General features: G+C 56.2%; 56 protein-coding genes (2 of these 56 only partly in view). 37 read left to right on the forward strand and 19 right to left on the reverse strand.

Annotated features, from left to right (window positions below):
- Together BWM17_RS06235 and BWM17_RS06240 are read right to left on the reverse strand one after the other, a co-directional pair.
- Nucleotides 1–315, reverse strand: partial view of a nitroreductase/quinone reductase family protein gene (locus tag BWM17_RS06235; protein ID WP_309493076.1) — the 5' portion only. The gene continues 63 nt to the left of window position 1, outside the view; only the first 315 of its 378 coding nucleotides appear in the window; its start codon is at nucleotides 313–315; its stop codon lies off the left edge, out of view.
- 59 nt (nucleotides 316–374) lie between these two features.
- On the reverse strand, nucleotides 375–632 hold the full coding sequence (locus BWM17_RS06240; RefSeq protein WP_309493077.1) for a hypothetical protein: 258 nt from the start codon (nucleotides 630–632) through the stop codon (nucleotides 375–377).
- A gap of 294 nt (nucleotides 633–926) precedes the next feature.
- Here BWM17_RS06240 and BWM17_RS06245 point away from each other — a divergent pair, with 294 nt between their 5' ends.
- Nucleotides 927–2801, forward strand: a complete 1875-nt coding sequence (locus BWM17_RS06245) for a hypothetical protein (protein ID WP_309493078.1) — start codon at nucleotides 927–929, stop codon at nucleotides 2799–2801.
- 102 nt (nucleotides 2802–2903) lie between these two features.
- A complete protein-coding gene (locus BWM17_RS06250) occupies nucleotides 2904–4475 on the forward strand; it encodes a radical SAM protein (protein ID WP_309493079.1) in 1572 nt (523 codons plus the stop codon).
- Between the two features lie 80 nt (nucleotides 4476–4555).
- Here BWM17_RS06250 and BWM17_RS06255 read toward each other — a convergent pair whose 3' ends face one another.
- Nucleotides 4556–4876: a hypothetical protein gene (locus BWM17_RS06255; protein ID WP_309493080.1), complete on the reverse strand. Its 321-nt coding sequence runs from the start codon at nucleotides 4874–4876 to the stop codon at nucleotides 4556–4558.
- 177 nt (nucleotides 4877–5053) lie between these two features.
- Between BWM17_RS06255 and BWM17_RS06260 the strand changes: the two genes are divergently transcribed.
- The 5 genes from BWM17_RS06260 to BWM17_RS06280 all read left to right on the forward strand — a co-directional run bounded on the left by BWM17_RS06260 (nucleotide 5054) and on the right by BWM17_RS06280 (nucleotide 13203).
- Nucleotides 5054–6829, forward strand: coding sequence for a V-type ATP synthase subunit A (locus tag BWM17_RS06260; protein WP_309493744.1), 1776 nt, complete (start codon nucleotides 5054–5056; stop codon nucleotides 6827–6829).
- The gene (locus BWM17_RS06265; RefSeq protein WP_309493081.1) at nucleotides 6829–8238 is read left to right on the forward strand and encodes a V-type ATP synthase subunit B; all 1410 of its coding nucleotides are present in this window, start codon (nucleotides 6829–6831) and stop codon (nucleotides 8236–8238) included. Before BWM17_RS06260 ends, BWM17_RS06265 begins: the two co-directional genes overlap by 1 nt.
- A 94-nt stretch (nucleotides 8239–8332) precedes the next feature.
- Nucleotides 8333–8875: a hypothetical protein gene (locus tag BWM17_RS06270; RefSeq protein ID WP_309493082.1), complete on the forward strand. Its 543-nt coding sequence runs from the start codon at nucleotides 8333–8335 to the stop codon at nucleotides 8873–8875.
- 12 nt (nucleotides 8876–8887) lie between these two features.
- Complete coding sequence (locus BWM17_RS06275; protein WP_309493083.1) at nucleotides 8888–10921, forward strand: minichromosome maintenance protein MCM; 2034 nt, start codon at nucleotides 8888–8890, stop codon at nucleotides 10919–10921.
- Between the two features lie 29 nt (nucleotides 10922–10950).
- Complete coding sequence (locus BWM17_RS06280) at nucleotides 10951–13203, forward strand: DEAD/DEAH box helicase (protein WP_309493084.1); 2253 nt, start codon at nucleotides 10951–10953, stop codon at nucleotides 13201–13203.
- A gap of 5 nt (nucleotides 13204–13208) precedes the next feature.
- Here the strand turns inward: BWM17_RS06280 and BWM17_RS06285 are convergent, their stop codons facing one another.
- Complete coding sequence (locus tag BWM17_RS06285) at nucleotides 13209–14582, reverse strand: TrpB-like pyridoxal phosphate-dependent enzyme (RefSeq protein ID WP_309493085.1); 1374 nt, start codon at nucleotides 14580–14582, stop codon at nucleotides 13209–13211.
- A 61-nt stretch (nucleotides 14583–14643) separates the two neighbouring features.
- Here BWM17_RS06285 and BWM17_RS06290 point away from each other — a divergent pair, with 61 nt between their 5' ends.
- The 4 genes from BWM17_RS06290 (at nucleotide 14644) to BWM17_RS06305 (ending at nucleotide 16468) form a co-directional block, all read left to right on the forward strand.
- Nucleotides 14644–15231 (forward strand): adenylate kinase family protein, encoded by a 588-nt coding sequence (locus BWM17_RS06290; RefSeq protein ID WP_309493086.1) that lies wholly within the window; start codon nucleotides 14644–14646, stop codon nucleotides 15229–15231.
- Nucleotides 15232–15246: 15 nt separating this feature from the next.
- Nucleotides 15247–15471, forward strand: coding sequence for a DUF1922 domain-containing protein (locus BWM17_RS06295; protein ID WP_309493087.1), 225 nt, complete (start codon nucleotides 15247–15249; stop codon nucleotides 15469–15471).
- 115 nt (nucleotides 15472–15586) lie between these two features.
- Nucleotides 15587–16006, forward strand: coding sequence for an Lsm family RNA-binding protein (locus BWM17_RS06300; RefSeq protein ID WP_309493088.1), 420 nt, complete (start codon nucleotides 15587–15589; stop codon nucleotides 16004–16006).
- Nucleotides 16007–16468, forward strand: a complete 462-nt coding sequence (locus BWM17_RS06305; RefSeq protein WP_309493089.1) for a CoA-binding protein — start codon at nucleotides 16007–16009, stop codon at nucleotides 16466–16468.
- Nucleotides 16469–16494: 26 nt separating this feature from the next.
- On the opposite strand, the gene BWM17_RS06310 is transcribed toward BWM17_RS06305, so the two are convergent.
- The 3 genes from BWM17_RS06310 to BWM17_RS06320 form a co-directional block, all read right to left on the reverse strand.
- Complete coding sequence (locus BWM17_RS06310; protein WP_342766505.1) at nucleotides 16495–18024, reverse strand: 2-isopropylmalate synthase; 1530 nt, start codon at nucleotides 18022–18024, stop codon at nucleotides 16495–16497.
- Nucleotides 18025–18173: 149 nt separating this feature from the next.
- Nucleotides 18174–18740, reverse strand: a complete 567-nt coding sequence (locus tag BWM17_RS06315; protein WP_309493090.1) for a TATA-box-binding protein — start codon at nucleotides 18738–18740, stop codon at nucleotides 18174–18176.
- A gap of 68 nt (nucleotides 18741–18808) precedes the next feature.
- Nucleotides 18809–19381 (reverse strand): signal peptidase I, encoded by a 573-nt coding sequence (locus BWM17_RS06320; RefSeq protein WP_309493091.1) that lies wholly within the window; start codon nucleotides 19379–19381, stop codon nucleotides 18809–18811.
- A 101-nt stretch (nucleotides 19382–19482) separates the two neighbouring features.
- Here BWM17_RS06320 and BWM17_RS06325 point away from each other — a divergent pair, with 101 nt between their 5' ends.
- Entirely contained in the window at nucleotides 19483–22350 is a 2868-nt protein-coding gene (locus tag BWM17_RS06325; protein ID WP_309493092.1) for a DEAD/DEAH box helicase, read from the forward strand.
- A gap of 26 nt (nucleotides 22351–22376) precedes the next feature.
- On the forward strand, nucleotides 22377–23006 hold the full coding sequence (mobA, locus tag BWM17_RS06330) for a molybdenum cofactor guanylyltransferase (RefSeq protein WP_309493093.1): 630 nt from the start codon (nucleotides 22377–22379) through the stop codon (nucleotides 23004–23006).
- A gap of 36 nt (nucleotides 23007–23042) precedes the next feature.
- Here mobA and BWM17_RS06335 read toward each other — a convergent pair whose 3' ends face one another.
- From BWM17_RS06335 to BWM17_RS06350, 4 genes are all read right to left on the reverse strand, one after another.
- The gene (locus BWM17_RS06335; RefSeq protein WP_309493094.1) at nucleotides 23043–23510 is read right to left on the reverse strand and encodes a DUF2721 domain-containing protein; all 468 of its coding nucleotides are present in this window, start codon (nucleotides 23508–23510) and stop codon (nucleotides 23043–23045) included.
- Between the two features lie 91 nt (nucleotides 23511–23601).
- Entirely contained in the window at nucleotides 23602–24240 is a 639-nt protein-coding gene (gene mocA, locus BWM17_RS06340; protein ID WP_309493095.1) for a molybdenum cofactor cytidylyltransferase, read from the reverse strand.
- 80 nt (nucleotides 24241–24320) lie between these two features.
- Nucleotides 24321–25148 carry an XdhC/CoxI family protein gene (locus tag BWM17_RS06345; RefSeq protein ID WP_309493096.1) on the reverse strand — a complete coding sequence of 276 codons (828 nt, stop codon included), beginning with the start codon at nucleotides 25146–25148 and terminating at the stop codon, nucleotides 24321–24323.
- Nucleotides 25149–25208: 60 nt separating this feature from the next.
- Nucleotides 25209–26474 carry a molybdopterin molybdotransferase MoeA gene (locus tag BWM17_RS06350; RefSeq protein WP_309493097.1) on the reverse strand — a complete coding sequence of 422 codons (1266 nt, stop codon included), beginning with the start codon at nucleotides 26472–26474 and terminating at the stop codon, nucleotides 25209–25211.
- Between the two features lie 124 nt (nucleotides 26475–26598).
- Here BWM17_RS06350 and BWM17_RS06355 point away from each other — a divergent pair, with 124 nt between their 5' ends.
- The gene (locus tag BWM17_RS06355; RefSeq protein WP_309493098.1) at nucleotides 26599–27021 is read left to right on the forward strand and encodes a metal-dependent transcriptional regulator; all 423 of its coding nucleotides are present in this window, start codon (nucleotides 26599–26601) and stop codon (nucleotides 27019–27021) included.
- A gap of 57 nt (nucleotides 27022–27078) precedes the next feature.
- On the forward strand, nucleotides 27079–28170 hold the full coding sequence (locus BWM17_RS06360; protein WP_309493099.1) for a DUF1464 family protein: 1092 nt from the start codon (nucleotides 27079–27081) through the stop codon (nucleotides 28168–28170).
- A 4-nt stretch (nucleotides 28171–28174) separates the two neighbouring features.
- Here BWM17_RS06360 and BWM17_RS06365 read toward each other — a convergent pair whose 3' ends face one another.
- Nucleotides 28175–28828, reverse strand: a complete 654-nt coding sequence (locus tag BWM17_RS06365) for a DUF447 domain-containing protein (RefSeq protein WP_309493100.1) — start codon at nucleotides 28826–28828, stop codon at nucleotides 28175–28177.
- Nucleotides 28829–29065: 237 nt separating this feature from the next.
- Here BWM17_RS06365 and BWM17_RS06370 point away from each other — a divergent pair, with 237 nt between their 5' ends.
- Together BWM17_RS06370 and BWM17_RS06375 are read left to right on the forward strand one after the other, a co-directional pair.
- Nucleotides 29066–29818, forward strand: a complete 753-nt coding sequence (locus BWM17_RS06370; protein WP_309493101.1) for a 6-hydroxymethylpterin diphosphokinase MptE-like protein — start codon at nucleotides 29066–29068, stop codon at nucleotides 29816–29818.
- Between the two features lie 110 nt (nucleotides 29819–29928).
- Complete coding sequence (locus BWM17_RS06375) at nucleotides 29929–30186, forward strand: hypothetical protein (RefSeq protein ID WP_309493102.1); 258 nt, start codon at nucleotides 29929–29931, stop codon at nucleotides 30184–30186.
- Nucleotides 30187–30217: 31 nt separating this feature from the next.
- Here BWM17_RS06375 and BWM17_RS06380 read toward each other — a convergent pair whose 3' ends face one another.
- Nucleotides 30218–32605, reverse strand: coding sequence for a DNA-directed DNA polymerase (locus tag BWM17_RS06380; RefSeq protein ID WP_309493103.1), 2388 nt, complete (start codon nucleotides 32603–32605; stop codon nucleotides 30218–30220).
- 38 nt (nucleotides 32606–32643) lie between these two features.
- Nucleotides 32644–33114, reverse strand: a complete 471-nt coding sequence (rimI, locus tag BWM17_RS06385) for a ribosomal protein S18-alanine N-acetyltransferase (protein ID WP_309493746.1) — start codon at nucleotides 33112–33114, stop codon at nucleotides 32644–32646.
- 79 nt (nucleotides 33115–33193) lie between these two features.
- Between rimI and BWM17_RS06390 the strand changes: the two genes are divergently transcribed.
- The 3 genes from BWM17_RS06390 (at nucleotide 33194) to BWM17_RS06400 (ending at nucleotide 35947) form a co-directional block, all read left to right on the forward strand.
- Complete coding sequence (locus tag BWM17_RS06390; RefSeq protein ID WP_309493104.1) at nucleotides 33194–34276, forward strand: mRNA surveillance protein pelota; 1083 nt, start codon at nucleotides 33194–33196, stop codon at nucleotides 34274–34276.
- Between the two features lie 202 nt (nucleotides 34277–34478).
- Entirely contained in the window at nucleotides 34479–34817 is a 339-nt protein-coding gene (gene cutA, locus BWM17_RS06395; protein ID WP_309493105.1) for a divalent-cation tolerance protein CutA, read from the forward strand.
- Nucleotides 34814–35947 (forward strand): site-2 protease family protein, encoded by a 1134-nt coding sequence (locus tag BWM17_RS06400; RefSeq protein WP_309493106.1) that lies wholly within the window; start codon nucleotides 34814–34816, stop codon nucleotides 35945–35947. Before cutA ends, BWM17_RS06400 begins: the two co-directional genes overlap by 4 nt.
- 108 nt (nucleotides 35948–36055) lie before the next feature.
- Here the strand turns inward: BWM17_RS06400 and BWM17_RS06405 are convergent, their stop codons facing one another.
- Entirely contained in the window at nucleotides 36056–36388 is a 333-nt protein-coding gene (locus BWM17_RS06405) for a hypothetical protein (RefSeq protein ID WP_309493107.1), read from the reverse strand.
- 190 nt (nucleotides 36389–36578) lie between these two features.
- Here BWM17_RS06405 and BWM17_RS06410 point away from each other — a divergent pair, with 190 nt between their 5' ends.
- Entirely contained in the window at nucleotides 36579–37523 is a 945-nt protein-coding gene (locus tag BWM17_RS06410) for a TIGR00269 family protein (RefSeq protein ID WP_309493108.1), read from the forward strand.
- Between the two features lie 56 nt (nucleotides 37524–37579).
- The gene (locus BWM17_RS06415) at nucleotides 37580–39154 is read left to right on the forward strand and encodes a GTP-binding protein (protein ID WP_309493109.1); all 1575 of its coding nucleotides are present in this window, start codon (nucleotides 37580–37582) and stop codon (nucleotides 39152–39154) included.
- A gap of 25 nt (nucleotides 39155–39179) precedes the next feature.
- On the opposite strand, the gene amrS is transcribed toward BWM17_RS06415, so the two are convergent.
- Complete coding sequence (amrS, locus tag BWM17_RS06420; protein WP_309493110.1) at nucleotides 39180–40280, reverse strand: AmmeMemoRadiSam system radical SAM enzyme; 1101 nt, start codon at nucleotides 40278–40280, stop codon at nucleotides 39180–39182.
- A gap of 121 nt (nucleotides 40281–40401) precedes the next feature.
- On the opposite strand from amrS, the gene psmA reads away from it, so the two are divergent.
- From psmA to thiD, 7 genes are all read left to right on the forward strand, one after another.
- Nucleotides 40402–41145, forward strand: a complete 744-nt coding sequence (gene psmA, locus BWM17_RS06425; RefSeq protein ID WP_309493111.1) for an archaeal proteasome endopeptidase complex subunit alpha — start codon at nucleotides 40402–40404, stop codon at nucleotides 41143–41145.
- Nucleotides 41142–41831, forward strand: a complete 690-nt coding sequence (locus BWM17_RS06430; protein WP_309493112.1) for a ribosome assembly factor SBDS — start codon at nucleotides 41142–41144, stop codon at nucleotides 41829–41831. The genes psmA and BWM17_RS06430 overlap by 4 nt, the downstream gene beginning before the upstream one ends.
- A gap of 49 nt (nucleotides 41832–41880) precedes the next feature.
- Nucleotides 41881–42591: an exosome complex RNA-binding protein Rrp4 gene (gene rrp4, locus BWM17_RS06435; RefSeq protein WP_309493113.1), complete on the forward strand. Its 711-nt coding sequence runs from the start codon at nucleotides 41881–41883 to the stop codon at nucleotides 42589–42591.
- Nucleotides 42575–43327 carry an exosome complex exonuclease Rrp41 gene (gene rrp41 / locus BWM17_RS06440; RefSeq protein ID WP_309493114.1) on the forward strand — a complete coding sequence of 251 codons (753 nt, stop codon included), beginning with the start codon at nucleotides 42575–42577 and terminating at the stop codon, nucleotides 43325–43327. Before rrp4 ends, rrp41 begins: the two co-directional genes overlap by 17 nt.
- A gap of 3 nt (nucleotides 43328–43330) precedes the next feature.
- Nucleotides 43331–44143, forward strand: coding sequence for an exosome complex protein Rrp42 (gene rrp42, locus BWM17_RS06445; protein WP_309493115.1), 813 nt, complete (start codon nucleotides 43331–43333; stop codon nucleotides 44141–44143).
- A gap of 8 nt (nucleotides 44144–44151) precedes the next feature.
- A complete protein-coding gene (locus tag BWM17_RS06450; protein WP_309493116.1) occupies nucleotides 44152–44418 on the forward strand; it encodes a 50S ribosomal protein L37ae in 267 nt (88 codons plus the stop codon).
- Between the two features lie 120 nt (nucleotides 44419–44538).
- Nucleotides 44539–45894, forward strand: a complete 1356-nt coding sequence (thiD, locus tag BWM17_RS06455) for a bifunctional hydroxymethylpyrimidine kinase/phosphomethylpyrimidine kinase (RefSeq protein WP_309493117.1) — start codon at nucleotides 44539–44541, stop codon at nucleotides 45892–45894.
- Here the strand turns inward: thiD and BWM17_RS06460 are convergent.
- Nucleotides 45872–46522 (reverse strand): bifunctional precorrin-2 dehydrogenase/sirohydrochlorin ferrochelatase, encoded by a 651-nt coding sequence (locus BWM17_RS06460; protein WP_309493118.1) that lies wholly within the window; start codon nucleotides 46520–46522, stop codon nucleotides 45872–45874. The genes thiD and BWM17_RS06460 overlap by 23 nt on opposite strands.
- Before the next feature lie 43 nt (nucleotides 46523–46565).
- The gene (locus BWM17_RS06465; protein ID WP_309493119.1) at nucleotides 46566–47753 is read right to left on the reverse strand and encodes a radical SAM/SPASM domain-containing protein; all 1188 of its coding nucleotides are present in this window, start codon (nucleotides 47751–47753) and stop codon (nucleotides 46566–46568) included.
- A gap of 127 nt (nucleotides 47754–47880) precedes the next feature.
- On the opposite strand from BWM17_RS06465, the gene BWM17_RS06470 reads away from it, so the two are divergent.
- Both BWM17_RS06470 and ahbB read left to right on the forward strand, forming a co-directional pair.
- Nucleotides 47881–48351: an AsnC family transcriptional regulator gene (locus BWM17_RS06470; RefSeq protein WP_309493120.1), complete on the forward strand. Its 471-nt coding sequence runs from the start codon at nucleotides 47881–47883 to the stop codon at nucleotides 48349–48351.
- Between the two features lie 20 nt (nucleotides 48352–48371).
- Entirely contained in the window at nucleotides 48372–48839 is a 468-nt protein-coding gene (gene ahbB, locus BWM17_RS06475; RefSeq protein ID WP_309493121.1) for a siroheme decarboxylase subunit beta, read from the forward strand.
- On the opposite strand, the gene BWM17_RS06480 is transcribed toward ahbB, so the two are convergent.
- Nucleotides 48832–49911 (reverse strand): radical SAM/SPASM domain-containing protein, encoded by a 1080-nt coding sequence (locus BWM17_RS06480; RefSeq protein ID WP_309493122.1) that lies wholly within the window; start codon nucleotides 49909–49911, stop codon nucleotides 48832–48834. The two genes, ahbB and BWM17_RS06480, sit on opposite strands and share 8 nt — an antisense overlap.
- Nucleotides 49912–50103: 192 nt before the next feature.
- On the opposite strand from BWM17_RS06480, the gene hemA reads away from it, so the two are divergent.
- The 6 genes in view from hemA to BWM17_RS06510 are tightly spaced (at most 9 nt apart) and all read left to right on the forward strand, a layout consistent with a single transcriptional unit that may run on beyond the window.
- Nucleotides 50104–51426: a glutamyl-tRNA reductase gene (hemA, locus tag BWM17_RS06485; protein WP_309493123.1), complete on the forward strand. Its 1323-nt coding sequence runs from the start codon at nucleotides 50104–50106 to the stop codon at nucleotides 51424–51426.
- The gene (gene hemB, locus BWM17_RS06490; protein WP_342766506.1) at nucleotides 51395–52351 is read left to right on the forward strand and encodes a porphobilinogen synthase; all 957 of its coding nucleotides are present in this window, start codon (nucleotides 51395–51397) and stop codon (nucleotides 52349–52351) included. Before hemA ends, hemB begins: the two co-directional genes overlap by 32 nt.
- Entirely contained in the window at nucleotides 52348–53625 is a 1278-nt protein-coding gene (hemL, locus tag BWM17_RS06495) for a glutamate-1-semialdehyde 2,1-aminomutase (protein ID WP_309493125.1), read from the forward strand. Before hemB ends, hemL begins: the two co-directional genes overlap by 4 nt.
- 9 nt (nucleotides 53626–53634) lie before the next feature.
- Complete coding sequence (gene hemC / locus BWM17_RS06500; protein ID WP_309493126.1) at nucleotides 53635–54567, forward strand: hydroxymethylbilane synthase; 933 nt, start codon at nucleotides 53635–53637, stop codon at nucleotides 54565–54567.
- Entirely contained in the window at nucleotides 54554–55303 is a 750-nt protein-coding gene (cobA, locus tag BWM17_RS06505; protein ID WP_309493127.1) for a uroporphyrinogen-III C-methyltransferase, read from the forward strand. Before hemC ends, cobA begins: the two co-directional genes overlap by 14 nt.
- 6 nt (nucleotides 55304–55309) lie before the next feature.
- Nucleotides 55310–55765: the 5' portion of a uroporphyrinogen-III synthase gene (locus BWM17_RS06510; protein ID WP_309493128.1), read on the forward strand. The gene runs 453 nt beyond the window's last position; 456 of the gene's 909 nt are visible here — the first part of the coding sequence; the start codon lies at nucleotides 55310–55312; its stop codon lies off the right edge, out of view.

Consider the following 55765-nt stretch of genomic DNA (forward strand, 5'->3'; position numbering starts at 1 on the left):
GAAGTCGAATATGTGGTATTTCCTCCGGTAGGCGCTTTGAACCATCCGAATGGTCGCTTCGTCTTCAACCAATTCGGCTTGGGCTGAGAATTTTAAGCTGTCTACCTCCGCTTGGACTTGAGGGTGGACTCTCACGTTTTTGTACCATTGAGTTTCTCGGGTGGTACGGAGGAAAAGCCGGCTGTCTAGGCAGATAAACCATACTCTTACAGGTCTGGGCAGGCCTGTTTTTCTCCCTTTCGTTATCAAGCGGAGGGTGAATTTGGATCCAGCCCGCTTCAGTCTTTTCCAGATGTCTGAACTTGAAGGCTCCAATCTTAACATCCTACAGCCTCCCAGCCATATATAGGTAGCTGGGCTGCCTCTAATCTGGTTTAAGGATTCTCCCTCAAAAAACGTCGAAGATATTGGGAGTAAATTTTCAGGTCAGTTTGCTTCAACGTGTCTCTCTGACCTTTACACTCCCTTTCCAACGCCTCTATCAACTGGGTGAAAGTTTTTACCTTGGAAAGGAGGTCGTTCAAAAGCCCTCGAAGCCATTCCAAATTTTGAAGGTAGGGAGTTACCTCGCACAGGGCTTCTAAGGCCCTTTGGCTTAGGGAGGTTTTTTGGCCTGACATCATCGCCTTCATCCACTTCATCGAGCTACTTCGTAACTTCCGAAAAGTCTTAAGAAGATTAAAGCCAGAGCTATGAGGGAGAGAATGAAGACTACAGTTTTAACGATATCGTAGGTTTGGAAGGCTGACAAGCCCTCTTCTCCTCCAAAAAAGGGTGAAGCTTTTCGTTAAAAATTTTCTGATCCCCAGAAAACCAAGAGTAAACGGCAAATAGGCTTCTTCAGATGTAAAATTACCTTAACCTTTATCCGTTTCCACCCTATTTATGGATCGTAGAAAACCATGAATTGGCTCGGCATTCTTTGCGTGGTTCTGCTGGTAGGCGGGTTAGCTTCCACCGCCCCCTCTCCCTCAGCCTCCGATCTGAAATACTATGCCACCGGCACCATATCCCTGGATAAAGAAGTTTACAGTCCCGAGGACGGAGCAATCTTAACCGTCACAGTCGTGGACGCTGACAGAAACCTTGACTCAGGCGCCGTCGACGGCTTCACAGGCACCGAAGCCCCAGGGGTTATCATCCAAGTTACTAGGGACGACGTCCCCCTCGCCGCCTACGACCCGCCTGTAGCCATTACCATGGCTGAAACCGGGAAAAACACCAACACTTTCCAAGGGAGACATACTCTCTCCTCGGAGGTGGAGGATGGAGACGTCATCGTTGTGATGTACTTGGACTCGGAGGATGTTTCCGGAGACCCTCGAACCATAACCGCCTACGCCTCGGTGAGAGCCCACACCGGGGAGCTGGTTTTGGATAAAGCCGAATACCGGATGGGTGAAAGTGTGAAGGTAACGGTCACAGACATCGACTTGGACCTAGACCCGCAGGTCAAAGACACCATCGCTGCGGGGACCGTGGGAGCTGAAGGCGTGGTGGATGTTCGGACATCTACAGACCGCACCGGCATGACCATCAGCCTCACCGAGACCGCTGTGGACTCCGGGGTTTTTGAAGGAAGCTTCACGCTGGGAACGTTCACCGCCGGTTCCACCATCAAAGCGTCCAAGCATGACACCATAACCGTGAGGTATAACGACGCCCATGATGCTTCAGGCAGGTCGGTGGACATCATCGTTAACGCCCAAGTCTTCGCCTCCACAGGCGCCATTCAGCTTGACAAAGACCGCTATTCCGTCAACGCCCAAGTCACGGTTACGATAACCGACCCCGATGAGAACGAGAATGTCGATGCTGTGGACTGGATACCCAACACCGCCCTAAACATCAGGACCACCAGCATAAGCTGGCCTCTCAACCCAACCAACGACATCGACGAAACCGGGGTGGACACAGGCGTTTTCGAATACGTCTTCACCCTTAACCAACCTGTGGGAGGCGCCATCCTGACGGCAAGGGACGGAGACAGCTTGGTTGTCACCTACATCGACCCGGTTGATGCTGAAGGTCGGCAGGATGTGGCCGTTACGGCGGTAGCGGAGATAGGCCACACCACCGGGACAGTGACCTTTGACAAGTCCTCCTACGAGTTCACCGACGTGGCGAAGATCACGGTGGAAGACCCTGACATGAACACAAACGCCGGGCTCAGGGAATCCTTCGAAATCGCCGTGTTCTCTGACACAGATCTGGCTGGAATAGCTTTAACCGTCACAGAAACCGGGGTTAACACAGGCGTTTTCGAGGGGGCTTTCACTTTCACCACGAGAGCGTCTGAAAGCGGCCGGCTGAGTGTTACAGAAGGCGACATCATCACCGCCAAGTATGTGGATGAGACCCCCAAACCTGAGGATGTGGCGGGATATCAACCTGAAACCTATCCTATTCCACCCATTGTCATAAAGGCCACGGCAAGTCTGGGCGAACCAAGGCCAGCTCTCCCCATCCTGACTTCCTCTCCTGAGCTGCAAGACGCCCAAGGCAACCCCCTTGTAAAGGGGGCGGTGGGGGTTCAAGTTCTCTTGGTGACGGAGATTTCCAACCTAGCCTCCACCACCCAGTCGATGCTTTACATCGTTCAAATTAAGGATTCGGTTGGCGCTGTGGTGTACCTAAGCTTCATCAGCGGCAATGTGCCGGGGAAAGGAAGCTTAACCCTTGGAATTGCTTGGACTCCGGAGGAGGCGGGAAGCTACACCGTGGAAGTCTTCGCTTGGAAAAGTTGGAGCGACCCTACTCCCTTGGCGGAAACCAAAAGCGTTGAAATCACCGTGGAATAGCCCCCTCGGAGGCTAAATTCCTCCGTGTAATTTTTATATAATAAAAAACTTCTTTAATTGACTTTATTAGGCGATGAGAGTTCCTTTTATGGGGTTGAAAGTATGAGCCGCGGATATAAGATAGTTTTGACCTCGGGGAGAACTCTCATGAGCGAATACCATGGAAACATCTTCCTAGGCTTCGGAGCGTGTATGTCAAAGGGACTAATCCCCGACGAAGTCTACTTCACCTACCTTTGCCCGCCTGTGGAGTCCAATGAAGACGGCTCAGCCAAATACGCCCAGCTGGGAACCCGGAAAATAGAGGCAGCTCTCTACGATTACGGTTTTAAACCCGAGGAAGTCATCGTGGCTCATCCTGACCACTTGGAGAAAGCCATAGGGCCTGAAACCAGGGTAGTAGGCCTCACGGAGCATGACCCCCTAGGCTACGGGCCTCCCACCTCCACCTTCACCCAAATCCTAGGCGGAGAAGCCTACAACGTCCACAAGTTTAAGGAGATAGTCAATCACCCTCTCATCCAACAGCACCGGCCCAAGATAATCCTAGGCGGAGGAGGCGCATGGCAGCTTCTAGACGAAAAACTCCGCAAAGCCTATGGAATCGACTGCGTCGTGGTAGGAGAAGGAGAAAAAGTAGCAGGACCCCTTTTCGAAATGGCTGTCAAAGGCGAAGCTCTTCCCCCCGTCGTCCGAGGGGATGTGGCTTCGGTTGAGGAAATTCCCCTCATCAGCGGCCCCACCATCTGCGGCGTGGTGGAGGTTGCTCGAGGCTGTGGAAGAGGCTGCGACTTCTGCGTCCCCGACATGCTCAGATACCGGATTTTCCCCTTGGAGTACATTCTCAAAGAGGTGGAGGTCAACGTCAAGGCGGGAAGAAAGCCCATCCTCCACGCTGAGGATGTCCTCCGCTACGGAGCTAAACACCTAGAGGTTAACGAGGAAGCTGTCATTCAGCTTTTCAGCCGGGTGAGACAGCATCCGGGAGTCGGCGGCGTGGGCATCAGCCACTTCTGCCTCTCCTCAGCGGCCAGTGCTCCGGGGGTCATCGAGAAGGTGGCTGAAATCCTTCGGCTGGGGGAGGCGGACGGTCAGCTTTGGCTCAGCGGGCAGACTGGAATTGAAACAGGAAGCCCTGAGCTGGCTAAGAAGCATATGCGAGGTAAGGCTAAGCCCTTCAAGGCGGAGGAGTGGCCGGAGGTGGTGGTCAAAGCCTTCGAAGTGCTCTCCGATAACAACTGGGTTCCCTGCGCAACCCTGCTCATCGGGCTGCCGGGCTCCACGGAGAAGGACTCGGAGCTTACCCTGAAGCTGGTGGAGAGGCTGAGGGACTACAAAAGCATCATCGTCCCTATGTTCACTGTGTACAACGACACCACCCGCGGGTACTTCACCTACGACCAGATGACCAGAGTCGACGGGGAGCTTTTCCTAGCCTGCTGGGAGCACGACGCCCGTTGGGCGAACATGCTGACGGAGGAATACCTCCGCACCATCGACCCGGATCTGGCGGGGGGTGTTAAATCCGTGGTCTCCTACACGGTTTCAGCCATAAACAACCTCATTCGTAGATGCCGAGATGAGTATGACTGCAACATCGTCAAGATGGTTCAGGACTTGAAACCTAAGGGCGGGGAGGAACCCCCGCTTCCTCAAATAGATTTATGGATTTAGAGAAAACCGTCGCATCTAACCGTTCCCACAAACTTCGCTGGAACAGTAGCATCCATGAGGTTTTCCTGTCTGAAGGGCTTTTAGGTTTCCATTTGGACTATGGGTATTTGAAGTTTTTTCAACGGCCCTGAATAAGTCTTCACAGTAGACAGTCTTGCCTCCATCTCCATTTCTCGTTTTCCTTCTTCTTCGATTTTCCTAACTTTCTCTAGGACCTCTTCTTCTCCCGCCTCCATTCTTTTGAGAAATTCTGGGAACTCTTCTATCAGCATCTTAACCAGCTTATGAGCGGGTCCGATGTGGTCTCTGCACAGGTCCCAGCGATACCCTTCAAAAGAGAAAGAGATAGCTTGACCTAAGGGAAGCACCTTCTTGCATACGTCGCACCTTATTTCCTCCATCATTTCCACCTTATTTCCTCCATCATTTCCACCTTAATTTTAACCAGTTATTTGGTTGGCCTAAAGATTTAGGATGTCTATAATTCCGAAGCGAGGCTATAAAAATTTTTATATCCTAGCCGCCTACAAGAAAATGCTTCCTCATAATTCATCCGAGAGGCGTAAAGCTTGAACGGTGTGGGAAAAATCATCCGAATCTCAGGACCTGTAGTCATCGCCAAGGACATGCACGGCGCTCAGATGTATGAGCTGGTAAAGGTGGGGGAGGAGAAACTTTTCGGCGAGACCATCGGCATCGAAAGCGACAAGGCTACCATCCAAGTCTACGAGGAGACCAGCGGCATGAGACCCGGGGAAACGGTGGAAAGAACAGGTAAGCCCCTGTCGGTGGAGCTGGGACCCGGGATTGTGGGCCAGATCTACGACGGGATTCAGCGTCCCCTAACAAGCATCCAAGAGCTTGTAGGGCCCTTCTTCCAGAGAGGAGTCACCATACCCGCCATCGACAGGAAGAAAAAATGGGAATTCACCCCCGCAGATGTCAAGGTTGGAGACAGAGTGGCGGAGGGCGACGTCCTCGGAACAGTGCCTGAAACCCCCCTAGTAACCCATAAGGTCATGGTTCCTCCGGGCCTCCGTGGCCGGGTGAAAAGCCTTGCCAAGGAAGGCGCCTACACGGTGGAGGAGGACATCGCAACCTTGGAGACGGAGGAAGGCCTCGTGGGCCTTCAGATGGCCCAGTTTTGGCCTGTCCGGAGGGCTCGGCCCTATAAGACTAAGCTTCCTTCGACGACGCCTTTGCTCACAGGGCAGAGGATCATAGATACCTTTTTCCCCATGGCCAAGGGTGGTCAGGGGTCGATTCCCGGAGGCTTCGGCACGGGGAAGACGGTGATGCTCCACCAGCTGGCCCAGTGGGCTGACTCTAACATCATCGTCTACGTGGGCTGCGGGGAGAGGGGAAACGAGATGGCTGAGGTGTTGGAGAGATTTCCCAAGCTGGAAGACCCCCGCACAGGAAAGCCTCTCATGACGAGGACGATTCTCATCGCCAACACCTCCAACATGCCCATAGCCGCCCGAGAAGCCAGCATCTACACGGGGATCACCATCGGAGAATATTTCAGGGACATGGGCTACGATGTAGCCCTCATGGCTGACTCCACCTCCCGGTGGGCAGAGGCTTTAAGGGAAATCTCAGGGCGCTTGGAGGAAATGCCGGGTGAAGAAGGCTATCCCGCCTATTTGGCCTCAAGGCTTTCAGAATTTTATGAAAGAGCTGGAAGAGTCCAAGTGTTAGGCTCCACTCCTAGGATCGGCTCCATCAGCGTGGTGGGTGCGGTTTCGCCCCCCGGCGCCGACTTCTCCGAGCCTGTGACTCAGAACACCCTGAGGATCATCAAAGTCTTCTGGGGTTTGGACAAAGCTTTGGCGGAGCGGAGGCACTTTCCAGCCATCAACTGGCTTACCAGCTACTCCCTCTACTACGACAGCCTAGAAGAATGGTATTCCAAAAAATTAGGCCTCGACTGGTCTTCTCTGAGGGGAGAAGCTCTCAGCCTCCTCCAGCAAGAAGAGGAGCTTCAGGAAATCGTCCGCTTGGTGGGCCCTGACGCTCTGTCGGAAAGTCAGCGTGTGATCTTGGAGGGAGCTAAGATGATCAGGGAGGACTTTCTCATGCAGAGTGCCTACCACCCCATTGACAGTTACTGCTCCATTGAAAAATGCTACTACATGTTGAAGGTGATCCTTAAGTTTTATGAGAGGATGAAAGCCGCCGCGGAGCGGGGCGTTCTCATCAAGGAGATACTGGCTCTCCCCGTGGTGGAAGAGATAGCTCGGCTGAAACTGGTTCCAGTGGATCAGGCGGAGAAGGTCTGCAAGGAGACGGAGGCCAAAATGGTGGAGCAGTTTGAAAATCTCTACGCTTCAGGTGGGAGGGGGACAGCCTGATGAGCAAAGCTCTTCTCACCGGAAAAGAATACGCAACCTTGACGGAGATCAGCGGCCCTCTCCTCTTCATCGAAAGAACCAGCGGCATAGCCTTCGGTGAAGTGGTCAAAGTCAGAACCCCGGACGGAGAGGAGCGGTCCGGGCAAGTTTTGGAAGTAGGAGAAGACATGGCAGTGGTTCAGGTTTTCGAAGGAACCTCCGGGTTGGATGTCTCCAAAACCACGGTTAGGTTTACAGGGGAAACTCTCCGCTTCCCCGTCTCCGTTGACATCTTAGGCCGGATTTTCGACGGAAGCGGGAAGCCTGTGGATGGGGGTCCGGAAATAATCCCCGAAGACGAGCTGGACATTCACGGAGCTGCCATAAACCCCTACTCTAGGGCGTTTCCTTCCGAGTTTATTCAGACAGGGGTCTCCTCCATCGACGGCATGAACACTCTTGTCCGAGGGCAGAAGCTGCCTCTGTTCTCAGGGTCAGGGCTTCCCCACAACTTGGTCGCCGCTCAGATAGCCCGGCAGGCTAAGGTTTTGGGGAAAGAGGAAGAGTTCGCCGTGGTTTTCGCCGCCATGGGCATCACCTCCGACGAGGCTAGGTTTTTCAAGGAGGACTTTGAAAAGCGGGGAGCCATCGACAAGGTGGTCATGTTCTTCAACCTAGCCGACGACCCGGCTATCGAGCGGCTGATCACGCCTAGGCTGGCTCTGACAGCCTCCGAGTATCTGGCCTTCCAGAACGACATGCACATCTTGGTCATCCTCACCGACATGACCAACTACGCGGAGGCTTTGAGGGAGATCTCCGCAGCCCGGGAGGAAGTGCCGGGGAGAAGAGGCTACCCTGGCTACATGTACACGGACTTGGCTACTATCTACGAAAGGGCGGGAAGGATCCACGGCAAGAAAGGGACCATAACCCAAATGCCCATTCTCACCATGCCCCACGACGACATAACCCACCCCGTGCCGGACCTGACAGGCTACATCACCGAGGGCCAAATATACTTGGAAAGAGCCCTCTACATGAAGGGCATCTACCCGCCCATCAACGTTCTCCCCTCGCTGTCCCGGCTGATGAACGAGGGCATAGGGCGGGGAAAAACCCGGGAAGACCACCGGCAGGTGGCCGATCAGCTTTACTACGCCTACGCGGAAGGCCGTAGCCTCAGGGAGTTGGTGGCGGTGATAGGGGAGGAGGCGCTGACGGAAAGGGACCGACGCTACCTCCAGTTCGCCGACCGCTACGAGCGGGAGTTCGTCAACCAAGGTGTCTACGAGAATAGGGATATCGAGAAGACCTTGGACATAGGCTGGGATCTGCTGGCCGCCTTGCCTGAGGGAGAGCTCAAACGTATCGACCCTCAGAACATCAAGAAATACCATCCCAAGTATCGCGGAAAAGTTGAAGCTTAGCCTCCTCAAGCTTCAACCTGTTTTCCACAATTTTTTTACGACAAGACTGATATTCTTCTGCCTCCCTTTATGGTAAGGGGGAGGCTCTCTCAGCTTGGATCTGTTTGAGGCTTCAGATGAGAAGTTCGGCCAGAAACCTGTGAGAATGGTCGCCCTTAAACCTGTTCCCAGAATATCCGTGGCTCAGATGGAGCTGGGCCCCTGGGAGGCTGGGGAGAGGTTTGAGATTTCCCGCTGGGTGGCGGAGGAGCTGGTTGAAAGCGGGGTTGCCCAGCTTGAGTCGGAGGCGGAAAAACTGAGCCTCTTAGACCTCCAAAAAGCTCAGATAGTGGAAACCATGCAAGCCTCCCGGCGGCTTTCAACCCTGCCCGAAAACTTTTATCCCAAGCTTCGGAGATTTTTGAAAACGTTGAAGGAAGCAGGCTCCGGTAACCCGGAGAAGAGGGCGGAGTTCGAGCAGGCTCTACGGTTGGGGATGGACATCCTCACCAGCAGGCTGAATAAGATCCTCCTCCTAGCTTCAGCTCCAGAACAGTCTGAAGCCGCTGTGAGAAACCTCACCTGGGAGGAGAGGTTCCTCTACGAGAGGCTTTACCGCACGGTTGAGGAGTGGAAAGCCTCCGCGTTGAAAGTTTAAGGTCTGGTCCCTATGGCTAGAGTGCTAGTAGACCCTTTGGAAAAGTTTCAGGAACTCTTCAAGAAGCCTGAATACCGGAAAATGATGAAGAAAATGGCGGTGGAGGAAAAACGCTCCCTCTACCTAGACTTCGTAGATCTCTCCCTCTTCAGCAAAGAACTGGCCTCCATGCTCGTTGAAAAGCCTGAAGAATGCCTTAAACAGGCTTCCTTAGCCCTCCAAGCTCAGATGAGGATTGAGGATGCACAATATTCTGAAACAGCGGGAAAGCTCTATGTGAGGGTTAAAGGCCTACCCCACAAGGTTCCCCTCCGGTCCATAGGCGCCAAGCACATTGAAAAAATGGCGTCCTTCGACGGCATCGTCGTCAGGTCAACGCCCATCAAGCCCCTGCTCATGGAGGCTATCTTCAAATGTAAATGCGGGGAGGAGATGACCATCCCCCAGCATGGGCCCTTCCTCCGGCAGCCCTCACGGTGCATGAACCCTTCATGCCGGAGAGAAAGCGGCTTTGAGCTTATCCCTGAAAAGTCCAAGTTCATGGACTTCCAAGAGTTGAGGGTTCAGGAGAGGCCTGAGGAGCTCCCCCCAGGCCAGCTTCCCCGCCATCTAGACGTTGTTTTGGAAGACGACGTGGTTGACTGCGCGAGGCCGGGAGACAGGGTTGTGGTAACAGGCATCGTCAGAGCCCGGCCTGAGGTTGTTCCCGGTAAGGGTCGGCTGAGGGCTTTCAACATCTTCGTGGACGCCAATTCCGTGGAAACCCTCGGGAAGGAGCTGGAAACCTTAGACCTCTCCTTGGAGGATGAGAAGAAAATTCTGGAACTCTCCAAGGATGCTTTCATCCACAAGAAGATCGTCGACTCCATCGCCCCCTCCATCTTCGGCTACGAAGACATCAAAGAGGCCATTATGTACCTCCTTTTCGGAGGCGTCCCCAAAGTGACACCTGAGGGGGTCACAATCCGGGGGGACGTACACATCCTCCTAGTGGGTGATCCGGGCACAGCCAAGTCCCAAATGCTCCGCTACGTGAGCAGGGTGTCCCCCCGAGGCCTTTACACCAGCGGAAGAGGAACTACAGCCGCAGGGTTAACGGCGGCGGTCCTCAGGGAAAAGGCAGGAGGAATGGTTCTCGAAGCAGGAGCCTTGGTTCTGGCTGACAAGGGCGTGGCGGCGGTGGACGAGATCGACAAGATGAGGGACGAGGATCGGGTGGCCATGCATGAAATGATGGAGCAGCAGACCGTCAGCGTGGCCAAGGGAGGCATCGTAGCCACCCTCAACGCTAGGACTTCCATCATGGCCGCGGCCAACCCTAAGCTAGGAAGGTATGAGGACCGGCTTTCGGTGGCTGAAAACATCAACATACCCTTGGTCATTCTTTCAAGGTTCGACCTCATCTTCATCCAGCGAGACCTGCCGGACAAGGACTTGGACGACAGGCTGGCCGACCACATCCTCCGGTCTCACAGGGCTGGAGGCGCGGAGGCTTCCCCCATACCCCCCGAGCTTCTCAGGAAATACATAACCTACGCCAGGTCGAGGGTTACCCCCAAGCTGAGCCAGGAGGCCGCTGAGCATCTTAAGCAGTTTTACTTGAAGATGAGGGAACGCTCTGGAGGCGCGGAGGGCTCCCCCATAGCCATAACCCCCCGGCAGCTGGAGGCTTTGGTCAGAATTTCCGAGGCCAGAGCCAGAGCCGCGCTGAGGGAGGAGGTTACCGCTGTGGATGCTGAGGCGGCTATTCAGATAATGAAAAAATCCCTTCAGGCTGTGGGTGCCTTGGGTGCTGAGGCGGGGGACATTGACATCATCATGACCGGGCGGCCTGCCACGGTTCGGGAAGGCATCGCCAGCGTGCTGATGCTGGTGGGGGAGATGGAGAAGAAGTTTGAAGAAGTGGAGTTGGAGGAACTCTACCGGAGGCTGGAAGAGGAATACAACATAGAACGGAGGGCGGCTGAAGAGTACGTGAGAAAGATGATCAGCCAAGGCCTCCTCTATTCTCCCCGAACCGGCTACGTCAAAAAAGCTCGAGGCTGAAAAACCTCGGCTAAACTCGGTGTCAGGTGTTGCTGATCGACGACTTAGACATTCCTCCAGAGGTTAAGGAGGTTCTGGCGAAAAGCGGCTACAGGGAGCTTTACCCTCCCCAGGAAATGGCCGTGAAAAAAGGCGCCTTGGAAGGGAGACGGCTCGTGCTGGCAAGCCCTACGGCTTCAGGCAAGACCCTCGTATCCGAGCTCTGCGCCCTCAAGCACATCATGGAAAGAGGCGGCAAAGTCCTCTATCTGACTCCCCTCAGAGCCTTGGCTGCTGAAAAATACGCTGACTTCCAGAAATACCGGAAACTGGAGAAGCGGGGTGGGGGAAAAATTCGCGTAGCCCTCTCCACGGGGGACTACGACAGCAGCGACCCTCACCTCGCCCGCTACGACCTCATCGTCACCACCAACGAGAAGGCGGACAGCCTTCTGAGGCACAGGGCTGAGTGGATGGGAAGCGTCTCCCTGCTGGTGGCCGACGAAGTTCACCTACTCCACGAACCCGACAGAGGGCCGACCCTCGAAGTCACGCTGACGAGGCTTAAGCAGCTGAGTCCTCAGCTTCAAATCCTAGCCCTCAGCGCCACCATCGAAAACGCGGAGGAAATAGCCGAATGGCTTGAGGCTGACTGCGTAGCCTTGGACTGGAGGCCTGTGCCCCTCAGGGAGGGAGTCCACCTCTACGACGAAGTCCAGTTTAAAGACGGAGGCTCCCGGAAGGTTTCAAGGCTGCATCCCAACTCCGCGGTGAACCTCGCTCTTCAAACTGTGAAAGAAGGCGGACAGGCTCTCATCTTCGCCGAAGCCCGCAGGGTCGCGGTGAACCTCGCCCAGAAGGCTGTTCACCCTGTTAAGAAGCTGCTTTCCAAGAGCGAGCTACGGGTGTTGAAGAAAATCTCCGAGGAAATCCTAAGCGTGGGGGAGAGAACTCAGCTCAGCGAAACTCTGTCCAGCATGGTGGAGGGAGGCGTAGCGGTTCACCATGCTGGAATTCACGCTGCCCACCGGAAGATTGTGGAGGACAACTTCCGCCGGGGGCTGATAAAAATCGTAGCTGCCACCCCCACCTTGGCAGCAGGAGTCAACCTCCCAGCTCGGACGGTGGTCATCAACAGCTACATCCGCTACGAGCCCGGCCTAGGGCGGACGGACATCCCTGTGTTCGAGTACAAGCAGATGGCGGGGAGGGCGGGAAGACCTCTCTACGACAAGGAGGGGGAAGCCATCCTTCTGGCTTCCACTCCCGACGAGCATGAGTTTCTGATGGAGTACTACGTCTGCTCCAAGCCTGAGCGGATTTGGTCTAAGCTGGCGGTGGAGAGGGTTCTCCGCTCCCATGTTCTCGCAACCATCGCCTCAGGTTTCGCCAAGACTGAGCAGGGTCTCTCCGAGTTTTTCAACCAAACCTTCTACGCTCACCAGTATGGGGAGAAGATAGTTCAAAGGCCTGTGGGAGCCGCCTTAAACTATCTGGCGGAAAATGAACTGGTCTGCTATGAAGCCCGCCGCTTGGAGGCTACGCCTTTCGGGAAGAGAACCTCGGAACTCTACATCGACCCTGTGACCGCCGTGGTTATGAAGCAGGCTTTCCTGCAGGAGGTTAAGCTGCCGACGGAAGTGGGGCTCCTTCATCTCATAGCCCACACACCGGATATTCTCCCACGGCTTTACCCCTACCGCCGGGAGATGGAGAGTTTAGAAAACTTCCTCCGGGAGCATGAGAGAGAACTTTTCTTCGACCCTCCTTCCCCTCAGGAAGACTTTGTGGAGTACGAGGACTTCTTGGGGGAGCTTAAATGCGTCAAGGTTCTTCACTACTGGATACAGGAAGCCAGAGAAAACGATCTGCTGGAGTTTTTCAGGGTGGAGCCCGGGGACCTCTACAGGCTGGTGGAGCGGGCTGAATGGCTTCTCTACGCTGCGGAGGAACTGGCTAAACTCTTCAAGCGGAAAGAACTTCTCCCCACCCTGTCCCAGCTGAGGCTCAGGGTTAAACACGGCGTTAAACCGGAGCTTCTCCCCTTGGTCGCCATCCCTGGTGTGGGGAGAATCAGAGCCAGAGCCCTCTACAACTCCGGCTTCAAGACGGTGGAAGACTTGAAACAGGCGTCTCTCCCCCAACTCACCTCGGTGCCCGGCATCGGCTTGAAGCTGGCGGAGGGAATCAAAGCCCACGTGGGAGGGTTGATCAAGCGGAAGGAGCTGGAGGCAGCCAGAGAGGCGGGTGTCCAAGAATCCCTAGAGGCCTTTGCCTCAGATAAAAAAGGTGGGGAAAATTAGGCTGACTATTTCAGCCAAGGATAGAGTTCTTCCAGTTTTTTGATGCTCTGCTTTATCTTTTCCTCTGGGTAGGAGTAGTCCGGTAGCTTCCTTTCAAAGTAAGCGTCGTAGGCGGACATGTCGAAGTGGCCGTGGCCGCAGAGGTTGAAAGCTAAAACCTTCTCTTCACCCTTCCGCTTGCATTCTAAGGCCTCATCCACCACCGCCTTGATGGCGTAGGAGGGCTCGGGAGCTGGAATGATGCCCTCTGTCTTGGTGAACAAAACAGCCGCCTGGAAGACTTCGTTTTGAAGATAAGCCTTAGCCTCCATGACCCCCTTGTGGACGAGCAGCGACAAGATGGGCGCGTCGCCGTGATACCTCAGCCCTCCCGCATGAATGGGCTCGGGCACAAAGTCGTGGCCCAGAGTGTACATTTTGACGAGGGGTATCAGCCTAGCCGAATCACCGTGGTCGTAGCGGTAGGGGCCCTTCGTCAAGGTAGGGCAAGCAGCCGGCTCCACGGCCACAGCCCTCAGCTCTTTCTTTTCCCCATGCATCTTCTCGCGGAGGAAGGGGTAGGAGAAACCTGAGAAGCTGCTTCCCCCGCCCACGCAGCCGAACATGATGTCCGGGTACTCGTCTATCTGCTGAAACTGCTTCTGTAGCTCCAAGCCTATGACCGTCTGGTGGAGGAGCACATGGTTCACCACGCTGCCCAAAGTATATTTCGTATCCTCATGGGTTACAGCGTCGTTGACGGCTTCACTGATGGAAATGCCTAAACTTCCCGGGCATTTAGGGTCCCGTTCTAGGATTTTTCTCCCCGCCTCAGTGCGGGTGCTGGGACTCGGGATAACCTCCGCATTCCACACCTGCATCATCGTCTTCCGGTAAGGCTTCTGGTAGTAGCTGGCTTTAACCATGTAAACCGTGCACTTCAGATCGAACATGGCGCAGGCGAAGGCCAAGGCGCTGCCCCACTGGCCGGCTCCGGTTTCAGTAGTCAGCCTCCTGGTTCCCTCTTTCAAGTTGTAGTAGGCTTGAGCTATGGCGGTGTTGGGTTTATGGCTCCCCGGCGGGCTGACGCCTTCCCATTTGTAGTAGATTCTCGCAGGAGTGTTCAACGCTTTTTCCAGCCCGTAGGCGCGGTAGAGGGGTGTAGGCCTCCACATCCGGTATATTTCCCTAACCTCCTCGGGAATGGGAATCCAGCGTTCGGAGCTGACCTCCTGCCTGATGAGCTCCTTGGCAAACACCGCCTCTAAGTCCTCGGGGCGCACAGGTTCTTTGGTCTGAGGGTTTATCAGCGGAGGCAATGGCTCTGGAAGGTCGGGAAGGATGTTATACCATTCTTTGGGGATTTCTTCCTCATCCAGCTGAATCTTTTTACGCGACAAACAATCACCCTTAAATCTTTTAGGGATGAAATTCCTTTAAAACCCCTGAACTATTTAAGTTTTGGGAAGGAGAGGAAAAATCTTCAAGGTCATCTACATCACCGGCACCCCCGGGACGGGGAAAACCACGGTGGCGTCAGCGCTCGCAGCCTCAACCGGAAGCCGCCACGTGGACCTAGGTAAACTCTCCGTGGAAAAAGGACTAATCCTCCGCCGTGACCCCCTGAGGAAAACCGGCGTCGTAGACCTAGAAAAGCTAAGCCGCTTCCTCGGAAAACACTTCCAATCGGAAAAAAGGAACCTGATTCTTCAAGCTCATTTCTCTGCGAAGCTTCCCCCCAAGCTGAAGCCAAAAAGCGTCTTGGTTCTCCGATGCGAACCCGGTGAACTGGCCGAAAGGCTGAAGACCAAAGGCTTTCCAGCGGAGAAGATTTCAGAGAACATCTGGGCTGAAATTCTGGATTACTGCCTCCAAGAAGCTCTACACGTCTACGGCCCCTCCAGAATTCATGAAATCGACACCACTGGAAGAAAGGTGGAAGAGGTGGTGGCTGAAGCCTTGGCGGTTTTGGAAGAGCGGAAAAAGCCGCAAATCGGAGTCTGCCACTGGCTTCAGTCTCAAAAAATAGACCGAAAATTTGCCAGTTAAAAAAGGCTGACATCGGTGGGAAAGACGAGATATCTGATTTTCCCTTGCGTTGCTTGCGGAAGACCTGCCATATGCAGGGAAGGCCAGAAAATCAAGGTTTGCCCCTTTTGCGGAGCGAAAACCAAGCTGGCTGGAGTCAGGTGCTTGGGCAGAGCTTCCTCTCCGCGGGAAGCGAAGGAACTCATTTCAAGGCTTAAGCTTCAAGCATCCCCCCGTAAGGGTGAAAGGCGGCGGGTATAGTAAAACTCGGAAAAAAAGACAGCGTCGTCAATTGTAGGGGGAAGGCTCCGTTAAACATGTATATAGCACAGCTATTATTTAATTGAAAGCAACTCTGCGTTGAGGCGCAAACATCATGTCCTCTTTAGGGGCGAAGAAATTCTTCGAAGAAATGGCTTCCCTCCTCCAAAAGCCCATCACCATCGTAACGACCTCCGACAAACAGTACACAGGAAACCTAGTCGGCTTCGACCCCGCCAGCCTCAGCCTCTGCCTGTCCGATGTGAGGGATGAGGACGGGAAAGTCCTCCCCAAGCTCTTCATCTACGGGCAGACAGTGGCTCGGATGTTCATCACGGAAAAACCCTTCGACCTCAAACGGTTGGCTGAGAGGCTGGACAAGGTTTTCCCCAAACTGGTGAAACTCTACGAGGATGCGGGAACCATCGTCGTCATGGACAAAATCAGGCTAACCTCTGAAGGCGTGGTCGAAGGCTCAGGTCCCGCTGCGGAAAGAACCCGGAAAGTCTACGAAGAATTCATAAAAGGAGCCTGAATGGGCTGCGGGGAACCAACTCCAAGGAGCCTGAGCAGCTTGGAGGCTAAACACTCCTCTACAAGCGCCTTGGAAAAACTCGTCAAGGACTTTCTCCGGCAGAAAATCTTCGCCGTGGTAGGCGCCTCCAGAGAAGCTGAAAAATACGGCCATAAAATCTACAAAAACCTCAAAGCCAAAGGCTACAAGGTCTACCCAGTTAATCCGAAAACCCGAGAAATCTCAGGAGACCCATGCTATCCGAGCTTAGCGGAGTTGCCTGAAAAACCTGATGTGGTGGACATCGTAGTGCCTCCTCCCGTAGCCTTCACCGTGGTGAAGGACTGTAAAGCCTTGGGCCTAGAGCGGATTTGGCTTCAACCAAGCTCGGAGTCGCAGGATGTCCTTCGCTATTGTGCGCAGGAAGGTTTGAAGTGCATCCATGGAGTCTGCATAATGGAGGAAAGCGATAAACTGGCGTAGCATGCACGCTGAGAGCAGGATGTCGCTCAGCTGTTTTCTTTTTCTTTGTTAAGCCACTCAGCCATGAGGGTGTTCATTCCGCTGAGGACGGCTTCCACGCTGGCCATGACGATGTCGCCTCGGGCGCCGCTGGCCGTCACCGTCCTGTCCCCTCTCCTGAGCTTTACGATGACCTCCACGACAGCGTCTGTTCCGCCGGTGATGGATTTGACATGGTATTCCTCCAAGGTTATGTCCGCTATGGAGGCGCCCAGTTTCTTGATGGCGTTGATGGCTGCGTCCACAGGGCCTATGCCTATGCCCGCTTCCACAACCTCCCTCCCGTCCACCTCCAGCTTCACCGAGGCTGTGGGAGTAACCTTATCGCCGGTTACAACGGTAAGCTCCTTCAGGACGATGGTCCTCTTGGAGGGTAGTCCTAGCACAGCTTCGGCGATGGCTTGAAGGTCGCTGTCGGTGACGGTTTTACCTCTGTCCCCCAGCTTCTTGACTCTGAGAAAGATCTCGTTCAACTGCTCGGGGGTAGGCTTCAGCCCCAGCTCCCTCAAAAGAGCCTCGATGCCGGCTGAGCCCACATGCTTCCCTACGACCAGTCTTCTTTTCACCCCTACGACGTCGGGGGATAGAGGCTCGTAGGTGAGGGGGTGGGAAAGAATGGCGTGCACGTGGATGCCGGATTCGTGGGCGAAGGCATTATCCCCCACCACCGCCTTGTTGGGTTGGACGTTGACCCCTGTCAGCCTTGAAACCAGCCTCGAAACCTCGTAGAGCTTGTTAAACGTGATCGAGCTGTCTAGGTTGAGGAGATACCGCGCTCCCACCACCACTTCTTCTAGCGCCGCGTTGCCGGCTCTCTCCCCTAGGCCGTTGACGGTCACATGGGCTTGGTCAGCGCCAGCTCGGAGGCCCTCCAGCGTGTTGGCCACCGCCATGCCGAAGTCGTCGTGGCAGTGGATGCTGAGGGGAACTTGGAACTTTTCCCTAAGCTGGGATAGAAGGTCAAAAGCCTTAGGGGGAGTTAAGACTCCTACAGTGTCGCAGAGGCATATCCTATCGGCTCCCGCGGAAATTCCCTGCGAGAAAAACCTCTTCAGGAAATCCACGTCGGTTCTGGACCCGTCCTCCGCTGAGAGCTCCACCACCAAGCCGTGGTCTTTGGCGTACTCCACCACCTCTTGGGATAGGCTTAAAATTTCCTCAGGCTCCTTTTTCAGCTTATATTTGAGGTGCAGCTGAGAGGTGGGCACCACTAGGTGGATGCTTTGAACTTCAGCTTTGAGCGCAGCGTCCACATCCCCTTTGTTGGCGCGGACCATGCTGCAGAGTTCAGCCTTCAATCCCTCCTTGGCCATCAGCCTCAAAGCCTGAAGGTCGCCTTCTGAAACCCGGGCGAATCCGCCTTCGATAACATTCACGCCCAATTCGTCGAGCATATGGGCTATTCTGAGTTTCTTTTCCGGTGTGAGGGAAACCCCCGGCATCTGTTCGCCGTCTCGGAGGGTTGTGTCAAAAATTTTTATTCGCTTAGGCTTCTCGGATTTGGGTTTAAATAAAATTATCCCCCATTTTTTTCCCTCATGGTAGGCTTATAGCAGTGAAACCATCCTTTACTCTCCCAACTCGTATTTAAGCCTATTGCAAAAGGGATCCCGTCAGCCTACAGAAATACCGGCCTACGCGCTCTCCCCAGTGTTCGTTTCCTGCGCTATGCTTCCTCTTCGTAGTGGATGACGCCTTCCTCTTCCAGCTTGGCGCTGAGGATCTTCACAGCCTCATAGACCTCGTCTTCCTTCTTCGCTCCCGTGCAGACAAGTTTTCCGCTGGAGAAGAGGAGAATGACAACCTTGGGTTTGTCCATGCGGTAGATGAGGCCTGGGAACTGTTCAGGCTCATACATGGTCCTGCTCAGGGAATAAGTAGCCTTTTCCAAGTCGATTCTCCCGCCGAGGCTGGCGGAGGCTACGATGTTCTGAATCTGAGTTTTAGGCTTCCCCATGATAACGATGCCGTGGCTTTTCAGCTCCTTAACCACTTTCTCCACTGCCTTGATGGCGAGGCTTTCCGATTTAGCTCCGGTGCACACCATCTTCCCGGAGTTAAAAATCAGCGTGGCTGTCTTAGGCTTCTTCAGCCTGAAAACCAGCCCCGGAAACTGCTCCGGCCTGTACTCGGCGGTGGGGAAGAGTTTGGTGATGGCGTCCAAGTCCACGCTGTGGTCGAGGATGGCGGAAGCCACCACGTTTTCTATGTTGATCACAGGTTTTTTCGGCAAACCGGCTTTTCACCCAGCATTGTAACGTCTTTAAATATCCAAAACCTAATTAGATATAAAAAGGTTGATTAAGCTTCCCCCGCCTTTTTACTTCTCCCCTCCAGAATGGACCAGAATGCCAAGGCGATGAGGAGGGTGACGGTGAATACGATGCCGGGAGGAGAGCGGAGGAAGATCACAGCCAACCCCAAGGAGGGAATGTGGGCTATAACTTTCCCCACCACTGCTTCCGGGTCTACCACCCCCCTGTCAGGGACCGCGTTGTGGTCTCCCTTAGTCTTGAACCCTAGGAAGACGCCTTCCTCACTGTATTCCAGCCCGACGATCCTGTGGACGATGTACTTTCGGTCGTGGGAAGAGTAGTAGACGATGATGGGGGAATTGCCTCCCGCTTCAAACTCTTCCATCAACTCTGAGGGGGGAACCTCCTTCACGATGACTAGGTCTCCGTTTCTCAGCGTCGGAAGCATGCTTCTGCCTTCCACAACCATGACAGGGGTGGGGGTTCCCAAGGTTTGGATGAGGCCGAGCCATCCTCCTAGGAGCAACACAGCCGCCAATCCGACAATTAGGATGGGTTTGAAGTCGGCGGCTGGTTTTCTAGGCTTTGCGGAGGACTCTAAGGCCGTGTTCAATCCCACGCTTTCTTAAATTCTTAAGTCAGCCTTTTATTTAACCCTATTAGGCTTCTTCCGAATAGTGTTTTTATGGAGGGCCTACCATTTTTAGAGGGTCTCTGAAGATGGGTGGGTTGGAAGGTTCTTTTTCCACTCTCCTGAAGCCTCTCCAAAGGGTCATCAAGGAGCGAGGGTTCTCCTCGCCCACGGAGCCCCAGGAGAAGGCCATACCCCTGATTCTGAAGGGTGAAAACGTTCTTCTCATCGCCCCTACCGCCACGGGTAAAACCGAGGCAGCCATCCTGCCCATCCTCCACAATTTTCTTCTCATGCCTGAAAGGCCTCAGGGAGTTAAAATCCTATACATAACCCCTCTGAGGGCCTTAAACAGGGACCTCATGGAGAGATTGGAGTGGTGGTGTAAGAAGCTCGACTTGACGGTGGGCGTGAGGCATGGGGACACGGACACGGGGGAGCGAAGCCATCAGGCGCGAAGTCCCCCGGATATGCTTATAACAACCCCTGAGACTCTCCAAGCGATTCTCCCCGGAAAGGTCATGCGGAGGCATCTCAGCCGGGTTAGGTGGGTTATCGTCGACGAGGTGCATGAGCTGGCCTGCGACAAGCGGGGAAGCCAGCTTTCCCTCGGCTTGGAAAGGCTGAGAAGACTGGGCGCTGGGGACTTCCAGGTCATAGGGCTTTCTGCCACCATAGGCTCCCCGGAGAAGGTGGCCAAATTTCTGGTGGGAACCCGCCGGTCCTGCCAGATAGTCCGGGTTCCAGTGGCCAAGGACATTCGCCTTCAGATAGTCTCCGCCAAGCCCAGTCGGACGGATCATGTTACGGCGGCGAAGCTCTACACGCATCCCGAGGTGGCGGCGAGGCTGAGGGTTATCCGCGACCTCATCGAAAAGCACAGCTCGGTTTTACTGTTCACCAACACGAGGGCCGTGGCAGAGGTTCTGGCCAGCCGGTTTAAGGTTTGGGATGTTGACTACCCTGTGAGCATTCACCACGGCAGCCTAGCTAAGCCTTCCCGCATCTGGGCTGAGCAGGGATTGAAGGGGGGTAAACTCAAAGGCTTGGTCTGCACCTCCTCCCTCGAGCTGGGAATCGACATAGGCCTCATCGACCTTGTCATCCAGTATAACTCCCCTCGGCAGGTTACCCGGCTGGTTCAGCGGGTTGGGAGAAGCGGACACCGTCGGGGAGGCACGGCCAAGGGGGTCATCATAACCATCGACTCCGACGACACCTTGGAGGCTTTGGTCATCGCCCGCCGAGCCCTGTCGGAGGAGCTGGAGCCTGTGGCCATGCCTGAGAAGCCCTATGATACTCTCGTCCAGCAACTGGCCGGGCTTCTCATCGAAAGGAAACGTTGGCATTACGCAGAAGTTTTGGAGCTTTGCAGGGAAGCTTACCCCTATCGGAAGCTCACCAGCCAAGACTTGGACAAGGTTCTAGGCTACATGCACTCCCGTTATCCCCGGCTGGCTTGGGTTTCCTCGGAGGACCAAAGCTTCCTCCGCCCTCAGAAAACCAAGCACCTCTACGAGTACTATTTCGGAAACCTTTCCATGATCCCCGACGAGAAACACTACTTGGTCATCGACCAGTCCTCCGACACGCCGGTGGGGATTCTGGACGAAGCCTTTGTGGCTGAGTACGGAGACCCGGGAACAAAGTTCATCGTCCGAGGCAGCGCTTGGAAGATCGTGTCCGTCTACGGGGACAAGATCTACGCCAAACCCGTGCAGGACCCTACTGGGGCTATCCCCAGCTGGGTGGGGGAGGAGATTCCCGTTCCCCTGGAGGTCGCCTTGGAAGTGGGAGCCATTCGGAGGTTTGTGGAGGAAAGTCTGAAGGCTTCGAAAACCCCCACCGAGGTGGTTCAGGCCCTAAGGGAAAGATATCCCGCAGACGCGGAGACCTTGGGGGACGCTGTTCGAGAAGTGGTGGAGCAGGTGGAAGGCGGCTACCCGGTGCCCACCGACAGGAGGGTAGTGGTGGAAGAATGGGGCGACTACCTCATCCTCCAATGCTGCTTCGGCTCCTTGGTCAATAAGACGCTGGCCCGCATCCTGGGGCATGTCCTCTCAGAGGAAACAGGTGAGGCGGTGGGCATGCAGGAGGACCCCTACCGCCTGGTTTTGCAGGCCAAGGGCTCCGTGGATGGGCCGAGGCTGAAGGAGCTTCTCCTAAGCCTCACAGGACGGAACCCGGGTAAACTGGCCGTGGAGGCCGCTGTGAAGACCGGCCTCTTCAAAAGGAGGCTTATCCATGTGGCTAGGAAGTTCGGAGCCATTTCCAAGTGGGCTGACTTCACTGAGCTCAGCCTCCGGCAGCTGGTCAAAAGCTTCGAGGGCACCGCTATCTTCGAGGAAGCCTTGAAGGACACTACCTCCACGGACATGGACATCGACAATACTGTCCGGATCTTGGAAAAAATCCGGGAAGGCTCCATTGAAGTGGAGGTTGTTCGAGGGTTGAAGAAACCCACGCCCATCGCCCGCATCGGAGTTCAGAGGATAAGCCGCAAAACCGACCTCATCCCTCCGGAGAAAATGCGAGGCATCCTCATTGAGTCCACCCGGGCGAGGCTGCTCAACGAAGCCGCGGTGCTGGTGTGCACCCAATGCTGGAACTATGTGAAGCTGGTGAGGATTAAAAGCCTCCCCCGCTCCCTCGCATGCCCTCACTGCGGCTCCACCCGAATAGGCCTCCTCAAAGAGCCTGAAAAAGAAGTCTTCAAGATCGCGGAGAAAAAAGGGAAAAACCTCCGAGGAAGGGAAGAGGGAATCCTTGAGGCTGCGCTAGAATCCGCAGACCTGATCTCCAAATTCGGCTTCCCCGCGGCAGTGGCCTTAGTAGGCCACGGCCTCGAAGCGGAGGACGCGAGGACTGTCTTGGAGGATGAAAGCCGCCTCACCGACCGTTTCTACGAGCTGGTGGCGGAGGCGGAGAAGAAGGCTTTGAGGAGAAAATTCTGGTAGCCTAAAGGGCGTCGGAGGCTGGAAGGATGAGGGGCCGTGGGGTTGTGGTGCTGGCTGGAGGAGGCAGCGTGAGGATGGGAGGCGTAAACAAAGCCTTCCTAAGCCTTCAAGGAAAACCTCTCCTCCGATGGGTGGTGGAAGGAGCCCTAGGGGCCGCGGGCAAGGTGGTGGTGGTCTTGAGCAAAAGCAGCCCTGAAGGCCCTTACCGGCGGATTCTCCCCGCGACGGTGAGCCTAGGGCGGGATGCCGTGGAGGGCGGAGGCCCCATCGCCGGCTTAGCAGCTGGAATAAGAAGTCTAAAAGTTGAGTACGTGGCTGTGCTGCCCTGCGACGTGCCCTTCGTCAACCCCCAAGTTTTAGGGCTGCTCTTCCAAGAGGCGGAAGGGCGTGCCTCGGAGGCGGTGATCCCCCGGTGGCCCAACGGGTACAGGGAGCCCCTCCACGCTGTCTACCGTTCTCAGCCTACTCTCCCCGCGGCGGAGGAAGCCCTAGCGCAGGGGGAATACTCGATGCTGGATGTGGTGAAGAGACTGGAGCACGTCTACTATCTGCCTGTGGATCAGATCAGAAACTTTGACCCTCAGCTTCGAGGTTTCTTCAACATCAACACACCTCAGGACTTGGAGAAAGCCGCCTGCCTTTTAAAGAAAGGCTAAAAGTGCGACTGTTACAATATTCCAGGCTGCTGCCTGTCACGGTTTAGTTTCGGTGACTGCTTCCACTTCAACGGACAGGCCTTTCAGGGATTTGCTTATCTCCACGGCGGTTAAAACGGCGCTGATGAGGATCAGCAGGACGCTGAACCCGAATATGACTAGTATTACAACCTCCAGCCTTACGGACTCCAGCACGTTCACGAAGATCAGCAGAGAATCCACGATGGCTCCTATCAGCGAAAACTGCATCAGAAACAGCGACCACTTGGAGAGCTTCGCCCTCTCGAAGAGCATTTCTATCTGCCTCTTCGCGTTGGCGATTTTCTTCTCCCTCGTTTCTTCTTGAAGCTGAGCTGAGGATACGGCGTCGATGTCGTGGAGGAGATGTCTTATCCTGTCGTGGATGCGCCCATACCGGTTGTAGAGGGATATGTTGATCAAACCCACCGCGGTGATGAGCACAACAGGAGCCAAGGTGATCTGAATCAAGTCCAACCAGTTCAAGACCGCTTCCCCTCTCATTGGATGAGGATAACAGAAAGCCAGCCGTCTCTAAATACCTTTCCCAGACTAAAATCCTCCTACATCGCATCGGCTAGGCGGACTGTTCCTCTGTCTTCTCTCCCGCCGCATCAACGCCATGTCTTCTGAGGAGGGCTCTGGCTTTTTTCAGGTCGTCCACCGTGTCTACGTCCAAGAGCACTGTAGCTGTGTCTATCTCCACCTCTGCCACTTCTCCGCCATGTCTTTCCACCACTTCTCTGGCTCCCTTATCGCCGGTGACGGTTTGCACCTCGCCGAAAAGGCTTCGGGCTATGAGAACCGGGTTACCTCTCTTCCCCTGGTAGGTAGGGACAACAATAGGCGCTCCGGTCTGCCGGTAGGCTTCCATCAGCCTGTTGAGGACGGAAGCATCCACCAGAGGCTGGTCGGCTAGGATGAAGACCGCGGCCTCGCAAGCCCTGTCCACCGCTTTCAGCCCAGCTTTGAGAGAGCTACTCATCCCCCGGTCGAAGGCCTTGTTCACCACTACCTTCAACCTAGGGTCCGTGGGCAGCTTTTCAGCTACCTCCTCCGCTCGGAATCCCAAAACCACAACGACCTCCCCCACTTGGGAGGCTAGGACGTTTCCCACCGTCCACTCCACCATCGTCCGACCTCCCAGCTCAGCCAGCTGTTTGAAAGCTCCCATCCGAACCGAGCGGCCTGCCGCTAGGACGATTGCCGAAATCAATACGGCTCTCCTACGCTGCGGAGCGAACGCTTCTTCTTCCCGTTTTCAAAGAGAGGGAGGGAGAACTCCAGCGAGGTGGGTCAGGCTTTTGGGGGCTGTTGGGAGGCGGCTTCCAGCCTCTTCAGCTTCAACGGCCTGCCTGTTCCCCCTCTTTGCACGTGGACTATCTCAGCCATGATGCTGAGGGCTATCTCCTCCACCGTCTTGGCGCCTATGTCCAAGCCTATGGGCGCGTGCACCCGGGCTAGGGCTGCCTCGTCAGCGACGCCTTCCTCTCGAAGCATCTTGAAGATGGTGTTCACCCTGTTAAGACTTCCCACGAGACCGATGTAAGCGGCTTGGGAGGGGAGAACCGCCCTCAAAGCCGGCTCGTCGTACTGATGCCGGGTTACCACGACCACGTAGGTTTGGGGGCCGACGGCCACTTGGGCTAGGCCTTCGTCCACGGGGGCTGCTATCACCCTGTCAGCTTCAGGGAACCTCTCCTTTCGAGCGAAGGGATCCACCACCACGACTTGAAAGCCTAGCATGCGGCCCAGCCTGTGAAGGGGTTCTGCGATGTGGCCGCTGCCGATGATGAGGAGGGTCGGCGTAGGCTGGATGACCTCTACCATCACGTCCATGGTGCCTCCGCAGATCATACCTACGCCTCCGGCTTCTTCCTCGGTCAGTTTGAAGCTGGACAGCCGGCTTTTTCCATCCTTCAAGGCTTCTTGGGCTTCGGCTACCACGGCGTTTTCGATGCAGCCTCCTCCGATGGTGCCGAAGCGGCTTCCATCCTCCCGAATTATCATCTTGGCCCCGACCCCCTGAGGGGTGGAGCCCTCCGCCTTGACCACGGTGGCTACGGCTATTTTCTCCCCTCGGGAGGTGAGTTCAGCTATCTTCTGGTAGACTTCCACGGACATCGGGGAGACCCTTTAAAAATCATTCCGTCTTCAGGCTAAAAAAAGATTCCTTTTAGGCTGTCAAACTGCCTCCAAGCGGGCTAGGCCTGGGAGAAGATACACGTCCAACCATTCTCCTGCCTCCAAGGAGGTTTTGCTCCCTGAGACGAAGGCGTAGCCGTGGGAGGCCAGCACCGGGCTGATGAGAGAGGATTCCCCTCGAAGCGGCCGGGCGGCGAAGCCTGCCTCCTCCCTGGAAAGCTCCACGAAAAGCGCTCTCTTAAACTCGGTGGGCTTCCCCCAGTCAACCCGGCTGCTTAAACGAGCCTTGACAGTAGGCTTGTACTCGTCTATCTTGAGGCCCAGTTTGGCTAGGATGAGGGGGAGGAGCAGAAAGTGAAACCCGATGAGCGTCGACTGGATGAGCCCTGGCAGCAGGGCTACAGGTTTACCGTGGACCAGCCCCAAAGAGCTGACAGCGCCAGGTTTTACCTTCAAACCGTAGACGAGGATGCCCGGCTTCCCCAGCCGGTTGACAGTTTCGACCACCAAGTCCGCTTCCCCCACCGACGAGCCTCCGATGGTCGCTGCCATGTCGTGGGAGGCCAAGGCCTCCTCCAGTCTTCTCCCGATCTCCTCTCCGTCGTCGGGGCATACGCCCAAGTAGCTGGGCGCTCCCCCTGCAGCCTCCACGAGCTTCTGGACGAGGATACTATGGCTGGCTGGGGTCTTGGAAGGATCTTCCTCTTCCAAGTCTCCCATGAGCTCGCTGCCCACCGAGAGAATGGCCACCTTGGGTTTCCGGTAGACTTTCACGGTTTTCATCCTGAACATAAAAAGCAAATCCAAGTCTTGCGCCAGCAGAATTCTCCCCCTCCTCAGGACGGTGGCTCCTCGAACCATGTCCTTCCCCGCTGCTGTGAGGTACTGTCCTTCTTCCACCTTCCCCCTGACAGCGATTTCGCCTCCTTCTGCGAACTCCACGACTTCCAAGGGAATGATGGCGTCAGCTCCCTGGGGAAGAAGAGCCCCTGTGGGTACTCGGTAGGCTTCCTTCAAGCCTAGGGGCGGAGGGCTGAGGTTTTTCAGGTCTATCCTCCCCGCAACCTTCAACATCACAGGCTTCTCCTTGGAGGCTTCCTTCACATCGCTGCTTCTCACCGCGTAGCCGTCGAAGAAGGCCCTGTGCTTGGGGGGGATGTCCTCAGGGGAAACCACGTCCTCCGCCAGCACCCGCCCGTAGGCGTCGGCTAGGGCTACCTCTTCCACCTCAGGCTTCAGGCTGGGGATGGCGGCTATTTTCTCCAAGGCTTCCTCGGTGGTGGCGTGGTTGAAACGGCGCTTCATGTCCTTCTGCCCTTGAGTTAAGTCGGTGGTTAGTCAAATTAAATCTTCCCTCTCTGGGGGCCGCTGGGGCTCAGCCATATTTTTATCTCAGTAATGCGTCCCTTTTTCAGGTCTGGTTTGGAGGTTGTCAGGGCAACAGCTTTCCGAGAGCATCGAAGACTACTTGGAGGCCCTCTGGATCTCCGAGGAAGAGGGCGCCAGCTTGGCGAAGATCAGCTGGATCGCCAGGCATTTGGATGTTTCCTCGCCCAGCGTCGTGGAGATGCTGAAGAAGCTGGAGAAGCAGGGCCTCGTCGTCTACGAGCCTAGGGACGGTGTTAGGCTGACGGAGACGGGTAAAAAGAAGGCTGAGCAGATCATCCGAAGCCACAGGCTGGCTGAGCTTCTCCTCACAGACATCCTCAAGATGAAGCTGGATATGAAAACAGCCTGCGGGCTTGAGCATCATCTCTCCGAAGACGTGGCCGACGCCGTGTGCACCTACCTCAACCATCCCCGCCTCTGCCCTCATGGAAACAAAATCCCCAAAGGAAACTGCTGTCCCTAAGGTTTGGGAGCCCCGGTTTTTTGGCGTGGAGGAAGCAGCCTCTAAGGGAGCGAGCCGTTGGTTAGAGTTGCAGGTATAGACCCGGGAACTGGAAGCTACGACCTCTGCGGGCTGGCCGACGGAGAGCTCATCCTCGACGAAAGCATCCCCACCGAGGAAGTAGCCGGCAACCCGAGTCTGCTGCTGGAAGCCTTGAAGGCAGTGGAGCCGCTGGACTTGGTGGTAGGCCCCTCAGGCCACGGCCTCCCCCTCATCCCCCTTAACCAAGTGGGCCGCCGGGAATACGCCCTTCTAGCCCTCCTCAGGCGGGATGAATGGGGCCTCCGCCCTCACCTAGGGCTTCGGAAAGTTTTGCGGGAACTGCGGAAATCCCGGTTCAGGGTGATGCTCATCCCCGGGGTTAAACATCTTCCTACGGTTCCGGCTTTCAGAAAAGTTAACAGGATCGACCTGGGAACCGCTGACAAGCTCTGCTGCGTTGCCTTGGCCATCGTCGACCAAGCCCGCCGGCTGGGCTGTGGCTACGCGGAGACCTCCTTCATCCTCGTGGAGTTGGGCGGAGGTTTCAACGCCTACCTGGCTGTGGACGGGGGGAAAATTGTCGACGGCCTTGGGGGTACCTCCGGATGGCTGGGCTTTCTCTCCCCCGGCCACTTAGATGGGGAGCTGGCCTACCTCCTCGAGGGGTTTAGGAAAACCCTCCTAAGCCGGGGAGGCGCCGCGCACGTTGCCGGATTGAAGCAGCTCAGCCTCCAGGAATTCGCTGAGAAGCTGGCTTCGGGGGACGGTCGATGCCGCTTGGCTTGGGAAGCCTACTTGGAGGGTGTGGAGAAAGGAGTCTCGGTGATGAAGGTCTCCCTGCCAAGGCCGAGGGAAATTCTGCTCTCAGGCCGGGTGGTGAGGATGGACGCCCTGTGGAGGGATGTCCAACGCCGGCTGGCCTCGCGGGGAAAACTCAGAAAGCTTGGGGGGTTTGCCAAAAAAGCCAAGGAAGCCGCGCAGGGAGCCGCCCTCCTAGCCGACGGCTTGGCGGGAGGAACCCACAGGAGGCTGGTGGAGTGTTTGAAGCTCAGGGAGGCAGCGGGGACGGTTGTGGACCACATATACCTGGAAGGCTTCGACACGGTGAGGAGAAGCATCCTAGGTTAGCAGCTTAAAGGCTCGCTCCGTGTCCTCGAAGGACTTCTACAAGCTCCTCCATGAGCTTCTCTTTATCGGTCTTGGGAGCGGTTCTCCCCACCAGCTGCCGGTAGTGGGCGATGAGGGCCAGCAGCCTTCCCGCTTTCGTCTTCTTTCCCGTCTTCAGAAGGAAGGCCACCCTGGTGGCGTGGATGATGCTTTCGATGAGGGCGAAGGTCGCCCGGCAGTAGGCTTTAGGGCCTGAGGTCAGAGTTCGAACTTTCTCCACTCTGCAAAAGACAGAGGCTCTCTCCCGGTTTTCTCCCTGAATGTCGACGACGGAGGCCTCCAAGTAGGCGTCAGAGTCCCTCAGCCGCGGGGCGTTCACCTTCTCCGCTTTCTCAAACCACTCCGGGGGGATGCTGATGCTGGGTTTTTCTCCTTTGAAGGCGGTGTGGAAGAAGATGCGGGGGTCGGCTGTCAGGTTGACGACGCAGTGGCGGCGGCTTCGGAGGTTTCTGAAGGTCTGGGTGTCGGTGAACGGTCTGATGACCAGTTTCCCCCCCTCATCCAAGGTGACGCCCATGGGCGCGGCGGCGGGCTGCCGGTTGGGGTTGTAGGTGGAAACCACCGTCTCCACAATGAGGCCGGGGGCGAAGCCCAGCCTCAGAAGCCGTTTTTCCATCATGGATTTACATGGGGGCCTGTGGAATTTAAAGCCCCCTCCGCCTAGGAGCCGCCAAAACCTACCATCCCCCTGGGGGAATGCGTTTTCCGCTTTCCTGCGCTTCGGTTACAACGGTGAGATATGGTAGTATGTTTTCCCACCTTTTTTTTTTCAGCAGGTTTATTTCGGTTCGCAGGGATGTTCCCTTAAGGTTTCCTCCGGAGGCAGAAGCCCCGAAGCCTTGGGTGTCTCCGACACATGGACTACCGCCGCTGGTATCCTCGGTATCGCCGCATAGCCCAAGCCCTGGGTCTAAGTGAAACCCACGACCAGCAGGCAACCGGCCTCCTCGCCAGCCTCATCCGGGGGAGAGCTCTACGCCCCGAGGCTGTGCGCCGGAGGATGGCAGGCCGGAGGGTGGTGGTGCTGGGGGCGGGGCCTTCTCTGAAACTCGACTTGGAGAGGCTGCGGGAAGCCGGCCTTCACAGGAGTAGCTTCCTCGTTTCAGCGGACGGAGCGACCACGGCTCTGCTTGAAGCCGGCTTCACTCCTTCCTTGGTGGTCACCGACTTGGATGGGAGGCTGGAGGACATAGCGGAGGCTGGGAGGCACGGCGCCCTTTTGACGGTTCACGGCCACGGTGACAACATACCTGCTTTGAAGAGCTGGGTGCCTAGGATTGAAGGCCTCATCCTCGGAACCACCCAAGTTAAGCCGGAGGGGGAAGTCTACAACTTCGGAGGCTTCACCGACGGGGACCGAGGAGTCTTCCTAGCGGAGGAGATGGGCGCTAGGGAGATCATCCTAGCCGGCATGGACTTGGGAGAGCGGGTTGGAAGGTTTTCGAAGCCAAGCCTTGCCTCCGACGTGCCTGCCTCCCTGGTTAAAAGGTTGAAACTTCGAATAGCCAAGGAACTTCTGGAGTGGCTCTCCACCTGGGCTGAGGCTGAGCTTTGGAACTTCACCTCCGGGGGGGAGGACATCCGCGGGTTTCCTAGGCTGAAAAGCTAAAGCCCTCCCGGATGAGGCGGTGCTCCGGTGGCCCATAGTCTCAGCGGAATCCTCTTCTTCTAAGGTAACTGTTAAAGCTTGGGAGCCCCATAAAAATTAACGGTGAAACCATGGAAGGAGAATGGCGTGAAGTAGGCCGGGTGGTTCATTATTATCCGAAGATCGGAGTGGCCGTCGTCGAGCTGACGGGGGAACTCCGCGTGGGGGACAGGATCGCCTTCAAAGGCAGCACCACCAACTTCGAGCAGCCTGTGGAATCCATGCAGATAGAGCACAAGGACGTGCAGACGGCCCAAGCAGGCCAGTCCATAGGGCTTAAGGTGAAAGAAAGAGTCAGAGAACGCGACCTCGTCTACAAGCTGGCTTAACACCCTCCAGCCGGGGATTCCCAGCGCCTTTTCAGCCCTCGGGGAAGAGGGTTACCTGACCTTTCTTCTTCACCGCTCCAGCCTCTCCACCCTTCAACTGGTCTTCGGTGATGTTGAAAATTTGGAGAACCCTCAACGTAGCGGGAACTATCTGGTTGTCCACGTAGTAGTCCACGTCCAACCGGTCCGGTTCGGCTAGGAAGTAGGGAACCGCCCTCTGGTAGAGTTTCCCCTCCCCCCGGACGATGAGGTAGCCGACTTTGTCCCCGTAGGTCAACTTCCAACCCTTCTCCCTGAGCTTTTTCGCCGCTTCCACGTGAGGAGCCCTCACCTGGTATTCCTCCAAAGGCTTGGTGATGGTCTTCCAGATGATGAGGTCCTCCACGTTGAAGACTCCCCGCTTGAAGTCGAAGATGCGGCTGCGCACATATTCCACCGCCTTCTCCGGAAGCTCCTCCTTCAAGAGGATTTCCACCACTTTTTCCTGCACCTGCTTGGAGGCTTCACACCAGTCCCCCCGGGCTACCTCCAAACCCACGATGTCAACCCTCCCATCGGAGAGGAGCCCCGCGTACCTCTTCTTAGCCTCGGTGAACAGGACCCGCCGGTAGATGACGGAAGGCCTGATCTCCAAGCCGATTTCCCGGTTTACCCATTCCAGAAACTTCTTCACCTTGGCTTCCTCGTATTTCACGAAGACGCTGTCGGTGTCACCGTAGACGACCTCCAGCCCATGCTTCCTCGCCGCGGCGATGGTGTCTTGGATGGTCTTCCTCCCCAAGGCCGCTGTGGCTTCGGCTACTTGGCTCAGGAACCAGCGGGCGCCCCTCCAGCCGCAGTAGCCGTAGACAGCGTTGGTCACCACCTTGACGCTCTTCTGCCGGGCGTCCAGCAGCTTGTAGTTGAAGCTTCGGGGGTTCAACCCCTCCATCTTGCCGCGGATGTCCGCCCGGGCCTTCATCAGCTCCTCCAACACCTGCTTGTAGAACCCCGGGGGCTCCCTTCGAAACCGGTGGCCCACCTCAGGGGTGACGTAGGCTCCCCCGGGAGGCTCGGGCTCTTCGGGGTCTAGGTAGGTGTCTGGGGAGAGGTTGTACTTGATCATCAGATTGGGGTACATGGCTGAGAAGTCGAACACTGCTATGTCCCTGTGAAGCCCGGGCTCCGGCTCCAGCACGGCGCCTCCCTTGTAGGGGTAGTAGGGCTGCTCAACCCTCTTGGGAATCAGTTCTCCGAGGGTCAGGGCCTTCCGGGCCAGATACCAGTCTACTCTGAACCCCACCGCCGCGGAGCCCACGTGGTCCGCGGGAAGCCCTATGAGGTTGGAGAGCTGGAAGGCGAAGGGAAGCATCGCCTCCGAAAGACCCATCACCAGCCGGGTGTTCTGGACGCAGGCCTCCACCAGTCCCCTCCTTTTCTCCCGGTCTTTCCAGAGTTTACTGATCTCCGTCTCCGGGAGGTGGGGGGCCTTTTCAGAGCCCTCTACGCCCAGAAACCTAGCCACATTCGCGAGGGTTTTGACCTTCACTTCCGGTATGTCTTGGGCGAAGTCTTGGAGGTCCACGTTCGCCCGGCCGACGACGGACACGTGGCCGTAGAGGCTGGTGTGAGGTTCTCCTCCTGTCCTGTCCAAAGCCAGCTTGACTCCGTGTTTCCCGCATCGGTGGAGCAGATAAGGGAAGTCCAGCCTGTTGGAGCCGTAGCCCACCAGCACGTCGGGGTCGTAGGCTTGAACATGCTGGACGAAGGATTTCAGGAGGGCTCCGTCGTCGAATTCCTCCACCTGAAAGGTTTTCACCGCTCCCTCACCGGTGAGGGTGGAAAGCACCAGCACAGGGTCTCTTTCAGGGTTGGGGGACCCTATCTCCGAGTGGTACACTGCTGAAAAGGCCAAAACCCTAAGCTTCGGAATGTCCAGCCTCTCCAGCATCCGCGGCTGCGACTTGGCCGAGTAGGCGGCTTTCACCTTGACTCCAGGAGGAGGGGTGATCTTCTCCCCGTCCACGCTCAGCCAGCCGCAGGGCTTGAGGTCTCCGTGGAGAAGATACTGGGATGAAACCCTGAAGTCGTCGTGGAGAACGTCCTTCACCAAGGGGTTTTTGGCCAAGACCTTAGGGTATTTTTCTAACGCTTCCTGGCCTACGACCTCAACCCTCACAGCCTTAAGCTCTCTGCCGAAGTATTTTTTTCTCTCCACTTCCACGGCGACGAGGTCGGAGGCCTTGATGTTTTTCCTCGCCGCCTCGGCCACTTTCTCTGCGTCCTCCTCTCGATGGGGGAGAAGGTAGAAGGAGGGGTTGAAGCCTCTGTCCGCCACCAGAACCCGGTTTCCCGCTTCGTCCACCCCCCACATCCTCACTTCGGAGCCGCCGTCGACTGTCTCGTGGTTTACGTCCAGCAGCCAAAAAGAAACCTTCACGCCTCAGCCACCCGGAGGGAAGAATGAGGCCTCGAGAACTATAAGTTTTCTGTGGCGGAAGGTGGCTTGAGGCGCAGGGACATCACCAGGGCGTTTTCCCCGTCCTCGTAGTATTTTTGAAGGATTTTCCTAGGCTGGAAGCCTAGGGACTTGTAGAGGCGGATGGCAGCCTTGTTGCTTTCTCTAACCTCCAGCAAGACCTCGTCGACATCCTTGTTTTTGAGGGTTTTCACCAACTCCGCCATCAGCCTCCACGCTACCCCCCGCCGCCTGTAGTGGGGGTGAACGGCTACGGAGACCAGCCGGGCTGTGTGTCTTCTCTCGACGATGGACGACACGTAGCCTATTATCCTCCCTTCCCAAACAGCCACTAGGAAGCCTTCAGGGCTGAGGGTCATCAGGTTTTCTAGGAGACTCCTAGGGTAGGCGTCTTTAAAGGAGGCTTTCTCTATTTCCACAATCCGCCCTATGTCCTCCGCCCGCACCGGCCTAACTTCGACGCTCGGCATGGCTTCCACGGGCCTTGAAAGGCAACGTACATATATGAAGGTCTGAAGCTTTTATTTCCTCTACCCTGAGGCAGCCTCCATGAAGGTGCTCAGCTTCGACGCGAAGAAGGGAACAGCCGGCTTGGCCGTGGAGACGCTGGACGACCTTTGGCACCTCTACAACCTAATCTTCCAAGGGGACATCCTCTACGCCAAGACAAGCCGGGAGATCAAAGGAGCCAACGAAGGGGCGAGGCCCAGCTGCGGGCGGAGGGTATGGATGACCTTAGGCATCAGGGTGGCCGACGTAGCCTTTGACAGGAGCACTAACAGGCTGAGGGTGCGGGGTCAAATCTTGGAGGCGCCTGAGCGCTACCAAGGCCTCAAAGGAGCCTACCACACCATAACGCTTCTTCCCCACAGCCTCCTCAAACTCGTCAAAGAAAAATGGCCCCCCTACCAGCTTGACCGCCTCAGAAAAGCCTCTCGCGCCGAAGGGCGGCCCTTCATCGTGGTGGCAGCCGACGACGAGGAAGCCTGCGTCGCCGTGGTCAGGCGGTTCGATGTGGACGTGAAATTCGAGGTAGCCGCCCGGCTGCCGGGGAAGAGGGAGGCGGGCAGGAGAAGGGGTGCCCTTCAAAAATACTTCGAGGAAGTGTCCAGAGGCTTGGGTGAGGTTTGGAAGTCAATCCGGGGGCCCATAGCCGTCGTCGGCCCGGGTTTCATCAAGGAGGAGCTCGCTGCATATGTGAGGAAGCATCCAGCCCTCCGGCCTCCTCCTAGGATAAGCCTCTTCTTCGCCAGCACCGGCGGCTTGGCGGGGGTTAAGGAAGCCTTGAGAAGCGGGGTGCTCCTCAGGTTCTTCAAGGAAAGCCGCCTCCTCCAAGAGGCAAGCTTGGTGGAGAAGTTTCTAGCCCGCCTCTCCACCCAAGGGAAGACCGCTCTCTACGGGGTGGAAGACGTGGAGAACGCAGCGCGCCGCGGGGCTGTGGAAGACCTGATGGTCGTTGACACCTACCTGCGAGGAGGCTCCGACGAGGAGCGGCTTCGCTTAGAGGAGGTCATGAGGGAGGTGGAGAGGAAAGGCGGAAAAGTCACCATCCTCAGCTCGGAGCATGAAGGCGGCGAAAAAATCCTCTCCTTCGGCGGCGTAGCCGCCTTGCTCAGGTACCCGCTGTGGTAGATTTGAAGGTTGGAAGCTGGAAGGTAGCCCGCTGTGAAACGGCGTTAACCCTTTCTCAGTGTTATGCCATTATAACATGGAATTATTCAGAGCAGCTTCAACCGTGCTGTCGGTGAGGGTTGTTGCGCTTTTTCCGCGGAGAGGGAGAGTCCTTAAAAGTTAGGAAGACGCTGTGTTATGAAAATTTCAGGGGAAGACCTCCATGGAAGCCATCGTAGTCTACACCACCACCTCCAGCGTGAAGGAGGCTAGGAAGATCGCCCGCCACCTCCTCCGGAGAAAACTGGCAGCCTGCGTGTCTATCCTAGGCGGTGTGGAGTCGAATTTCTGGTGGAAGGGAAAACTGGACAGGGAAAAAGAATGCATCCTGATGGTTAAAACCCTGAAGAAACACTACCCCTCGGTGGAGAGGGAGATAAAAAAAATCCACTCCTACGAGCTCCCTGAAATCATCGCCTTCAAAGCATCAGCCGGGCTTCGGGATTACCTAACGTGGATGGCCGAAGCCGTGGAGGCTGGGCCTCCAGAGGAAAAAGGATGAGCATGAACGCTGGGCTGACGGGGCAGGGAAACCTGCTGATTCTGCTTTTCCTCCTAGCTTGGCTTCTAATATACTCCTTGGGAAGCCGGTTTAGGCTGAGGGAACGCGGCTTAGACATCAAGCCCTTCATCCTCATCCTCAGGACTAAAAAAGTCAACGGGCTTCTGGAACTCCTAGCCGGCAAGCTCAGACGCCCCCTGCCCGTGATGAGCAACATCTCCTTGGTCCTCGGGGTCGGCTTAACAGCCTTCGCCACCTACATTTTCGTGAAAAACCTTTACTCCTTCTTCTTCCGGGTGGAGGAAGCTTTCCCCATCTTCCCCGCGGTGCCGGTTCTGACCATCCGGGAAACCCTGCCCTACTTCCTCCTCTCCGCCGGCATCATCATCCTCGTCCACGAATTCGCCCACGGCGTGGTGGCGAGACATGAAAAAGTCGACGTCAAATCCGCGGGCATAGTCCTCCTAGGCTTGATTCCCGGCGGTTTCGTGGAGCCTGACGAGGAAAGCTTCAAAAAAGCGGAGAGGGAGAAAAAGCTCAGGATCCTAGCCGCAGGCTCCTCAGCCAACCTAGTCTTCGGCCTGCTCATGATTCTCCTCATCGTCGCTCTCTTCCCCCCAGCCGGGGTCATGGTCAACCAGGTGGTGGAGGAAAGCCCCGCGGCGGAGGCAGGGCTTCAAGCCGGAGACATCATCAAATCCGTCAACGGTGTTCCCACTTCTCACCTGGAAGCTTTCCGGAGGGAGATGGAGAAGGTTTCAGTGGGCTCCACCGTGGTGCTGAGGGTTGAATTCCACAACGGCACCCAAGCCGACTTGGCCGTGGCCACCATGGGGGCGGAGGACGATGAGACCCGGGCTATCGTAGGCATCTACCCCTCCAACTACGTGAGGTTCATGAACTACTACTGGGCTGTTTTCTGGGTCCAAGTCTGGTCCATCAACATCGCCATCTTCAACATGCTTCCCATCTACCCGCTGGACGGAGACGGCTTCTTCTACCATCTTGCGGAAAAATACGTCGGGCAGAGAGCCCGGCTTCTCCGCGTCGGCCTCACCGGCTTCTACCTTCTCCTCCTCGGACTGAACATCACGCTGACATTTATGAGGTTCGGCTTCATATCCATATAAAATCCTTTGCTTTGTTCACCCAAACCGGATGGCTGCCATCTTTCCCTCACCCACGAAGAATAAAGGACGTAGAATGATACTTGGAAGCTTCTGGCTGAAAGTAGGAAGTCAGATTCCGAGCGTTTTAAGCGTGGAAACGAATTTTTCGGGGTTTTTAACCGACATGACCACTTCTTTCCAGTAGCTTCCTCTTCTCCTGATCTCTACACTTCTCCCGTGGTGGATGGCGAAATATAGCTTCTTTCCAAAGGGATTCAGCCTGAGCCCCCAGCCCACATACCAAGGGATTCCCTCCAAGACCCTAACCTCTTCTATGTCTGAAAGGGGAATCACATGCCTGTAAGGCCAGAAATAGGCCTCTACACCGTCTTCATAGATTCTGAAAGAGCTTGGAAAGAGCAGTCGATAGGATTTCTCCTCGTAGATCAACTTCCCCGTCAAACCATCCCACTTCCACGAGGCTCAAGAATGGTCGAGGCTTCGTAACTTCCCGTCGACCACCCTGTGTTTACTGACCCACCATCCAATAGTTTTTCCTAAGACTGAACGGATAAAACTTTATTTCAGCGCCGGAGATGAGATATACGCGCCTTCAACATGAGTTTGCGAAGTTGAGTTCCCCCGGAGGAAGATGCTTCTGTTCTGCAACAAGTGCGGGAGAAGCCCCCCTGTCTTTTTCCGCCCTTACTCAGGGGAGCGGCTGTGCAGGGGATGTTTCCTCCGCTCCGTGGAGAAGCAGGTCCGCCAGACCGTTTCCAAATACCGCATGTTCAGGGAGCAGGACAAGATAGCCGTCGCCCTGTCCGGGGGGAAGGACAGCCTGGCCCTCCTTTACATTCTCCACCGGATTGAGAAAAACTTCCCCAAGGCCCGGCTCTTCGCCCTCACCGTCGACGAGGGCATCCCCCACTACCGGGAGGAAGCCGTGAAAAACGCCCGGAAGGCCTGCGAAGAATTGAACGTGGAACATGTGGTAGTGAGCTTCCGGGAGCTCTACGGCTTCACCCTCCAAACCCTAGCGGAAAAAATCAAAGACATCCGAGGGGAGATGACCCCCTGTTCCTACTGCGGAGTCCTCCGGCGGAGGGCTTTGAACAAGGTCGCCCGAGAAATGGGCGCCGACAAACTGGCCACAGCGCATACCTTGGACGATGAGGTTCAGACTATGCTGCTCAACCTAGTCCACGGCGACATCCGCCGGATTTCGAGGGTGGAAGCCGTCACCCCTGGGGCTGAGAAGCTGGTGCAGAGGGTGAAGCCTTTCAGCGAGGTTCCTGAGAACGAGGTCGCCCTCTACGCCTACCTGAAGGGCGTTGACTTCCAATCTTCCATCTGCCCCTATGCGCCCCAAGCCTTGAGGACGGAGGTCAGGGAGTTTGTAAACCGGCTGGAGGCTAGGCATCCTGGCTCCAAGTTTAAGCTCTACCGCTCCTTCGAGAAGCTTAAGCCCGCGGTGAAGGCGTCCTTCCCATCCCAGCTTTCTCAGTGCCAACTCTGCGGGGAGCCGGCTTCTCAGCCCCTCTGCGAACCCTGCCGCCTCCTAGAAAGCCTGAGGGCTAAGTTCCCGAAGCTTTAAAAATCCAAAAAACAATCTTCCATGCACACGGGAAAACGTTGAACACGGTTTGAAACATGCAAGGGGAAAAGCCTCAGGGCAACGTAGAATACAAACTCAGGCTGGTGGACGTTTCCCCGGAAAGGCTGGATGAAATAGCCACCCAGCTGAAGTACCGGCTTGAAGAAGGCCTGGGGGAAGCCATCTACGAACTCGGAGTCATGGACGACGGGGAAGTCGTGGGGCTAAACGGCCGAGACCTAGACGAAACCCTGCGAACACTGGAGAAGGCGGCTAGAAAAATCAACGCCAAACTCACCCTCATCCGCAAAGTCAGCGGGAAAATAGGTGAAGCCTGCGAGGTTCTGATTCGGAGGACCAAGGAAGCAGGCAGCTTCCCCATCTGGCTCTACATCCCCGTCCTGGGAAACGTGGACTCTGGGAAATCCAGCCTGGTAAGCGTTCTGACGACCGGGGAGCTGGACGACGGCAACGGAGGCGCCATGGTGAAGGTAGCCCGCTACCTCCACGAAATCAAGATGCGGAGAACCTCCTCGGTTTCCTCTCACCCCCTAGGCTTCGACGAGTCTGGGAACACGGTGAACTACTCTTCCGCCTCCCCCTTGGACGAGGCGGAGATTTTCCTCAACTCCAGCAAGATCGTGGACTTTGTGGACTTGGGCGGGCATGAACGATATTTTAAGACTACCCTCCGCGGCATCATGGGCCACCAGCCTGACTACTGCCTCATCACCGTGGCTGCGAACACGGGGATCAAGCCCATGACGGTGGAGCATCTGAAGGTAGTGGTGGGCCTAAGGCTTCCCATGATCTTCGTGATAACCAAGGCGGATTTGGCTCCGCATCTTCTGGAGAAGACCCTGAGGGACATCCAAAGCCTTGTGAAGCTTCCCAAGGTCAACGCTGTGCCCTTCCCCATCAGAAACTTCGACGACGCCGTGGTGGCCTCCAAGGTCATGCCCTGCGGCCGAGTGGCCCCTATCTTCACCATCTCCAACGTCACAGGCCGAGGAATAGACCTCCTCCGGGTTTTCCTCAACCTTCTCCCCCAGCGAACCCGGTGGGTGGAGCAGGCTAACAGGCAGTTTCTGATGTACGTGGACGAGGTTTTCAACGTGCGAGGCGTAGGCCCGGTGGTCTCCGGGTTGGTCATGCAGGGAGGCATCTCCGAAAACGACTACGCCCTCCTCGGACCCTTCAAGGACGGCAGCTTCAGAAACGTGAGGATAAAATCCATCCACCTCAACAGAACCTTTGTAGACTGCGCGGTTGCGGGGAACGACGCCTGCCTAGCCTTAGCCGGGATCAGAGTGGAGGAACTCCGGAAGGGTATGGTTCTCCTCAGCGTTGAAGCTAAGCCCAAGGCGGTGACTGAGTTTGAGGGGGAAGTCTTCATTCTCCACCACCCCACCACCATCCGCCCGGGCTACCAAGCGGTGGTGCACCTTCACACCGTCCGCCAGGCTGCGGAGTTCGCTGAGATCCACGGCAAGGGCGTGCTGAGAACCGGGGACTGCGGCAGGGTTAGGTTCAGCTTCCTCTACAACCCTGAATACGTGGTGGAGGGGCAGAACTTCGTGTTCAGGGAAGCCAACGCCAAAGGCATAGGCGTCGTAAAAAAGATACTTTAAACCGCCCGGATGCCGGCTGGCTTCTTCAGCCTCCGAAGCCCTGAGCTTCCCCCACGATGGGAATCTCCCACCCGCACCGGGGGCATCTCTTCTCCTTCGAAACCTTGTACTTGCAGACGGTGAAGCCGAATCTCTCGATGAGCAGCTCCCCGCAGCCGGGGCAGTAGGTGTTCTCCCCCGGATGGCCTGGCACGTTGCCTAGGTACACATACCGGACGCCCGCCTTCTTAGCCGTGCGATAGGCTTTTTCCAACGTCTCCACCGGGGTCCTCGGCCTATCCGTCATTTTGTAGTCAGGGTGAAAACGGGTGAAATGGAGAGGCGTGTCAGGCCCTGCCTCCTTCAGATGCTGTTCTATCAGCTCCTCCAAGCAGTCTTCACTGTCGTTTAATCCGGGGATCACTAGGTTGACTACTTCCACGTGCATTCCCAGCCTCTTGGCTTTCCCCACGTTTCTCCAAACAACCTCCACATCGGCGCCGCAGTAACGTCGAACCGCTTCCCCGCCGCCTTTCACGTCGAATTTGATGGCGTCCATTCCCGCGGCCTTCAGCATCTCCAAGGCCTCTCCGGTCATGTAGCCGTTGGAGACATAGGTGTTATAAAGGCCTCTCTCTCGCGCCAGGGGGAAGACGTCGAGGCTGTATTCGAAGAGCAGGGTGGGTTCGTTGAAGGAAATCGAAGTACCCCGGCATCCTTCGCGAAGGGTCATTTTCACAAGGGTTTCAGGGGCGACGTAGCTGGCTCTAGCCGGGTTTGGGGGGTATTTGCTGATGTCGCTGTTTTGACACCAAGGGCAGGCGAAGTTGCAGCTCCATGTGCCGATGGTTAAAGCCGAAGTTCCCGGCCAGAAGTGGAAGAAGGGCTTCTTCTCGATGGGGTTGGCTGACAGGGAGGATATGTCCCCGTACACCAGCGTGTAAAGCTTCCCCGCCTTGTTCCTCCTAGTTTGGCAGAAGCCGTCTTCGCCGGGGGTGACGATGCATCTTCTCTCGCAAGTTCGACAGCGGACTTTGTTGTTTCCCACCTTGTCGTAGAGAACTGCCTCCCGCACGGTGGGGTAGAGAGGAGCCTGCTTCTTCATGGGCTTCAATAGTTTAGGCGGGAAACTGGGCTTTAACTCCATCGTCTGCTCCGAAGTCCCCGCAGGCTTGTGAGAGGGGGGAAAAGTTTTAATTTTGCAAGTATATTGATTGAGAGAGAAGGATAGGAAAAGATGGGAATTGAAATTTTGAGAGGTGTGTAGTATGGGTTTTGTTCCTCCAAGTGCTTACGACCGAGCTATAACTGTCTTCTCCCCCGACGGCCGAATTTTCCAGGTGGAATACGCCTTTGAACCTGTTAGAAAGGGCACAACCGCCATTGGCATGGCTTGCAACGGCGGGGTTGTGCTGGCTGTGGAGGAGAGACCTTTCTCCGTGCTTCAAGACGTCAACGTGCCTCAGAAGCTGTTTCAAATAGATGAGCATGTGGGTGCAGCTGTGGCCGGGCTGATGGGTGATGCGCGGATAATGGTGGATCAGGCTCGCATCTACGCCCAGTCCAACAGGTTGATGTACGATGAGCCCATAGGCATCGAGGTCCTGGGGAAGCGGGCTGGAGATATAGCTCAACTCTACACGCAGCACGCTGGGGTCAGGCCTTTCGGGGCTTCCATCATCTTCGCCGGCATCGACAAAACCGGCAGCAGGGTTTTCCTCAGCGAGCCCAGCGGAGCCTACTGGGGCTTCAAAGCTGTGGCCATAGGCGCTGGGGCTGATGTGGTTAAGCCCATTCTGGAGAAGGAGTACCGGGAGGACATGAACTTGGATGAGGCGGCAGCCTTGGCTCTTTACTGTCTCTCCAAGGTGATGGAAGGTAAGCTTGAACCTTCCAAGATTAAGATGGCTTTTGTGGATAAAGAAACCAAGAAGTTCAGAATCCTCTCCTGGGAGGAGATTGAAAAATACGCCAAGAAGGCGAATTCTTTCAAGGCAGCGGATAGGGGATGAGCCAAAAGTACACCGTGGCAAGGCTGGTTTTGGGCGGAGACAGGTTTGAAATAATGGTACACCCTGACAAGGCCATGGACTACAAGCTGGGTAAGCCGGTGAGCCTCTCGCAGATTCTCATAAGTGAAACGATCTTCAAAGACGTAAGCAAAGGGGAGCGGGCTTCCGAGGAAAAACTGAAAAAGGCTTTCGGCACCCTTGACTCCCAAGCCGTCTCCAAGGTCATCCTGGATAAGGGAGAGCTTCAGTTCACCGCCCAGCAGAGAAGACAGCTTATTGAAGATAAGAAACGGCAGATAGTAGCCTTCATCTGCAAATACTGCGCCGATCCCAGAACAGGGCTGCCTCATCCCCCCCTCAGGGTGGAGCAGGCCATGGGTCAGGTCCGCGTGTCCATCGACCCCTTTCGAAGCACCGAGGAGCAGGCTAAGGAGCTCATCCAAGCCCTCCGCCCCGTGCTGCCGTTGAAGATGGAGATGGTCTCTGTGGAGGTTAAACTTCCGCCACGCTATGCCCCCGCAGCCTACGGGACTCTGAAATCCTTCGGCACCATCAAACAGGAACAGTGGACCTCCGACGGCTCGCTGGTGGCGGTGGTGGAGATGCCTGTAGGGCTTCACGGCCCCTTCTTGGAGAAGCTGGGAAACCTGACAAAGGGCTCCGTGGAGAGCAGGCTTTTGAAATAGTTTCGTTGAATGTTCGTGTTCCCTTTATGGTTTAAGAGAGGAGTTTGAAATGGCTGTTCTGGTGGAAAAAAGACAGCTGGTCACGCCGGGAGAGCCTCTGGCTGAAGGGGATTTCATCGCCGGGGAGAACAGCTACCAGTCTGAGGGGAAGATTTACTCCCAAAAGCTGGGGCTGGCGGAAATAGATGGGAAAAAAATCTCCGTTGTGCCGTTGAAAGGCCCCTACATGCCGGCGGTGGGAGACTTGGTGGTGGGACAGGTGGTCGATGTGAGCATGGGCGGCTGGCATGTGGACATCAACGCCCCCTATACGGCTATCCTCCCGATTTCCGAAGTTAAGGGTAAACCCTTCGGCCCCCGGTTGGAGGCTCTCACCCGCATCTTCGGAATAGGCGAAATTCTCGTCTCTAAGGTCATCGCCTTCGACAGAACCCGAGACCCGGTTATAACCATCCAAGGGCCCGGCTTGGGAAAAGTCCGCGACGGGGTGGTTGTGGGGCTGACTCCCACCAAGGTTCCTAGGCTTATTGGGAGAAAAGGTTCCATGATAAGCATGATAAAACGGGAAAGTGGCTGCGAAATCGTCGTCGGCCAGAATGGAAGAATCTACATCAGCGGCAGAAACCCGGAGAAGGTGGAACTTGTTATCAGAGCTGTCAGGATGGTGGAGGAGCAGGCTCACACCACGGGGCTGACAGACCGAATCAAAGCCTTCTTGGAAGCTGGAAAAGAGGTGAAGACGGATGAAAAGCAGCCGTAAGTTGATCGATGAGAACGGTTTAAGGGTGGATGGAAGACGGTGGGATGAGCTGAGGCCTGTCAAGATGGAAGTAGGCCTGCTGGCCAACGCCAATGGCTCCAGCTACATCCAGCAGGGGAAAAACAAGATCATGGTAGCCGTCTACGGGCCGAAGGAAGCTCACCCCAAGCATCTGGGAAACCCGGACAGGGCTATCATCAGATGCCGGTTTCACATGGCTCCCTTCTCCACCGAGGAAAGGAAATCCCCAGCTCCCTCCCGCCGGGAGGTTGAGCTTTCCAAGATCATAAGAGAAGCCTTGGAGCCCGCTGTGTTCTCCGAGTATTACCCCCGAAGCATGATAGACGTGTTCATCGAAGTCCTGGAGTCGGATGGGGGAAGCCGGTGCGCTGGGACCATGGCTGCATCTCTCGCCCTAGCCGACGCAGGCATCCCCCTCAGGGATTTGGTCGCTGCCTGCGCCGTGGGGAAAGTGGAGGGACAGATAGTCTTGGACTTGAACGATGTGGAGGATAAAGAGGGGGAAGCCGACATGCCTGTGGCTGTCATCCCAGCCCTAGGCAGAATTTCCCTCCTCCAGATGGATGGGCAGTTCACCGAGGAGGAGTTTGCGGAAGCCTTGGAGCTGGCTCAGAAAGGCTGCCGGAGTCTCTATGAAATCCAGAAGCAGGCTTTGAAGCAGAGGTACCTCCCGGAGAAGGAAGCCTTAGAGGCTGAGGAGAAAGGAGGGAAGTGAAGCATGTCCATAACCTCTCAAGCCGAACCTCTGGCTAAGATTCGAAGCAAACAGATGATGGAGCTTCTCGCCTCAGGGAAGAGGATCGACGGGCGAGACCTTCTCGCCCAGAGGGAAATCACACTGGAAAGGGGAATCATAGAGAAGGCGGAAGGCTCAGCCTCCGTCACCTTGGGAAACACCCGGGTGCTGGTGGGGGTTAAAATCGAGGCTGGGGAACCCTACCCTGACACGCCAAACCAAGGGGTCCTAACCGTCAACGCCGAGTTCGTCCCCTTGGCTCACGAGTTCTTCGAGCCCGGTCCTCCTAATGAGAACTCTATCGAGCTTGCTCGAATAGTGGACAGAGGCATCCGGGAGTCTAAGGCTGTGGACTTGGAGAAGCTGGTCCTCACCCCCGGCCGCCTTGTGTACGTGGTCTTCGTAGACATCTACATTCTCAACCACGACGGAAACTTGGTGGATGCCTCCGAGTACGCTGCTTTGGCTGCGCTTCAACAAGCCAAGCTGCCCAAGGTTGAAGTCGGGGAGGACGGTGAAGTCAAGAGGACGGGTGAATTCGAAAAACTGCCGGTGGTGGACACGCCTATATCCGTGACGGTGGCGGAGATAGACGGCAAACTTCTGGTCGACCCCAACTTGGAGGAGGAGAACATGGCGCAGGCTAAGGTAACCATGACGCTGACCAAAGATAACAAGCTTTGCGCTGTCCAGAAAAGCGGAGCCGGAACCTTCGCCTTCAACCAAATTCTTGAATGCTTCAAGATAGCCCGAGAAAAGTCTTCGGAGATTCGGAGAAAGTTTTTCGAGGAGTAGCTGAAACCATGGGGCGAACGAAAAAAGTAGGAATCGTCGGCAGGTTCGGAGCTCGAGGCGGCTCCAGCCTCAGGAAGGCTCGGGCTAAGATTGAAGAAGAAGCTAAAAGCATCTACGAGTGCCCCCAATGCCTCCGGAGGGCCGTGAAAAAGTTCAGCGTGGGAGTTTGGAAATGCTCTCGATGCGGCTTCACCTTTGCAGGCGGAGCCTATAAGCCCTCCACCAAGCTGGGGGAGACGGTGAAGAAAGAGAGAGACCGTCTTCTGAAACATTAGCTGCGTTCTCAAAACACTCAGTCCAGCTTCTCCACCTGCGAGAAGAAGAGTGCGGCAGCTCAGCGGTCGAGCTAAATAGCTTCCCTGCATCCTTATCTTTCAGGAACCGGAGGATTATCCATGCGTCCTGAGAGAAAACTTCCCGTCGCCCTCACCATAGCGGGAGTGGACAGCTGCGGAGGCGCAGGGGTAGCCGCTGACCTTAAAACCTTCTCCGCCCTAGGAGTCCACGGCGCCTGCGCAGTCACAGCCTTAACAGCCCAAAACACCCGAAGCGTCGCTGAAATTTCACCCGTGGAGCCTAGGTTTCTGGAAAAGCAGCTGGAAACCCTCCTGGCAGACCTGAAGGTCAACGCCTTCAAGACCGGCATGCTCCCCAGCCGGGAAACCGTGGAATGCGTCTCAGATTTCATGGAAGACGGCCGGCTGAAAAAGGCCGTGGTGGACCCTGTTTTCAAGGCGACCACCGGGAGACGGCTGTCGGCTGAGGACGCTGTGGAAGCCTACGCCCGAAGGCTTCTCCCCCAGGCAACGCTGGCCACTCCCAACCTCTGGGAGGCAGAAAAACTCTCAGGGGTCAGAATAAAAAGCCTCCGAGAGCTGAAGAAGGCGGCTAGAAAAATCTCCGACCTAGGGGTGAAAGGCGTCGTGATCAAGGGAGGCCACCTCCGAGGCGGCAAGGCCGTAGACCTCCTCTACTGGAAGGGAGAATTCGCAGTCTACCCCAAACCTCGGCTTCCCGTCTCCCTGCACGGGGGAGGCTGTGTTTTCTCAGCCGCCCTCACAGCCCTGCTGGCTAAGGGGCTGGAGCCCTGGAAGGCGGTAGAGGAGGTGGAGGCCTACATTCATCCCCTTTTCCAGTTCGGCCTCCAGGTGGGAAGCGGCTTGAAGGTGGTGAACCCTCTGATTCCCCTCTACAACGAAGCTGAAAAAGCCGCTGTGGCGGGGAACGTGGATGAAGCCCGGTGGAGGATTGTGAAGGATAAGAGGTTTCACCCCTTCATCGCCCAGGTAGGCAGCCAAGTGGCCATGGCGCTGCCCTATCCCACCTCCACAAACCATGTGGCCGCCGTGGAGGGAAGAATCCGGAGGGAGGGCGGTGAAATCAAAGCCTCAGGCCCCGTCAGATTCGGAGTCTCCACCCACATGGCCCGGCTCATCCTAGCCGCCACTCAGTTGGGGTCCTCCAAGAGGGCGGCTTTGAACCTCCACTACCACAGAAGACTGCTTCAAGCCTTGAAGAAGGCGGGAATGAAAACGAGAAGCTTCAACCGGCGGAAGGAACCCGGCCCTGTGAAAAAGGTGGAAGGAAGCACGCTGCCCTGGGGCCTCCGGACGGCTGCTCTCCGGGCGGGGGAAGTGCCCGACGTCCTCTACGACTTGGGGGAGAAAGGCAGGGAGCCGATGATAAGGGTGCTGGGGGAGACAGCGGTGGAAGCAGTGGAGAAAGCGTCTAGGGCCTTAGAGTTTTTATGACTTCTTCCGCCCGCTTTTTCGCCTCCCCGAGCCTCCGTCTTCTCAGCAGCTGTTTGACGGTTTTGTCTCTGATGATCCTGTAGAGCAAGCGGCGTTTGGAGTCCTCCCCTAAACTCATGCCTTTCAGCCGGGTTCTCACATGGTTTTGAAGTTTAACCTGCAAGAGGTCTTCCGGGGTTATAGTCTCTTCCACTCTTTTACGGAGAATCCTAGCCATGGCAGGGCTTTTCCCCCGAGTGGACACGGCTATCCTGAAGTCCCCCACCCTAGCCACCGCCGGGGTGATGAAATCGCTCACCGAAGGATTGTCCACCGCGCAGACGAGAACCCCGAGCTTTTTCGCCTCCCCCACCACAGCCTCGTTGAGGCAGCGGTCATCGCAGGCAGCGAACACAACGCTGGACTGAGCCATCACCCTGCGGAGTTTGGGGAGATTCTTTTCCACATCAAGCTCTACCAGTTTGACTCGCCCAGTTTCCCCCATTTTTTTAAGGCGGGGAGTGAAGTCTCTGCTGGCTATCACGACCTTCGCCCTTTCTTCCAGAGAATTTTCAGCCTTCCTTTCGCCGACTTTCCCGCCGCCTACTATGAGGACAGTTTTCCCGTCCAGCTTCAAGTCGATGAGCACTTTCCCTTCCTCCCGCAGTTCAAAGCCTAGGATTCACTCAGCCTTAGTGGACGCCATCGTAGAGGCAGGAGGGGTCTTCAGCCTGCAAGTCGCCGTATTTCACGTAGGCCCTCACCCGGCAGCCTCCTCCGCAAAGCTCTTTGTAGGGGCATAGCCCGCATTTCCCCTTCAGGTTTTTTGTTTTACTTCGGAAGGCTGAAAGAACAGGGCTGTCGCTCTCATTCCAAAGCTGGCTGAAGCTTTTTTCCTTTACGTTTCCGATCCTCAACTCTCTCAGCTGGGCGAATTGGCAGGGATAGACGTCTCCCACAGCGTCCACGTTGGCAACTCTGTCCCCCGCGCTGCACGCGTCTCCCATAAACTGGAGAAGCCTAACGGCGCCTTCGTACTCCGGCGAGTTCTCCTCCCTCATTCTATTCAGCAAGTAGACAGCGTCTTGAGGGGCGTCCACCGACAGGATTTCCATGCGGCTGGGGCCAAGTTCCTTCGCTTTCCTGTATAAGACATCTAAAACCCAAGCTGTTTGGCTGCGTTCCAGTTCTCTGCGGGTGAAGTTCACCTTACCTCTGCCGCTGGGAACAAGCCAGTAGAGGCAGAACCTAGGCACCTCCAACCGAGCGGAGAGGTCGATGAGGGAGGGGAGTTCATGAAAATTAAACTGGGTAACGGTAACTCTCACCCCACACTTCAATCCCACCCTGATGCAGTTTCTCAGGGCTTGCACAGCCTTCTGGAAGCTTCCCGGCTGCCCCCTCATGGCGTCGTGGGTCTTCTCGCTCGCGCCGTCCAAGGAAATTCCAACATACTCGATTCCTAGGCTCTTTATTCTCTCCGCCGCCTTCTCCGTTATGAGGGTGCCGTTGGTGCTCAGCGCTGTCTTCAAGCCCCTCCGCCGGGCGTAGCTGGCGATTTCCCAGAAGTCCTCCCTAACCAAGGGTTCCCCTCCGCTGAACATGAGGAGAGGGACTGGAATCTGGGAAAGGTCATCTATGAAAGCTTTAGCCTCATCCAGCGACAACTCCCCCTGCCTCCGCGCCGAGGGCCCTGCGCTGAGGTAGCAGTGGCTGCAGGAGAGGTTGCATTCATTCGTCATGTTCCAGAAAACGAGAGGTCGCCGGGTTTCGGTGAAGGCCAGAAACTTGCTCGGCTGCAGGTGAGGCGGCTGTGTGCGATGCTTGATAACCTCGCTTACCACACCCTTTCCGTGCAGAAGCTCGGTGAAACGAATCAAGGCCTTCTCCTTCTTTCCTTTTTTTTCAGATGTTCTCCGTTTAGGCCTCCTCTTGTAGGTTTCCATTCAGCCAGCCGATAGCTAATATAGGAGTCGTTTTTCCTCCTATTAAAGGAGAACCCTACGCATGGTCACCCTCGACAAGACCGACAGGAAACTGCTTCAACTGGTGCAAGACGATTTTCCCTTGGTGGAGAAGCCTTGGGCTGAGGTTGCAGCCAAACTCGGTGTGGGAGAAGAGGAAGCGATCCGCCGTGTAAAACGCCTCCTTAGAGAGGGGGTGATATCTAGGATCGGTCCTATCATCGACGCGAGGAAGGTGGGTTTGAAAGCTTCGACGCTAGTCGCTGTGAAGGTGGCTGAGGGTGAAGTTGAAAGAGTAGCTCGGATAATCAACGGCTTCAAGGAAGTTTCTCACAACTATGAAAGGGACAACGCCTACAACCTGTGGTTCACCGTGACAGCCCGTGATGAGGAGGAGCTGGAAAAGGTTCTTAAAAAGATAAAGAGGAAAACAGGGATTAGAGAAGATGATTTCCTAGAACTCCGCTCCCAACGTGTCTTCAAAATAGGTTTGAAGTTCAACTTCACGGAATAAGCCGATCTCGGGATGAAAATATGGACAGCATAGACCGGGAGATACTGTATCTGCTTCAAGAAGGTTTACCTCTATCCAGTGAACCCTTCGCCCTCATAGCCGAGAAACTGGGAATAACCCCCGGAGAAATCCTATCCCGGCTGAAGCTTCTGCGGGAAGAAGGTGTCATCCGAAGGTTCGGAGCTTCCCTCAGGCCGCCGAAGGTGGGAATATTGGCTAATGCCATGGTCGCTTGGAAGGTGCCCTCCGGCCGTGTGGAAGCCGTGGGAACGGCTCTCTCCCGCTTCCCAGAAGTAACCCACTGTTACGAACGCCGGACGGTGCCGGGAAAATGGGACTACAACCTCTACACAGTTGTCCACGGCCCCAACCAAGAGACGGTGCGAAGACTGGTAGCCCGCATGGCGAAGAAGACGGGGATAAAAGACTTCATCATCCTCTTCAGCACAAAAGAGTTCAAGAGGGCGAGTGCGGGGAGGATCACCTGAATTTTTTCGGCTGGTAGACGCACCAAGGCTCCTCGGCCAAGTAGTCTCCCTCCAGCCCTGTGGGCGCTCTCAAGCCTCCGCAGACGTCGGTGAAGTCGCGGGTTAACCCATAGGCGCGAGCCCGGCATCCCCCGCAGATGTCCCTGTAGTCGCAGACGCCGCATTTTCCCTTCAAATTGTCGAAGTTTCGAAGTTTCTTGAAGACCTCGGAGTGAAACCATATGTCCTTAAAGCTTTCTCTCCTCACGTTGCCGGCTTCCACAGGCAGGTAGGGGCAGGGAGTGACTTCCCCCGTGGGGTAGATTCGGCAGTACCAGAGCCCGGCGATGCAGCCGCGCCCCCACCTCTTCAGCTCCAAGCCTTCCTGTTTGGCTATGCGCATAAACTGCGGCGCGCAGGTGGGTTTCACCTCAAAACTGTAGCCGCCTTTCTTCCCCAGGAGCTTCCTTATCATTTTCTCATACTCAACCGGCGAAAGGTCTTCCAGCTCTCTTCCCCTGCCCGTGGGGACGAGGAAGAAAAGATGGAAGTCGCTGGCTCCCAGCTCTTGGGCCAGGTTTAAAATGTCTTCGATTTCCCCGTAGTTATCCTTGGTGACGGTGGTATTAACCTGCAGGTCGATTCCATGGCGGAGGCTGGCCTTTATCCCCCTGACAGCTGCCTCCCAAGAGCCTCGGAGGCCTCGGAACCTGTCATGCTTCTCAGGGTTTGCTGAGTCCAGGCTGACGGCTATCTTGGATATTCCTGCCTTCCTCAGCTTTTCCGCGATGATGTCGGTTATGAGAGTGCCGTTGGTGCCCATGACAACCTTTAGGCCCTTTTCCGTCCCCCAGCGGGCAAGCTGGAAGATGTCATCCCTCATCAAAGGCTCTCCGCCGCTGAGGATGAGGATGGGTTTGCCTACTTCAGCGATCTGCTCAATCAGCCTCCGTCCTTCCTCGGTGGTTAAGGCTCTGTCGTCCACCCGCTGCTGGGCGTCAATGTAGCAGTGGGCGCATCTCAGGTTGCATTTGAAGGTGGTGTTCCAAGATATGAGGCGGGGTGTGAAGTTGTAGACCATGGCTGAGAGCATCCTTGAAAGTTTTAAAGCCTCTGAAGGTATGCCTTCCTTTAGCTTGTTTTTTTGGGTAACATGTAAAAAAGTTTTTGAGTAATAAGGCTTTTTCTACAGCTGATTTTTTGGAGAAAACTTATTAGAGAAACCGCCCATCTAAGTATCGCCGCAGCATTAAGGAAATCTTCTGTTAAGGATGGGTTCGGGGTTTTGAGGATCCTCAACCTCAAGGCTACATACAAGAGAGCGTCCATACCTTTGCTTGAGAAACTCACTTTCCAAGATCCTCAAAAAGCCATAAAGAAAATACGGGATATCGAAAACGTGGCCGAAGCTGTAATCCTCCAAACCTGCAACCGGGTGGAGATCTTCACCGCAGCCCAAAACCCTGAAGCCGGAGAAGCCGTCGGCGAGTATTGGAGGAAAGAAGTCAACGTCGAGAAAGAGAAATTTTACAGCCTCATCGAAGCAGCTTATGACACTGAGGCTATAACCCACCTTTTCCGGCTGGCTTCAGGCCTTGAGTCCATGGTAATCGGGGAAGCTCAGATCCTCGGCCAGGTTAAAAAAGCCCTCCAAGAAGCGAAGAGAAACGACACCGTAGGCCCTCTGCTCGAAAAAGTTTTCACCAAGGCGATCAAGACGGGGGGTCGAGTTCGCCTTGAAACCAGCATAGGCCGAGGTGCTGTTTCCATAGGTTCGGTGGCCGTGAATTTAGCAGAAGAAGTTCTCAACGGCTTGGAAGGAAAGAGGTTTCTCATCCTAGGAGCTGGGGAAACCGGCACATTGGTGGGGAAAGCTCTCGCAGCCAGACGGCAGGCCGCGGTCATCGTGGCCAACCGAAGTTATCCCCGCGCCGTCAGATTGGCTCGGATGCTGGGCGGTCGAGCTGTGTCCTTCAGTCAGCTGGGGAAATTTCTGGCTGAAGCCGACGTGGTGGTGGTCGCCACCTCAGCGCCCCACCCAGTGTTAAGGCTGTCAGCAGTGGAGGAAGCTCTCAGGAGGAGAAGTAAGGCGGAGAACCCCCTGCTCATCATCGATCTTTCCCAGCCTAGGAACGTGGACGCCGAGATAGCCCGCCTTCCGGGGGTTCAACTCCACAACATCGATGACCTCCAAAAACTTGGGGAGGTAAATCTTAAAATGCGCGCCGCAGAGGTGGAAAAGGCTGAAAGGATTGTTGAGAGGGAGGTTAAAAATTTGGAGTCAGCTTTGAGGCGGGAAACCGTGGAGCCGGTGATCTCAGCCCTCTACAGCAAGGCTGAGGAAATTCGGAGAAAAGAAGTGGAAAGAGCTCTCAGGATGCTGGGTGGAGGAGATGGGCGCTGGCGGAGGTTTCTCGAGGACCTGTCCCGTGAACTTGTTGAGCGGATTTTTCACTATCCTGTTCAAGCCTTGAGGAAGGCTGCTGAAAAAGACCAAGCTGCCTTCATCTCGGCGGTTCAGGAGCTCTTCAACCTAAAAGCCGGAGGGGAAACCCGTGGTCTTCCCAACGCTTCGCATGAGAAGGTTGCGAAGGACATCGAAGCTTAGGCAGCTGGTAAGGGAGACGGTTCTGACTCCCAGCGACCTAGTTTATCCCCTCTTCGTGGAAGAAGGCCTTGAGAAGGCTAGGCCCATCGAAAGTATGCCCGGCCAGTTTCAACTCCCCCTCAACAGGGTGGCGGAGGAAGCGGAGGAAGTTGCCTCCCTCGGAATCCCCGCCCTCATCCTCTTCGGAATCCCCAAAACCAAGGACGACTGGGGCTCCTCAGCCTACAGCCCCCAAGGCATCGTCCAGCAGGCGATAGGCGAGATAAAGAGGGCGATGGGCGACAGGCTTGTGGTGGTGACGGATGTCTGCCTCTGCCAGTACACAAGCCACGGGCACTGCGGCATCCTCCAAGGGCAGGAGATGGTCAACGACGCCACCTTGGAGGTTTTGGAAAAAGTCGCCCTCAGCCACGCTCGCGCAGGAGCCGACGTGGTGGCTCCCTCAGCTATGGTGGACGGTCAAGTTCAAGCTATCCGAAAGGCCTTAGACCGGGAGGGCTTCGAAAACGTGGCCATCATGGCCTACTCCGCCAAGCAGGCGTCCAGCTTCTACGGCCCCTTTAGGGAAGCCGCCTACTCGGCTCCAGCTTTCGGTGACAGGAGAAGTTACCAGATGGACTACGCCAACTCCGACGAAGCCTTGAGGGAGGTGGAGCTGGACGTAAAGGAGGGAGCGGACATCGTCATGGTGAAGCCGGCTCTCCCTTGCTTAGATCTCATCCACCGGGTGAAGACCGCGTTCCGAATGCCCACCGCCGCCTACAGCGTCAGCGGAGAATACTCGATGATCAAGGCGGCGGCTGCGAGAGGCTGGGTGCATGAGAAGGCGGCGGTGCTTGAGGTTTTAACCGCCATCAAGAGAGCTGGAGCCGACATCATCCTCACCTACCACGCCAAGGAAGCGGCTGGGTGGCTGAAAGAATGAAGACGTCCAAAAGCTTCTACGAGAAAGCTAAGGGCCTCATGCCCGGAGGCGTCAACAGTCCTGTCAGGGCTTTTGAGCCCTACCCCTTCTTCACCGATCACGCTGAGGGGTCCAGGCTTTTCGATGTGGATGGGAACGCTTACATCGACTACTGCATGGCCTACGGACCCCTTCTGCTGGGACATGCTCCCTCGGAGATTGTGGAAGCCGTCCGCCGGCAGCTGGGGAAGGGGACGATGTACGGGACTCCCACTGAAGCCGAGGTGGAGCTGGCGGAGCTCCTAGTTGAGGTTGTTCCCTGCGTTGAAATGGTTAGGGTGGTGAACAGCGGAACCGAAGCCACCATGCACGCCCTCCGGGTTGCCCGAGGCTGCACTGGAAAGGATAAAATTGTGAAGTTTGAGGGCTGCTACCACGGCGCCCACGACTACGTCCTCGTCCAAGCCGGCTCCGGGGCTACTGCCTTCGGAGCGCCCACATCCCTAGGGGTTCCGAAGGACTCCGCCAAGAACACCTTGGTTGTGCCTTTCAATAACCTAGGCGCGTTGGAAGAGGTTGTGGAGAAAAACCAAGGGGAAATCGCCGCGGTCCTCATGGAGCCGGTGGTGGGGAACGCGGGGGTCATCCTTCCCAGAAACGGCTACCTTCAAGCGGTCAGAAGGCTGACGGAAAAGAACGGAATCATCCTCATCTTCGACGAGGTGATCACCGGGTTTAGGCTTGCCTTGGGAGGAGCTCAGGAATACTTCCAGATCACACCCGACATGGTGACCTTGGGGAAGATCATGGGGGGCGGTTTCCCCATGGCCGCCTTCGGAGGGAAAAAAGAGCTCATGCAGCTTGTCTCCCCGGTGGGGAAAGTCTACCAAGCCGGAACCCTCAGCGGCAACCCCATCTCCGTGGTGGCAGGGCTTACAATGTTGAATATTCTAAGAGAGAAGAAAACCCTCATCTACAGCCAACTGGAAAGGCAGGGCGACGCCCTCAGAAAAGGACTCTCCGACCTCGCCGAAGACCGAAAAGTGCCGGTGCAGGTGAACGGTTTGGCCTCCATGTTTCAGGTCTTCTTCACCCCCCAGCCTGTCTTCGACTACAAGGCGGCGCAGAGTTCGGATAAGGCTAAGTTTCAACGCTACCACAGAAAACTGATGGAGCGGGGAGTGTTCATTCCCCCCTCTCAGTTTGAAACATGTTTCCTCTCCACCGCGCACAGCGAGGAGGATGTGGCTGAAACCTTGGAGGCGGCAGACGCGGCTTTTCAATCACTCCGGTAGCGGGTTGCCATGAAACTGATCGTGGGAACTAGGGGAAGCAAGCTGTCCCTCATCCAAACAGACTCTGTAGTGCAGAAGCTCACCGAGGCTCTCCCAGACTTGAAGGTTGAAACCAAGGTCATCAAGACGACTGGGGACAAGTTTTCCCGCAGGCCTCTGCTAGCCATCAAGGAGAAGGGAATCTTCGAAAAAGAAATCGACATGGCCGTCCTCCGGGGTGAAGCTGACTTCGCCGTCCACAGCCTAAAGGACGTCCCCACCGAGCTGCCTCAAGGGCTGACCCTCGCCGCTGTTCCGGAGAGAGAGTCCCCCTACGATGTTCTTGTTTCCCGGGGAAACCTAGGCTTGGAAAACCTACCCCCAGGCGCCGTGGTGGGCACGGGAAGCCCTAGGAGGTCAGCTCAACTCCACGCCCTCAGACCAGACCTCCAGGTGAAGCCTATCCGAGGCAATGTAGACACAAGGGTTAGAAAGGTGAAACAGGGACTCTTCGATGCGGTCATACTGGCGGAAGCCGGGTTGAGGAGGTTGAGCATGGGCTCTCTCGCAACCAAACGTCTGCCCCCGGACCGTTTCACCCCAGCGCCAGGGCAGGGCGCCTTGGCAGTGGTTTCAAGAGAAGACGACGGGGAGGTCTTAAAAATTCTAAGCCGCGTGGACCATTCTCCCTCTAGGGCGGAGGTCCTAGCTGAAAGAGTCTTTGTCAGGGAAATGGGCGGGGGATGTAAGGTTCCCCTCGGAGCCCTCGCTTGTGTGCAGGGACGTCGACTGCTCCTCCATGCGGCTGTATTTTCGCCTGATGGAAAGATATGCCTTCAGACTTGGGAGGTGGGAAGCGTGAAGTCGCCTGAAGAAGCCGGGGTGAAACTGGCTCGAAGGATGAGGAGGCAGGGAGCCGGGGAACTCATCCAACATTGGAGGGCCCTCTATGAAAAAAGGTAAGGTCTTCCTCGTGGGAGCTGGACCCGGGGACCCGGAGCTCCTGACGCTTAAAGCTTTGAAGATCCTGAAAAAGGCAGACGTCGTCGTCTACGACCGGCTGATCGCCAGAGCGTCCCTTAAATTAGCCCCTAGAAAGGCTAAGAAGATCTACGTTGGCAAGGCTCACGGAAGCCACACCATACCCCAGGAAGCCATCCACAAAATCCTAGTGGAGGAAGCCTCTGAGGGGAAAACCGTGGTCAGGCTGAAGGGGGGAGACCCCTTCCTCTTCGGCCGTGGAGGGGAGGAGGCTCAGGAGCTCCGCAGAGCCAAGATTCCCTTCGAAGTTGTGCCGGGGGTAACCTCAGCCCTAGCCGTGCCGGCCTACGCTGGAATTCCCCTCACCCACCGAAACTACGCCTCCTCCGTGGCCATTGTCACCGGCCATGAGGACCCTAGGAAACGGGAAAGCTGGGTGAAATGGGATAAAATAGCCGCCTCCGTTGACACCATCGTGGTGCTCATGGGAGCCAAGAGGCTGGGTGAAATTGTCAAAAGCCTCCTAGAGGGAGGGCGAAGCCCGCAGACCCCTGTGGTCCTCATCGAGGAAGGCACCACAAAACGGCAGAGAAAAACCCTGGGGACACTGGGAGACATCGTGAAGAAGGCCTCCCGGAGAAAGGTTAAGCCCCCCGCCGTCATCGTCGTCGGGGACATAGTTCACCTGCACAAGGAGCTTTCTTGGTTTAAGCCGTGAACTCCCATGGCCCTTAGAGGTAAAACCATCGCCGTCACCAGGCCTGAGGAGCAGGCTCGCGGGATTTCCAAGCTAATCCGGAAGGAAGGGGGCTGCGTCTACCTAGCTCCCACGGTGGAGATAAAGCCGCCTAAGAGCCTAAGGCGGGCGGAGGCTCTCATCAAGGCTCTTGTCCAACGCAAGATCGACTACCTCATATTCATGAGCGTCAACGGCGTCCGAGGCCTCTTCGGCATCTCCAAAATTCTGGGGCTGGAAAGGGAGTTGCGGAAGGCTCTAGGCCGAACTCAGATTGCGGCCATAGGTCCTAAGACCCGGAGCGAGCTGGAAAAGAGAGGCGTCCGGGTGAAGCTTGTTCCCGCCCCCTATAGCTCTGAAGGGCTCATCCAAGCCTTCAGAAACCTGAGCCTAAAAGGCAAGACTGTGGCGATAGCTCGAACGGAGGACGCCGACTCCTACCTG

The organism is Candidatus Hecatella orcuttiae, assembly GCF_002009985.1.
Lineage (GTDB): Archaea > Thermoproteota > Bathyarchaeia > Hecatellales > Hecatellaceae > Hecatella > Hecatella orcuttiae.

What these genes read in the sequence shown, in the direction of transcription:
- BWM17_RS06255 (WP_309493080.1), bottom strand. Translation starts at nt 4,876, where the DNA reads ATGGAGGAAATAAGGTGCGACGTATGCAAGAAGGTGCTTCCCTTAGGT.
- BWM17_RS06415 (WP_309493109.1), top strand. Translation starts at nt 37,580, where the DNA reads ATGCAAGGGGAAAAGCCTCAGGGCAACGTAGAATACAAACTCAGGCTG.
- BWM17_RS06470 (WP_309493120.1), top strand. Translation starts at nt 47,881, where the DNA reads ATGGTCACCCTCGACAAGACCGACAGGAAACTGCTTCAACTGGTGCAA.
- BWM17_RS06480 (WP_309493122.1), bottom strand. Translation starts at nt 49,911, where the DNA reads ATGCTCTCAGCCATGGTCTACAACTTCACACCCCGCCTCATATCTTGG.
- BWM17_RS06450 (WP_309493116.1), top strand. Translation starts at nt 44,152, where the DNA reads ATGGGGCGAACGAAAAAAGTAGGAATCGTCGGCAGGTTCGGAGCTCGA.
- thiD (WP_309493117.1), top strand. Translation starts at nt 44,539, where the DNA reads ATGCGTCCTGAGAGAAAACTTCCCGTCGCCCTCACCATAGCGGGAGTG.
- BWM17_RS06300 (WP_309493088.1), top strand. Translation starts at nt 15,587, where the DNA reads ATGTCCTCTTTAGGGGCGAAGAAATTCTTCGAAGAAATGGCTTCCCTC.
- BWM17_RS06370 (WP_309493101.1), top strand. Translation starts at nt 29,066, where the DNA reads ATGGACTACCGCCGCTGGTATCCTCGGTATCGCCGCATAGCCCAAGCC.
- cutA (WP_309493105.1), top strand. Translation starts at nt 34,479, where the DNA reads ATGGAAGCCATCGTAGTCTACACCACCACCTCCAGCGTGAAGGAGGCT.
- ahbB (WP_309493121.1), top strand. Translation starts at nt 48,372, where the DNA reads ATGGACAGCATAGACCGGGAGATACTGTATCTGCTTCAAGAAGGTTTA.
- hemB (WP_342766506.1), top strand. Translation starts at nt 51,395, where the DNA reads ATGAGAAGGTTGCGAAGGACATCGAAGCTTAGGCAGCTGGTAAGGGAG.
- psmA (WP_309493111.1), top strand. Translation starts at nt 40,402, where the DNA reads ATGGGTTTTGTTCCTCCAAGTGCTTACGACCGAGCTATAACTGTCTTC.
- BWM17_RS06265 (WP_309493081.1), top strand. Translation starts at nt 6,829, where the DNA reads ATGAGCAAAGCTCTTCTCACCGGAAAAGAATACGCAACCTTGACGGAG.
- hemL (WP_309493125.1), top strand. Translation starts at nt 52,348, where the DNA reads ATGAAGACGTCCAAAAGCTTCTACGAGAAAGCTAAGGGCCTCATGCCC.
- rrp41 (WP_309493114.1), top strand. Translation starts at nt 42,575, where the DNA reads ATGAAAAGCAGCCGTAAGTTGATCGATGAGAACGGTTTAAGGGTGGAT.
- rrp4 (WP_309493113.1), top strand. Translation starts at nt 41,881, where the DNA reads ATGGCTGTTCTGGTGGAAAAAAGACAGCTGGTCACGCCGGGAGAGCCT.
- BWM17_RS06250 (WP_309493079.1), top strand. Translation starts at nt 2,904, where the DNA reads ATGAGCCGCGGATATAAGATAGTTTTGACCTCGGGGAGAACTCTCATG.
- BWM17_RS06390 (WP_309493104.1), top strand. Translation starts at nt 33,194, where the DNA reads ATGAAGGTGCTCAGCTTCGACGCGAAGAAGGGAACAGCCGGCTTGGCC.
- amrS (WP_309493110.1), bottom strand. Translation starts at nt 40,280, where the DNA reads ATGGAGTTAAAGCCCAGTTTCCCGCCTAAACTATTGAAGCCCATGAAG.
- BWM17_RS06410 (WP_309493108.1), top strand. Translation starts at nt 36,579, where the DNA reads ATGCTTCTGTTCTGCAACAAGTGCGGGAGAAGCCCCCCTGTCTTTTTC.
- BWM17_RS06305 (WP_309493089.1), top strand. Translation starts at nt 16,007, where the DNA reads ATGGGCTGCGGGGAACCAACTCCAAGGAGCCTGAGCAGCTTGGAGGCT.
- BWM17_RS06375 (WP_309493102.1), top strand. Translation starts at nt 29,929, where the DNA reads ATGGAAGGAGAATGGCGTGAAGTAGGCCGGGTGGTTCATTATTATCCG.
- BWM17_RS06400 (WP_309493106.1), top strand. Translation starts at nt 34,814, where the DNA reads ATGAGCATGAACGCTGGGCTGACGGGGCAGGGAAACCTGCTGATTCTG.
- BWM17_RS06350 (WP_309493097.1), bottom strand. Translation starts at nt 26,474, where the DNA reads ATGAAGCGCCGTTTCAACCACGCCACCACCGAGGAAGCCTTGGAGAAA.
- BWM17_RS06345 (WP_309493096.1), bottom strand. Translation starts at nt 25,148, where the DNA reads ATGTCCGTGGAAGTCTACCAGAAGATAGCTGAACTCACCTCCCGAGGG.
- BWM17_RS06430 (WP_309493112.1), top strand. Translation starts at nt 41,142, where the DNA reads ATGAGCCAAAAGTACACCGTGGCAAGGCTGGTTTTGGGCGGAGACAGG.
- rrp42 (WP_309493115.1), top strand. Translation starts at nt 43,331, where the DNA reads ATGTCCATAACCTCTCAAGCCGAACCTCTGGCTAAGATTCGAAGCAAA.
- BWM17_RS06240 (WP_309493077.1), bottom strand. Translation starts at nt 632, where the DNA reads ATGAAGGCGATGATGTCAGGCCAAAAAACCTCCCTAAGCCAAAGGGCC.
- BWM17_RS06275 (WP_309493083.1), top strand. Translation starts at nt 8,888, where the DNA reads ATGGCTAGAGTGCTAGTAGACCCTTTGGAAAAGTTTCAGGAACTCTTC.
- hemC (WP_309493126.1), top strand. Translation starts at nt 53,635, where the DNA reads ATGAAACTGATCGTGGGAACTAGGGGAAGCAAGCTGTCCCTCATCCAA.
- cobA (WP_309493127.1), top strand. Translation starts at nt 54,554, where the DNA reads ATGAAAAAAGGTAAGGTCTTCCTCGTGGGAGCTGGACCCGGGGACCCG.
- BWM17_RS06365 (WP_309493100.1), bottom strand. Translation starts at nt 28,828, where the DNA reads ATGATGGAAAAACGGCTTCTGAGGCTGGGCTTCGCCCCCGGCCTCATT.
- rimI (WP_309493746.1), bottom strand. Translation starts at nt 33,114, where the DNA reads ATGCCGAGCGTCGAAGTTAGGCCGGTGCGGGCGGAGGACATAGGGCGG.
- mobA (WP_309493093.1), top strand. Translation starts at nt 22,377, where the DNA reads ATGAGGGGCCGTGGGGTTGTGGTGCTGGCTGGAGGAGGCAGCGTGAGG.
- BWM17_RS06325 (WP_309493092.1), top strand. Translation starts at nt 19,483, where the DNA reads ATGGGTGGGTTGGAAGGTTCTTTTTCCACTCTCCTGAAGCCTCTCCAA.